Annotated in this window: 52 protein-coding genes and 1 riboswitch (1 of these 53 running past the window's edge); of the genes, 38 read left to right on the forward strand and 14 right to left on the reverse strand. The window is 43.9% G+C overall.

The genetic code is table 11. The annotated features are described in order from the left end of the window. Positions 1-35: 35 nt before the first annotated feature. The 5 genes from emrD to Q0852_RS06180 form a co-directional block, all read right to left on the reverse strand. Positions 36-1,217, reverse strand: coding sequence for a multidrug efflux MFS transporter EmrD (gene emrD, locus Q0852_RS06160; RefSeq protein ID WP_367278110.1), 1,182 nt, complete (start codon positions 1,215-1,217; stop codon positions 36-38). Positions 1,218-1,539: 322 nt separating this feature from the next. After that, on the reverse strand, positions 1,540-2,463 hold the full coding sequence (locus tag Q0852_RS06165) for a LysR family transcriptional regulator (protein ID WP_299015358.1): 924 nt from the start codon (positions 2,461-2,463) through the stop codon (positions 1,540-1,542). 402 nt (positions 2,464-2,865) lie between these two features. Further along, entirely contained in the window at positions 2,866-3,465 is a 600-nt protein-coding gene (gene ribA / locus Q0852_RS06170) for a GTP cyclohydrolase II (protein ID WP_299015360.1), read from the reverse strand. Positions 3,466-3,874: 409 nt separating this feature from the next. Then, on the reverse strand, positions 3,875-4,228 hold the full coding sequence (locus Q0852_RS06175) for a hypothetical protein (protein WP_299015363.1): 354 nt from the start codon (positions 4,226-4,228) through the stop codon (positions 3,875-3,877). 146 nt (positions 4,229-4,374) lie between these two features. Beyond that, complete coding sequence (locus tag Q0852_RS06180; protein ID WP_299015366.1) at positions 4,375-6,294, reverse strand: methyl-accepting chemotaxis protein; 1,920 nt, start codon at positions 6,292-6,294, stop codon at positions 4,375-4,377. A 731-nt stretch (positions 6,295-7,025) separates the two neighbouring features. Here Q0852_RS06180 and Q0852_RS06185 point away from each other — a divergent pair. Continuing rightward, positions 7,026-7,931, forward strand: coding sequence for a manganese-dependent inorganic pyrophosphatase (locus Q0852_RS06185; RefSeq protein ID WP_299015369.1), 906 nt, complete (start codon positions 7,026-7,028; stop codon positions 7,929-7,931). A gap of 70 nt (positions 7,932-8,001) precedes the next feature. On the opposite strand, the gene Q0852_RS06190 is transcribed toward Q0852_RS06185, so the two are convergent. Then, on the reverse strand, positions 8,002-9,216 hold the full coding sequence (locus tag Q0852_RS06190; protein ID WP_299015372.1) for a patatin family protein: 1,215 nt from the start codon (positions 9,214-9,216) through the stop codon (positions 8,002-8,004). Between the two features lie 112 nt (positions 9,217-9,328). Next, entirely contained in the window at positions 9,329-9,418 is a 90-nt protein-coding gene (locus Q0852_RS23950) for a YnhF family membrane protein (RefSeq protein WP_367278109.1), read from the reverse strand. 146 nt (positions 9,419-9,564) lie between these two features. Between Q0852_RS23950 and Q0852_RS06195 the strand changes: the two genes are divergently transcribed. The 6 genes from Q0852_RS06195 (at position 9,565) to panP (ending at position 15,867) form a co-directional block, all read left to right on the forward strand. Continuing rightward, positions 9,565-10,167, forward strand: a complete 603-nt coding sequence (locus Q0852_RS06195; RefSeq protein WP_299015375.1) for a hypothetical protein — start codon at positions 9,565-9,567, stop codon at positions 10,165-10,167. Between the two features lie 389 nt (positions 10,168-10,556). Continuing rightward, positions 10,557-12,038: a sodium-dependent transporter gene (locus Q0852_RS06200; RefSeq protein ID WP_299015378.1), complete on the forward strand. Its 1,482-nt coding sequence runs from the start codon at positions 10,557-10,559 to the stop codon at positions 12,036-12,038. A 2-nt stretch (positions 12,039-12,040) separates the two neighbouring features. Further along, positions 12,041-12,142 (forward strand): MetS family NSS transporter small subunit, encoded by a 102-nt coding sequence (locus Q0852_RS06205; RefSeq protein ID WP_299015381.1) that lies wholly within the window; start codon positions 12,041-12,043, stop codon positions 12,140-12,142. Between the two features lie 190 nt (positions 12,143-12,332). Continuing rightward, a complete protein-coding gene (locus Q0852_RS06210) occupies positions 12,333-12,842 on the forward strand; it encodes a hypothetical protein (protein WP_299015384.1) in 510 nt (169 codons plus the stop codon). Positions 12,843-13,079: 237 nt separating this feature from the next. Beyond that, positions 13,080-14,060 (forward strand): DUF2860 domain-containing protein, encoded by a 981-nt coding sequence (locus Q0852_RS06215; RefSeq protein ID WP_299015387.1) that lies wholly within the window; start codon positions 13,080-13,082, stop codon positions 14,058-14,060. Positions 14,061-14,220: 160 nt separating this feature from the next. Next, entirely contained in the window at positions 14,221-15,867 is a 1,647-nt protein-coding gene (gene panP / locus Q0852_RS06220; RefSeq protein ID WP_299015390.1) for a pyridoxal-dependent aspartate 1-decarboxylase PanP, read from the forward strand. 522 nt (positions 15,868-16,389) lie between these two features. Here panP and torR read toward each other — a convergent pair. Next, entirely contained in the window at positions 16,390-17,103 is a 714-nt protein-coding gene (torR, locus tag Q0852_RS06225) for a two-component system response regulator TorR (protein ID WP_299015392.1), read from the reverse strand. Positions 17,104-17,303: 200 nt separating this feature from the next. Here torR and torC (Q0852_RS06230) point away from each other — a divergent pair, with 200 nt between their 5' ends. The 4 genes from torC (Q0852_RS06230) to Q0852_RS06245 all read left to right on the forward strand — a co-directional run bounded on the left by torC (Q0852_RS06230) (position 17,304) and on the right by Q0852_RS06245 (position 22,755). Next, positions 17,304-18,470 (forward strand): pentaheme c-type cytochrome TorC, encoded by a 1,167-nt coding sequence (gene torC, locus Q0852_RS06230; RefSeq protein ID WP_299015395.1) that lies wholly within the window; start codon positions 17,304-17,306, stop codon positions 18,468-18,470. 73 nt (positions 18,471-18,543) lie between these two features. After that, the gene (torA, locus tag Q0852_RS06235; RefSeq protein WP_299015398.1) at positions 18,544-21,075 is read left to right on the forward strand and encodes a trimethylamine-N-oxide reductase TorA; all 2,532 of its coding nucleotides are present in this window, start codon (positions 18,544-18,546) and stop codon (positions 21,073-21,075) included. 237 nt (positions 21,076-21,312) lie between these two features. After that, positions 21,313-21,966: a molecular chaperone TorD gene (gene torD / locus Q0852_RS06240; protein ID WP_299015401.1), complete on the forward strand. Its 654-nt coding sequence runs from the start codon at positions 21,313-21,315 to the stop codon at positions 21,964-21,966. Between the two features lie 222 nt (positions 21,967-22,188). After that, the gene (locus Q0852_RS06245) at positions 22,189-22,755 is read left to right on the forward strand and encodes a hypothetical protein (protein ID WP_299015404.1); all 567 of its coding nucleotides are present in this window, start codon (positions 22,189-22,191) and stop codon (positions 22,753-22,755) included. A gap of 51 nt (positions 22,756-22,806) precedes the next feature. Here the strand turns inward: Q0852_RS06245 and Q0852_RS06250 are convergent, their stop codons facing one another. From Q0852_RS06250 to hutZ, 3 genes are all read right to left on the reverse strand, one after another. Then, entirely contained in the window at positions 22,807-23,022 is a 216-nt protein-coding gene (locus tag Q0852_RS06250; RefSeq protein ID WP_299015407.1) for a hypothetical protein, read from the reverse strand. Between the two features lie 127 nt (positions 23,023-23,149). After that, a complete protein-coding gene (locus Q0852_RS06255) occupies positions 23,150-23,545 on the reverse strand; it encodes a hypothetical protein (protein ID WP_299015410.1) in 396 nt (131 codons plus the stop codon). Between the two features lie 203 nt (positions 23,546-23,748). After that, positions 23,749-24,315: a heme utilization protein HutZ gene (hutZ, locus tag Q0852_RS06260; protein WP_299015413.1), complete on the reverse strand. Its 567-nt coding sequence runs from the start codon at positions 24,313-24,315 to the stop codon at positions 23,749-23,751. Between the two features lie 506 nt (positions 24,316-24,821). On the opposite strand from hutZ, the gene purR reads away from it, so the two are divergent. From purR to Q0852_RS06310, 10 genes are all read left to right on the forward strand, one after another. Further along, positions 24,822-25,829: an HTH-type transcriptional repressor PurR gene (gene purR / locus Q0852_RS06265; RefSeq protein WP_299015416.1), complete on the forward strand. Its 1,008-nt coding sequence runs from the start codon at positions 24,822-24,824 to the stop codon at positions 25,827-25,829. A 214-nt stretch (positions 25,830-26,043) separates the two neighbouring features. Beyond that, positions 26,044-26,149, forward strand: a riboswitch (cyclic di-GMP riboswitch). Positions 26,150-26,275: 126 nt separating this feature from the next. Next, positions 26,276-26,866: a TfoX/Sxy family DNA transformation protein gene (locus Q0852_RS06270; protein ID WP_299015419.1), complete on the forward strand. Its 591-nt coding sequence runs from the start codon at positions 26,276-26,278 to the stop codon at positions 26,864-26,866. Positions 26,867-27,096: 230 nt separating this feature from the next. After that, the gene (locus Q0852_RS06275; RefSeq protein ID WP_299015421.1) at positions 27,097-27,489 is read left to right on the forward strand and encodes a hypothetical protein; all 393 of its coding nucleotides are present in this window, start codon (positions 27,097-27,099) and stop codon (positions 27,487-27,489) included. A 161-nt stretch (positions 27,490-27,650) separates the two neighbouring features. After that, entirely contained in the window at positions 27,651-28,235 is a 585-nt protein-coding gene (locus Q0852_RS06280) for a carboxymuconolactone decarboxylase family protein (protein WP_299015424.1), read from the forward strand. A gap of 15 nt (positions 28,236-28,250) precedes the next feature. Further along, positions 28,251-30,494 (forward strand): FAD-dependent oxidoreductase, encoded by a 2,244-nt coding sequence (locus Q0852_RS06285; protein ID WP_299015426.1) that lies wholly within the window; start codon positions 28,251-28,253, stop codon positions 30,492-30,494. 5 nt (positions 30,495-30,499) lie between these two features. Then, positions 30,500-31,681, forward strand: coding sequence for an ABC transporter substrate-binding protein (locus tag Q0852_RS06290; protein WP_299015428.1), 1,182 nt, complete (start codon positions 30,500-30,502; stop codon positions 31,679-31,681). A gap of 54 nt (positions 31,682-31,735) precedes the next feature. Beyond that, a complete protein-coding gene (locus tag Q0852_RS06295; protein WP_299015431.1) occupies positions 31,736-33,472 on the forward strand; it encodes a thiamine ABC transporter permease in 1,737 nt (578 codons plus the stop codon). Then, positions 33,432-34,091 carry an ATP-binding cassette domain-containing protein gene (locus tag Q0852_RS06300; RefSeq protein ID WP_299015434.1) on the forward strand — a complete coding sequence of 220 codons (660 nt, stop codon included), beginning with the start codon at positions 33,432-33,434 and terminating at the stop codon, positions 34,089-34,091. Before Q0852_RS06295 ends, Q0852_RS06300 begins: the two co-directional genes overlap by 41 nt. Then, positions 34,091-34,702: a CDP-alcohol phosphatidyltransferase family protein gene (locus tag Q0852_RS06305; protein ID WP_299015437.1), complete on the forward strand. Its 612-nt coding sequence runs from the start codon at positions 34,091-34,093 to the stop codon at positions 34,700-34,702. The genes Q0852_RS06300 and Q0852_RS06305 overlap by 1 nt, the downstream gene beginning before the upstream one ends. Before the next feature lie 77 nt (positions 34,703-34,779). Further along, a complete protein-coding gene (locus tag Q0852_RS06310) occupies positions 34,780-34,980 on the forward strand; it encodes a DUF2986 domain-containing protein (RefSeq protein WP_299015441.1) in 201 nt (66 codons plus the stop codon). 70 nt (positions 34,981-35,050) lie between these two features. Here Q0852_RS06310 and punR read toward each other — a convergent pair whose 3' ends face one another. Then, the gene (gene punR, locus Q0852_RS06315; protein WP_299015444.1) at positions 35,051-35,953 is read right to left on the reverse strand and encodes a DNA-binding transcriptional activator PunR; all 903 of its coding nucleotides are present in this window, start codon (positions 35,951-35,953) and stop codon (positions 35,051-35,053) included. Positions 35,954-36,058: 105 nt separating this feature from the next. On the opposite strand from punR, the gene punC reads away from it, so the two are divergent. The 8 genes from punC to torA (Q0852_RS06355) all read left to right on the forward strand — a co-directional run bounded on the left by punC (position 36,059) and on the right by torA (Q0852_RS06355) (position 44,905). Next, positions 36,059-37,267, forward strand: a complete 1,209-nt coding sequence (gene punC, locus Q0852_RS06320; RefSeq protein WP_299015447.1) for a purine nucleoside transporter PunC — start codon at positions 36,059-36,061, stop codon at positions 37,265-37,267. A 269-nt stretch (positions 37,268-37,536) separates the two neighbouring features. Next, positions 37,537-38,265 carry an arginine ABC transporter ATP-binding protein ArtP gene (gene artP / locus Q0852_RS06325; protein WP_299015615.1) on the forward strand — a complete coding sequence of 243 codons (729 nt, stop codon included), beginning with the start codon at positions 37,537-37,539 and terminating at the stop codon, positions 38,263-38,265. 90 nt (positions 38,266-38,355) lie between these two features. Continuing rightward, positions 38,356-39,087: a lysine/arginine/ornithine ABC transporter substrate-binding protein gene (locus tag Q0852_RS06330; protein WP_299015448.1), complete on the forward strand. Its 732-nt coding sequence runs from the start codon at positions 38,356-38,358 to the stop codon at positions 39,085-39,087. 1 nt (position 39,088) lies between these two features. Then, entirely contained in the window at positions 39,089-39,772 is a 684-nt protein-coding gene (gene artQ / locus Q0852_RS06335; protein ID WP_299015451.1) for an arginine ABC transporter permease ArtQ, read from the forward strand. Beyond that, complete coding sequence (gene artM / locus Q0852_RS06340; RefSeq protein ID WP_299015454.1) at positions 39,769-40,440, forward strand: arginine ABC transporter permease ArtM; 672 nt, start codon at positions 39,769-39,771, stop codon at positions 40,438-40,440. Before artQ ends, artM begins: the two co-directional genes overlap by 4 nt. A gap of 573 nt (positions 40,441-41,013) precedes the next feature. Then, positions 41,014-41,190, forward strand: a complete 177-nt coding sequence (gene torE, locus Q0852_RS06345) for a trimethylamine N-oxide reductase system protein TorE (protein WP_299015457.1) — start codon at positions 41,014-41,016, stop codon at positions 41,188-41,190. 44 nt (positions 41,191-41,234) lie between these two features. Beyond that, entirely contained in the window at positions 41,235-42,419 is a 1,185-nt protein-coding gene (gene torC, locus Q0852_RS06350; RefSeq protein ID WP_299015459.1) for a pentaheme c-type cytochrome TorC, read from the forward strand. A gap of 23 nt (positions 42,420-42,442) precedes the next feature. Further along, the gene (torA, locus tag Q0852_RS06355; RefSeq protein ID WP_299015462.1) at positions 42,443-44,905 is read left to right on the forward strand and encodes a trimethylamine-N-oxide reductase TorA; all 2,463 of its coding nucleotides are present in this window, start codon (positions 42,443-42,445) and stop codon (positions 44,903-44,905) included. A gap of 89 nt (positions 44,906-44,994) precedes the next feature. Here the strand turns inward: torA (Q0852_RS06355) and Q0852_RS06360 are convergent, their stop codons facing one another. Together Q0852_RS06360 and Q0852_RS06365 are read right to left on the reverse strand one after the other, a co-directional pair. Further along, the gene (locus tag Q0852_RS06360) at positions 44,995-45,174 is read right to left on the reverse strand and encodes a hypothetical protein (protein WP_299015465.1); all 180 of its coding nucleotides are present in this window, start codon (positions 45,172-45,174) and stop codon (positions 44,995-44,997) included. Between the two features lie 51 nt (positions 45,175-45,225). After that, a complete protein-coding gene (locus Q0852_RS06365; RefSeq protein ID WP_299015468.1) occupies positions 45,226-45,540 on the reverse strand; it encodes a hypothetical protein in 315 nt (104 codons plus the stop codon). 267 nt (positions 45,541-45,807) lie between these two features. On the opposite strand from Q0852_RS06365, the gene Q0852_RS06370 reads away from it, so the two are divergent. The 9 genes from Q0852_RS06370 to Q0852_RS06410 all read left to right on the forward strand — a co-directional run. Further along, on the forward strand, positions 45,808-46,494 hold the full coding sequence (locus tag Q0852_RS06370; protein WP_299015471.1) for a type 1 glutamine amidotransferase domain-containing protein: 687 nt from the start codon (positions 45,808-45,810) through the stop codon (positions 46,492-46,494). Positions 46,495-46,515: 21 nt separating this feature from the next. Further along, positions 46,516-46,956 carry a VOC family protein gene (locus tag Q0852_RS06375; protein ID WP_299015476.1) on the forward strand — a complete coding sequence of 147 codons (441 nt, stop codon included), beginning with the start codon at positions 46,516-46,518 and terminating at the stop codon, positions 46,954-46,956. A gap of 424 nt (positions 46,957-47,380) precedes the next feature. Further along, positions 47,381-49,183, forward strand: coding sequence for an RICIN domain-containing protein (locus Q0852_RS06380; protein WP_299015479.1), 1,803 nt, complete (start codon positions 47,381-47,383; stop codon positions 49,181-49,183). An 80-nt stretch (positions 49,184-49,263) separates the two neighbouring features. Continuing rightward, entirely contained in the window at positions 49,264-50,517 is a 1,254-nt protein-coding gene (locus tag Q0852_RS06385; RefSeq protein ID WP_299015481.1) for an SGNH/GDSL hydrolase family protein, read from the forward strand. A gap of 182 nt (positions 50,518-50,699) precedes the next feature. Then, positions 50,700-53,855 (forward strand): EAL domain-containing protein, encoded by a 3,156-nt coding sequence (locus Q0852_RS06390; protein WP_299015483.1) that lies wholly within the window; start codon positions 50,700-50,702, stop codon positions 53,853-53,855. 104 nt (positions 53,856-53,959) lie between these two features. Continuing rightward, positions 53,960-54,301, forward strand: coding sequence for a hypothetical protein (locus Q0852_RS06395; protein WP_299015486.1), 342 nt, complete (start codon positions 53,960-53,962; stop codon positions 54,299-54,301). Positions 54,302-54,974: 673 nt separating this feature from the next. Beyond that, positions 54,975-56,198 carry a sodium/glutamate symporter gene (gene gltS / locus Q0852_RS06400; RefSeq protein WP_299015489.1) on the forward strand — a complete coding sequence of 408 codons (1,224 nt, stop codon included), beginning with the start codon at positions 54,975-54,977 and terminating at the stop codon, positions 56,196-56,198. Between the two features lie 268 nt (positions 56,199-56,466). Beyond that, positions 56,467-56,703, forward strand: coding sequence for a YdcH family protein (locus Q0852_RS06405; protein WP_299015491.1), 237 nt, complete (start codon positions 56,467-56,469; stop codon positions 56,701-56,703). 303 nt (positions 56,704-57,006) lie between these two features. After that, positions 57,007-57,671, forward strand: the 5' portion of a protein-coding gene (locus Q0852_RS06410; protein ID WP_299015494.1) for an OFA family MFS transporter. 562 nt of this gene lie beyond the right edge of the window; only the first 665 of its 1,227 coding nucleotides appear in the window; the start codon lies at positions 57,007-57,009; its stop codon lies off the right edge, out of view.

The following is a 57,671-nucleotide window of genomic DNA, read 5'->3' on the forward strand; positions in this document are numbered from 1 at the left end:
CGAAGCATTTTCTCCGCCTTTTATTTACACCCACACTAAACCAGTATGGGGGTGTCCTGTCGGTAACTTCTTCTGACCCATAGCAAACTCAGTACCACCAATATTGCCATAACAACCATAACCACACCCAAGCTATATTGGTCTTCAGCTCGCATCAACGATGCCGCCAGCGTCGCCAAGCCAGCCCCCAAATTCTGAAGCCCACCAAGCACTGCACCAGCCGTACCGGCATGATGAGGAAACGGCTGAATTGCTGCAGTAGTTGCTGCTGGGAACAAAATTCCAGCTCCGATGAAATAAATAAATGCCCCACCAATCAACGAACTAACCGTTACAAGCCCTGCTAACCCCGGAATGAAAATAGTCAGCGCACCGATAGCTATTGATAGCACGCCCAGCATCATAACGCGTCCATTACCTAGCTGTTTTATAAGCAATGAAGACAACCATGAACCGGCCAGATAACCAGGTAATGGCAGCACAAACAACCAACTTACCGTTGTTGGATCCAACTTCAATACGCTACCCAATAATACACCAGCAGCAGCTTCAAACACGGCAATACCGGCAAATGTTGCAATCAAGCAAAGGACGTAACCTTGAAAACGGCGATTACCCAACACATACCCATAACTGACGAAAACTCGCTCATTGCGACGTCTTTCCGCAGGCAAAGTTTCGGTAAACATAAACATCATAGCCAAAGTAACCAGCGCGCCGAAAACCAGCAGGAAACGATAGCTCGCCTGCCAGTCAAAAGTTGCCGACAGATAGCCTCCCAATACCGGAGCAATCAACGGTGAAAAAATCACTCCCATACTTACAAGGCTGTTGGCCCGGTGTAAATCAGCACCGTCATAACAATCACGAGTTACAGTACGACACATAGCACCGCTACATCCTGTCCCCAGGCCCTGTACGAAACTGGCCAGCAGGAACCACTCAAAAGTCGGCGCAAGCAAAGCTGCAACAGTGCCAGCCAGAAATATCACCATACCGATAATGATCACCGGGCGGCGACCAATACGATCCGATAACGGGCCGTAAACAAATTGAGATAATCCATACGGGATAAGGTAAGCGGCCATCACTGCCTGCAGATAAGATGACTTAACGGAAAAATACTCCGACATCACAGGAATAGAAGGCACATACATCGTCTGCGTCATTTGGCCAACCGCAGCCAGAATGATTATTAAAAATAACAGCTTTGCCATATTGGCAGTAGAAGATTGCTGAGCCACAACCTGCTCCCTCATCACAGAATAAAATAATGAAAACTTACCGTATATTAAGAACTAACACCCAGAAACAGAGCATTCCTCTAGGTAAGAGGAAATACATGATAGTATGCAAGGGTATTTGGAAAATAGAAGACTCAACCACTATGTGGTGTGCGGAGATAGTAAGCTTGAAGATATGCTTACGCAAGGAATGAATGTGATTTTACGCACGAAACTTTGTTATGAATTGCATTAGCAAAACTTATGCATTTCGAGGGGTTATCAATTACCAGCAATCCATACTAGGCCAGTACAGTTAAAGGGAAATATTTACAGGCGACGATAGCCGGGATTCAATGGCTTCAATACAAAGCCTGACTAACAGCGGCATTGAATTATTGAAAGCGTGAATCGCATACACAGAATTAGGGGCTAAATAACTACCAGGGATCACTTCCCGCAATAATCCTGCATGTTCACGCTGATGAAAAATGAATTCAGGCACAATACCCAAACCGGCCCCCGCCTCAATCAAAGCAACTGTAGTCGGCAACGATTCAGCAAAACGAGTAGGATGCATCATTAATGTCACAGGCTCCGTCCGTGACGAATGATAAAGATGATGGATCACATATTTTCCCTGCCAGACATTAGCCACATAATCACAAGCACTCAGCCCATCAGTTAACTCATCAGAAAAAACAAACTCGTCATCAAACTTATCAAGGTAACCTGATGAGCTGCACAGCACATCGCGAAATTGCCCGATTCGCCGCTGTCGGTAACTACCGGATACAGAATCACCGACACGGATCGCCAGATCTATCCCGTGCTCAATAAGGTCAATCCGGCCATCTTCGGCAACCAAGTGAGGAATAATAGCCGGGTAGACCGAGACCAGCTCCCCTATCGCTGGCGCCACAATACTTCCCATTAAAGCATGAGGAGCAGTAATTGTTACCGAACCTGTAGGCGTTAACTGACTCTCCCTAGCCCCTTCCCACGCCTCTTGGGCAAGCTGGTTCATTTGCTGGCATTTTTCATAAAAAGCCGTACCAGCCGGTGTTAGTGTTTGCCGACGCGTAGTCCTGTTCAGAAGTACAATACCAAGTTCTTGTTCCAGCACTTTCAGGTGCTGACTAATCACTGATTTCGATAGACTAAGCTCTTCAGCCGCGGCACTGATTGAGCCTCGCTCGACAACTTTTGCAAACACAGCCATGTGGCGGAGGTAATTCATAGTATTGTTCAGTTTTATTAAACAGTATTTACATAATACTCTATTTTTCGTTGCTAATATGTTTTTGACCCAAACACGTCCAGTGACAAAAAAGATGGCTTCAATGGCAATTGATACCAAACTGAAGCATTCAAAAATGGCATACAGCAATGGGAATATGCGCTTAATCAACAAGATGCAACAGGCTGTGCAGAACAATATTCAGACAATGCGGTGATCCACGCACGGCCTTTTGGCACCATTCAAGGACAGAATGCGGCTCGTGCCTTAGGGCAAAAGAGGATTGATTCAGGCTATCGGAATGTTGAGTATCAAAATACTCATTCTTTACTCAGAATGGACAATGAACAAAGCTATTGGTGTTGTTCATAAAAAAACCCGCAATTGCGGGTTTTTTTATGATTAGTCAAAATTGAAACGGTGTTTACCGCGACTAGCCTTTGCTCTTAGGTAACTTTCATTACCATCTTTGATATAAGCCTTAGTACCCACAACTTCAGAGATCGTAATACCTAATGCTTCCAGCTCGTGGATCTTCTTAGGGTTATTCGTGATCAGGCGGATCTCATTCAAGCCAAGTGCTTTAAGCATCAATGCTGCTTCAGTAAAATCACGTAAATCATCACCGAAGCCCAAGTGGTTATTTGCTTCATAGGTGTTCATACCCTGGCTTTGCAACTCATAAGCATCAATTTTGTTGTACAGGCCAATTCCACGACCTTCCTGACGCAGATAGAGCAAAACGCCGCCCAGCTCGCCCATCTTGTTTATCGTTTCATCCAGCTGCTCACCACAGTCACAACGAGAAGAATGGAAAACATCGCCAGTTAGACACTCAGAATGCATGCGAACCAGTGGTGGCGCAGACCTTTTGTCTGCGTCTTGAAAAACCAGAGCAACATGCTCTTTGCCAGATTCAAGACCATTGAATGAAAGCAAATCTGCCGGTATGTCACTATTCAAGCCAACTTTAAAAGGCACTCGCGCCCTTACATTTACCATGATGTTCCTAAGTATTTCTGAATTGCTGTTACGGGAAAAATAAACAAACAGTCTATCCGATATGAAATTGAGGAAAGTTCAGATCTTAGCTGTAACCCCATAAAAGCAAATTATCGCCACATAACACCCAACCATCATAAGACTTTGATTTTAAAGAATTGATTGAGAATTGAGCATTCCTCTTTTATTACTTAGATGATATCTAAAATTATTACACTAAAACAGCACTACATCACCCATCGTCACTATCAAAAGAGACGGGATGTTGCTGTACGAGCTATTGCAAGCAGTATAATTGTTATAATATAACAATTATACCTTTTTCACATTATGCACCAAGTCACACAATATAAAACGTTTGTCCCGACAATAAAAACAGTAAATTACATAAACTCACTATTTGTAGTAACTATTCAAGGCGATAATGCCGTTCTAATTTTGAATGAAGAAAACAACATACTGAAAGCAATGTAAATAAAATTACTCCCCCCATGATCATTGACATCCGCAACCAGTCATCACCCATCATGATTCTAGCCTCCAACATCTGGTAAGTAATCATCATCCAAATGATTGCAGCTATAACCAGACAGCCTTGTACAATTTTTACAATCAAAGCTCTTCGCACCAACAAGATCAGAGGAAATGCTACCAATGCACCAAACAATAACATATTGCCCATACGCAAATAGTGAGCCGCAAGTAACCAAAAGCTAAGTACGACAGGTACTAATAACCCAACGATTCCATTACTTTTTGCCATCTTTGCCCATTTACAAAACCATAAATTGCAATATGTATACACCTTATATACAGTAAAAGCCAGCTTAGGGAACACTCCCCTAACTGGCTTATAGAAATGGCTTCACCATTGTGCTCCTGCTAGGAGCTTAATTCACAACGAAGATGTTAAATACGGAAGAAGGCAATAACCTTGTTCAGCGCTTCAGTCTGTTGAAGCTGATTGTTAATCTGAGACTGGATTTTACTAAGACCCGTTGCATTCTCATCAGCAATTGTCTTGATTCTAAGGATATTAGCGTTGATATCTTCAGCAACAGTTGACTGCTCTGTCGCGCCAACAGACACTTGCGTATTCATATCAGTAATAACAGAAATAGCATCAACAATATTGTTATAGGCCACACCAGAACGACGGGAAAGCTCTACAACTTTGTCACTTTGATCTGTTGATGTCTTCATAACATCAACAACGTCAGACGCACCATTTTGAATTGCTTCAGTGATCACCGTAATATCTTCAATCGAATCCTGAGTTTTTTGTGCCAAGCTTCTCACTTCATCTGCAACAACAGCAAAACCTCGGCCTTGCTCACCAGCACGAGCCGCCTCGATCGCAGCGTTCAAAGCCAGCAAGTTAGTTTGATCGGCAATACCGCGAATCACACCAAGAATATTACCAATGTTGTTCGTGTCTTCATTCAGCTTATTCACAACATTTGAAGCAGTTGTCATTGCATCAGACAACGTGTTCATCGCTTCTGTTGTATTTTGAACAACGTCATTACCCGTCTGAGCTGCACTCGCGGCATGTTCACTTTGATCCGATGCCTGGTTTGCATTTGCGGAGATTTGCGTTGCCGCAACTGTCATTTCATTAATCGCAGTCGCAATATTTTCAGTTTCGCTCTGCTGCAATTGAACTGAATGACTTGATTCAGTCACCGATCCTTCTATTGCGCCACTAGACTCTGTCAGCACACCAGACAAGTTTTTTAGCTGACCAATAATATTGCGCAATGAGTCAGAGGATTGATTAAGTGCCTGGTTTAAGGTCGTAAATTCATCACTACCCTTTAATTCAATATGATGAGTTAGGTTACCTTGAGCGATTTGTTGCGCAAATCGTACAGACTGTGCCAAAGGATGCATTATTGATTGCACTAACCATACGCTCAAACCGCCACTTAACATAACGGCAAAAATAATTGCGCCGTAAGTCATCATTTCTAACTGACTTTGTACTGACTTAGCATAGGCCAGTTCATTCTTAATTAGTGAGTAGGCTTGCTCTGATGCAGTATTCGCATTCGTCAGAATATGCTGACCGGCCGCATCCATTGATGTGACATCATTAATAGTTGCAGAAAACAGACCTTGATATGTATCGAACTGCTTATCCAGTAATTGAAGATACTGCTGTGTTTGTTCTGACAGCATAACTGCTTGCAAGTCAACGATAACGGATTGAAGTTCGGAAATACGCATCATAATATCGTCGGCTTTATTTTTAGTTGGATGCTCGTTATACATCCAAATATTTACCCTTAAATTATTAAATTTATCTTTCAGGGATTTAGCTGCACGATAACGGTTAAACTCCTCAAAATCATTTTGATTGGCAGAGTAATATGTTTCAACTGATGATAATACTTTGTCGATCGTATCCGAAAACTCTTTCGCCGCATTTAAAAAATCCTTCCGAACTTTAATGTTATTTTGCTTTGCTTTGACGAAATCAGAAAAGCTACGGTTAAACCTTTGAATCGATTCAATAATACCGTCTACCTGTTGACGATTTTCTTTCACTTCCATCAACTGCTTTGTTTGCTCTAAAGCAGCAAGTGCAGATTGAACTGAACGGCTTACAGTATCACGGAACTCTGGCTTTTCTTGCACCATAAAATCAGCCTGAGCCAAACGCGCCAGAAACAATTTGGTATCAGCTTCCTTCAAACCAAGAACTATCGTTGTTTGTAGCTCTTGCTTATCCATATTATTGTTTGAAAATAAACCAAAACATAAGATCACAACGGCTAAAGAAATTAACGCGCCATACAATTTTTGCTTCACTGTTAAATTGTTCATATTAAGAATCAACGTACTAATATTTATACAGAATCAATAGCCAACAAGAGAATATAGAGCAACTATCATTCACTTATAATGAAAAACGATACAAAAATGTATATAAAAAGTGATTTCTGCCTAGTAATCAGACAGAGCATCATCTTTTATAAGGAATATCAAACAGAACACTTATTCAAGACTGACCATATCGAAATTATATATCCACCCATAATCAACCTGTAGATTATAAAGGCAAATAATATATATAAACTTATTTAGCGACGTGGATGATAGTTCGCTAAAACTATTTTAAGGCAAACTTCAATTAACATGATAAAATAAGATTTACCCTTATATATCCTAAGACTTTTTCTTATTTCCAACTAATTGATTTCATATGTTTCGTCAATAAAGCCATTTAAACTTCACTATACAGTTACTCGAATCTCGAATAATGTGCAGCTGGTATCCCCCCCCTTATCGGACATGCGTTAAGCAACAAAAGCCACATCCTTCATAAACAGCAACATAACGATTCCTTGGTATCAACCTCATCTTGCCTTTGGATAGGTGCTGATTTAATCAACCTCGCCTTTTTTGTCTAACTTCATTTGTTATTTCTTTAAAAAGCTCTAAAATTGCACGGTTTACTATTTCTGGCCTGATCTTGAGCACAGCTCTCAGGGCGGAATTTATCTATTCAGTCATACAGCATCTGGCGCTGTAGTTGGCGCAGTAAAGGAAACAACATGATTCAAGTAGTAGGGCACAAAAACCCTGATAGTGATAGCATTTGCGCAGCACTTGTTTGCGCTGAACTTCTAAAAGCACGTGGCCTGGAAGCTAAGGCTGTACGTCAAGGTGATCTAAACCGTGAAACTCAGCACATCCTGGCTCAGGCTGGTGTTGAGCAGCCTGAAATGTGCACTGGTGTTACTGGTCAGAACATCTGGCTGGTGGATTTCTCTGATCTGGCTCAGGGTCCGGATGACATCGCTGACGCTGAAATCGCAGGTATTGTTGACCACCACCGCCTGGGTGATGTGACCACTACTAACCCACTTGAAGCGTGGATCTGGCCTGTAGGTTGTACCTGTACCATCCTGTTCAACCTGTTCAAGATGGAAAATGCAGAAATCACTCGCCCTCTTGCGATTCTAATGATGTCTGCAATCCTGAGTGACACTGTTGGTTTCGCTTCTCCAACTTGTACTCAAAAAGATAAAGATGCAGTAGCTGAACTGGCTCAAATCGCTGACGTTCAGGATCTTGATGCATTCATCAAAGATCTGCTAATCGCAAAAACTGACATCGCAGGTCTAACTGCTTCTGAACTTGTTGAAAAAGATCTTAAAGCTTACCCATTCAACAACCGTGACGTTGTTGTTGGCCAAATCGAGCTTGCAACTCTTGAGCAAGTTGACAGCATGATTGACGAGCTAAATGCTGATCTTCAGCGTCGTTGCGACGAAGAAGGCCTTGCAATGGCTGCACTAATGCTGACAGACATCACTACAAGCACAACTCGCCTACTATACAAAGGTGAGTGGAACGCAACTCTAGATCAGTTCGCAGACAATGGCGTACTGATGATGGAAAACACGCTAAGCCGTAAGAAACAAGGCTGGCCGTGGCTACAAAAGGTACTTGCGTAATAACCGTACGCAATTACTAAGTTCAAATAAACGCCAGCATACTGGCGTTTTTTTCTTTTATCGGTGATATCTATATCATCCGACGCGATTTCTTCAACGCAGTCATCTCATTGAGTATTTCTGAAAAATGCTCTACAAAATGTCGACCAACAACCTTACCTTCCCTATAGTCAATTTCAAGATCATCCTTATCACTCAACAATGCCCGGCTCTTTAATCCCCGTTCAGGAGCAATCTGAATCACTTTAAAGTCATCGGGTGGATTGAGCAAAAAACTATTCATTTCATCATAAGTTCTATAATACCGGTTGAGCATTTCAAGGATTTCAGCACTCTTTCCTTTACCGGTAATCGACAGGAACCGCTCAATATTATCAGCCGACAATAATCGCCAATTACTATTTTTTGACTGTTCAATACTCTTAGCCAGTTCATCAACTTTCGGTTCTGGTTCCTTCTCATTCCGAATAAATTTCCACTGCTCAAAGCGTTGGATCAGCTCTGAATGGATAGCCTTAACCTTATCCAGAGACTGGTTAAGGCTCAAACGTTCAATATATTCAGGCAAGACTGTTTCAATTTTCTCTCGCCAATCATAAAGTACCCCAGAATCATCATCATGACCCGGTACAGGTTCTGTCCGAACCACCACCACCAGGTCAGCACCACGAAGCCAGGCTTCTCGAACCGGAACGGCAGCACTCACACCACCATCCACCCATTCAAGATCACGCAAATTAACCGGATGATTGTAAATTACCGGAATTGCGCATGATGCACGCAATACATCTTGCCAATCACTTTGATACATTGGCAGATAAATATCCTGGAGAGTATCTTTGCGTGTTGCGCATGCCAGTGCAGTACGATGTCTCAACACAAGCCTTGCCGTCGCAAAATCAAGTTGCAATGAGCCACCAGGTGCAACGCTTTCCAACGCCCAATCCAGATTCATCGGTTTTTGTTTACTCAGATATTTATATAGATTAAAAAATTCATTATCAGTGGTGTAATTGACAATGAAGTTATATCCGAACTGATGCTGCCGGCTGATAAAAGAAGAAAGGTTTAATGCCCCGGCAGATGTACCGACGTATAGTTCAAATGGGTCAAAGCCGGCCTCAAGAAAGGCATCAAAGACACCTGCGGTAAAAATCCCTCGTTGCCCGCCCCCCTGAACAACCAAGGCGATTTTCAGCTTGCTTGCCCCCAATAAACGTGTTGAGAAGGCATTAACATGCTGTAAATCTGATTCATTTAAACTAAACGGCAAGTGATTTAGCATACTTTACTCACAACAAAGAATCCGAAAATTCACTGTCGACAGCATACCATCCTTAGCTTGACCGTACCGGAACCAAAACGGAATAAACACCAAAACCTGTTATATTAACAAGTTAAGCCGTAACTGAAATAATTCCAAAGGTCATTAATACCGTCAACGTCACAACCGCAGTAAACACAGCTAATTTCAGATCACGCTCCATAATAATACCCCTATCAATACCAATGTTTTAACATATTATTAACCACATATTAGGTGGAGTTCAAGTTTCTGACTATTAAAAAAGCACCGTATTCAGATTGCTGTCACAATTAAAGTTACGTTGAATCAGAGGAATAGAGGCCAGCAATGAAGCTACCAATAGTCATAACACTCATTGGAACCACCCTAACAACCTTCGTTTCATCCCCGTCACATGCAAGTAACACTCTCCATTTTACTCCGTATTTCGGCTACAGTTTTTCTGGTCAAATCACTGATGATAATGGCAATAAAATTCGTATTGAGGATGATCCTCACCTTGCGTTTAGTTTAGATACCGATTTTGAGACAGGCCGTATTGGCCTGTTCATCAGCCACCAACCAAATGAAGCCCGAGATATTCAAGGTGACGGCTCCTTCACCTACTTTCAATTCCAAAGCTCAATTCGCTATGACACCAGCCCTAGTTTTGATGCTTATTTCGGGGGCAGTCTGGGGACCACAATTGTAGAATCCGATTGGAGCAATGATGACCTGCTTTTTTCCGGTGGATTCTTCGGCGGAGCCGAATATAAGATAAATAACAACACTAAGCTTGTTTTTGAGGGCCGTTGGCTGGCAAACCTTATCGACAGCAATACAACAGCTATTTGTCAGCTCCCTACCGGTGATGAAACATGTAAAATCAAGATTGATTCAGACTGGATCAGTCAGTTTCAAACGAATATCGGTGTTAGCTTTTCGTTTTGAACTATTACTCTAAAGGCCACATTATCTGGCCTTTCCCTAAATCACTAAGCTAAACGGCCATCTTTTGGTGGATTTTTAGCCGCATTTACGCAGCAGTAAAAATAAAATTTCCAGCTAATTAACAATCACTCTTCGCTATATCCTTCTGGCTTATTGCTTTTTCTACTCTGTTTTGTCACTACGAAACCAACCCCACACAAACATTAACACCAACAAATCAAACCATTAACAAAGTTACAGTCTATTGCTTTACATTTTGACTCTAGCTAATCTCAAGTCATTAACGTGGTTTTTCAGCCTAAATCCCACGTTTCAGGACGAAATAAATTAGCATAATTGACTTAGAACTCTTTGTTTCATAGAGAATTGCAGTACATAAGGAGATGTTTATGAAACGCGAACAATGGGGCTCCCGCGCTGGGTTTATCCTGGCCGCTGTAGGCTCCGCGATTGGATTGGGAAACATATGGCGTTTCCCGTATATGGCTTATGAAAACGGTGGTGGCGCATTTTTTATTCCTTACCTTTTTGCCATGTTAACTGCCGGTATTCCATTTATGGTTATGGAATTCAGCTTAGGCCATAAGCTCCGCGGTGCTGCACCCCGAACCTTTTCTAAAATAGGTATCAAATTGGAGTGGCTCGGTTGGTTTCAGGTATTCATTGCTGCCATCATCGCAGTTTACTATGTCGCCGTCATTGGCTGGGCAATTTCATACTTCAGCTATTCATTTACCCAATCCTGGGGAAGTGATACCAATGGCTTCTTCTTTAGTGAATACCTTCAGCTAGGAGAAAACTCCCCAACCAAGCTTGGCAGTCTTCAGCTTCACATCGCGATTCCTATGCTTCTTGCATGGGGAATCACTTTTGCTGCGATATTTGGCGGTGTTAAGGGCGGTATAGAGCGCGCTAATAAAATTCTGATGCCATTGCTGTTCATTATGGTTATGGGTTTAATCACCCGCATCGTATTCCTGCCTGGCGCGCTGGATGGCTTAAACTATCTGTTCCAGCCTGATTTCAGCAAGATCCTCGATGCGAAAGTCTGGTCGGCGGCCTATGGGCAAATATTCTTCACCCTGAGTGTTGGCTTTGCCATTATGATTGCGTACTCCAGCTATTTACCTGAAAAATCAGACATCAATAACAATGCGTTCATGACAGTTCTGATTAACTGCGGATTCTCGATTACTGCTGGTGTGCTTATCTTCGGTGTGCTTGGGTACATGGCCCAAGAACAAGCCAAACCGATTACAGACGTGGTGTCCGCGGGAGTTGGCCTGGCATTTGTGACCATCCCAGCCGCAATAAACTTGTTACCAGCGCCATATATCCTGGGCCCATTGTTCTTCCTTGCTTTGGTGGTTGCCGGCTTAAGCTCGCACATTTCAATTATTGAAGCCGTAACATCGGCGTTAATCGATAAACTCAACTGGTCACGTAAAAAAACAGCATCAATTGTATGTGGTGTCGGTTTTCTCGTCTCCTTGGCGTTCGCAACCAACGGCGGCTTACTGCTGCTAGATCTTATTGACTACTTTATTAACAATGTCGCATTGCTAACCAGTTGCCTAATCGAACTACTGATTATTGGCTGGCTGTTCAAAGCTGCAGATGTTCGTAACTATGCAAATAACATCTCGGAATTTAGTATTGGAAAATGGTTCGAACTTTGTATTCGCTTCCTTAGTCCGGCCATGCTAGCTCTTATCTTGGGTACCAACCTGCTCAATACCTTTAAAGAAGGTTATGGCGGCTATGCCATGTCAGATCTACTTTTACTTGGCTGGGGACTGGTTGCGGCAATGTTCGTTGTTGCAGTCATCATCAACCTAATATCAAAACCGCAAAAACACCAGGAGGCATAACTATGACATTCGGCGCAATTATCATGATGGTGTTTGGCTTTGGTATTACATGGGGGGGTGCGGCATACTGCATCTACCTTGCTATGAAGCAGCAAAACCGATAGCCAATAGACTTCTACCCTACTAACCGACAAAGAGGCTCTTCTGAGCCTCTTTTTAATCAACTTAATCAAGTATTACCTCACAAACTTTGTTAATCACCAGTCATTCCCGCAAAGAATCATTTTCCCTACCGCAATCATGACGTTACAATCGATTAGTAAACCTTACAAGAATAACAATCAAGGAAAGTCAATGAAGTTACCTGTTATCTTACTCTCTCTTGCGTTACTGCCTGTGTCGGTATCCGCAGCAACCACCTGTCAAAGCGATAAATACCACCAATATGTGGATGCTTCGCTTGCATGGTATGAAAGCCTGGTTGAGTTGGCAGTCAAGAAAGATAAAAACCTTGAGGAAGTTGGCAAATGGTTTCTTAATGGTCGAAAACATCATTTCGAATTAAACCGAGAAGCCGTTGATTGGTATCTTGAGAACGACAAGGACAAACTTGACTTGTCACAATCTGTAGAGTCATGGCTGAAGTTAACTCAGCAAGATATAAAAGCCCTCTCTCAGCAAGATGATAAACTGGGCCATACCGCAAAAAAAGCATTTGATGATCGTCAAAGTAAGCCTCACGCAAAAAACTACACACTACGCAGCGCATTTGCCGATCTCCTTACTCATCCCGGTGACATTGATAAACCATTAAATGCTTATAACGAAAAAATGACCGCTATCGCCGCCATTAAATGTAAATAAGCTCACGCCGGGAACGTTGTCGCTTTCCCGGCAGTTCTATTCTATCTGTTCCTACCTTATCTAAACCCTGTCTAGCTTTGCTCTCCTCTGCCTATATATCCAAGTAAAAATACAATATGAATATAGGTTGATAATTTAACTGTTTACTGACAAGGTATATCGCGTTTTGACATATAAATGCGCTTTATCAACAAAGTCATAACCTTAGCCTAAGTATGGCTTTAGCAAGGAGCAAGAATGAAGCCTCTAAAACTCTGCCTTTTTACAGGCATTGTTTCAACATCAGTAGTAGCAGCCTCAGGCCCCAAGTGGACACCAGGCTTTGGCGCCGATATTTCATTTCTCGGCGGCTATACCAAAGAAACCTCGCAATTCAACACCGATAATAAAGTAACAGACTCTTTGGACAACAACGGCCAATCGCAAAGCGAAGCTATATTTGCTCCTCTTGGCACAATCAGCTATACCACAGTACAAGCTGACAAACAGGTTTACTTTGGTACTAGCCGTTCAGATGTTGCTCTGGGACGATTCCATGTGGAACTCGGCTACCGCCAGCAACTCCCTGAAAACGGTATGGTAAGCATTAGTTATGTACCGGGCATTGTCGATACTTCAACCTGGGAAGACCCGTTTGTCACTGGCGAACCTCGCAAAAAAACAGACAGTAAAATTAAGGGTGTTCGACTCCAGTACGACCGCGTTTTAGGCTCTAACTTTTCTATTGAAGTTGCCGGTGGCAAGCAGGAAATTGAAAACGAGAAAAGTGGCCAGCATAGCTTTACCAGCCAAGAACAGTCTTTGCTCGAACGTGAAGGTAATATCTTGTTTAGCCAGCTGAGTTACTTCCAGTCACTCAACCAGCGCCTTCTTCTTCGCGGAGCGGTAAGCTACTCCCGTATCGATACAGATGGCAATGCGTTGGCCAATGATATTTATGGTGCCGAGATTGGTGTCATTCAGTTTCTGCCGAGCTCAAGCCTTGCACTTACATTCAGCTATGACTATGCCGATTTCGATAAAGCCAACCCGGTCTTTGACAAGAAACAGCAAGATGACCGATGGGGCGTTTTCCTTGCCTATGAGTATCAGGAACCATTCGGTTGGGAAAACTGGGGGCTGGTATCATTAGCGGGTTATAACCAGAGCAACTCCAATATCAACTTCTATGATGAAGATTCACTATTGATCAGTGCCGGTATCAATTATCGGTTCTAAAAGTGACCAAACAGAGAAGGATTAGTCGTTTTCTATCCCCTGTTTCAATATAAACTGTTAAGTAGAACAGTGATCTGCAATCAATTTTTTCGGGACAAGCTGCGCGAATTGCATTAAATTAGCAACAATTTGCCAACTTTCATCAAAGTATCAACAAAATATGGCAGTCGATAACAGAAAAGCCGATGCTTCCGTCGAGTCGCTGCATCGCATATTTACGGTGCCGGAAGCACCCAATTCAACCTTAGGTCGGATTGAAAAAGAGATCTCAGAAAACCTCAATGCGTTTTTGCAGACACATATTGCTGCACGAGAAAAGCCACTGACTGAGATAGAAAAGGATTTTTCATCTGCTGATATTCCTGAAAATCCGTCATTTGTCTCTGAACATACGGCATTTTTACTAGACAAACTGGTCGCCCAATCGGTGCACACTTCAGCACCCAGCTTTATTGGTCATATGACTTCAGCTTTGCCTTACTTTTTGATGCCGTTGTCAAAAATCATGATTGGCCTGAACCAAAACCTGGTAAAAATCGAAACGTCCAAAGCATTTACTCCGCTTGAACGCCAGGTGCTCGGAATGCTGCACAACCTGATTTTCCATGAAGAGGAATCGTTCTACCAGCAGTGGATGCATAGCGCCAACCACTCTCTCGGAGCGTTTTGTTCTGGTGGTACAATCGCGAATATCACCGCACTGTGGGTAGCCCGAAACAATGCACTCAAGCCCGATGGTAAATTTCGCGGTGTGGCTCAGGAAGGTCTTTTCAGGGCAATGAAGCACTACGGCTATGATGATCTCGCTGTGCTCGTTTCAGAGCGAGGGCATTACTCTCTTAAAAAAGCCGCAGACGTACTGGGCTTTGGCCGCGACAACCTCATTCCAATCAAAACAGATACCAATAACCGAATCTGTATTGATGATCTGAACGAAACCTTACTTTCACTTAAGGCACGCAATATTAAGCCATTCGCGATCGTAGGTGTGGCCGGCACAACCGAAACAGGCAACATTGATCCCCTGGAAGATCTGGCACACATTGCCGAAAAGCACGATTGCCACTTCCACGTCGATGCCGCTTGGGGTGGTGCGACACTGATGTCGAACAAATACCGTACCTTACTTAAAGGTGTTGAGCGGGCTGACTCCGTTACTATCGACGCACATAAACAGCTGTACGTCCCGATGGGTGCCGGAATGGTCATCTTCAAAAACCCAACATCAGCAACAGCCATTGAGCACCATGCTGAATATATCCTTCGTAAAGGTTCCAAAGACCTCGGTAGCCATACCTTAGAAGGCTCGCGAAGCGGGATGGCAATGTTGTTGTTTGCCAGCATGAATATCATCAGCCGCCCAGGCTATGAGCTACTAATTAACAATAGTATAGAAAAGGCCAAGTACTTCGCTGGCTTAATCAGAGTGCACCCTAACTTTGAGCTGATCAGCGAGCCCGAACTTTGCCTCCTAACCTATCGCTATGTACCTGAAGCTACCCAACGCGCATTGAAACTTGCCACTACTGAGCAAAAAGCTGAACTGCATGCCGCACTTAATGATTTGACAAAATTCATCCAAAAAAGACAGCGTGAATCCGGTAAGTCATTCGTTTCCCGTACCCGACTAAATCCGGATAAGTGGGATCGAAACATCACAACAGTCTTTAGAGTTGTACTCGCTAACCCGCTGACGACTGACGAAATCTTGCACAATGTTTTGCAAGAGCAGCAAAGCCTGGCCAGCGAAAGCGAGCAAAGCTATCCAAGGATCATGGCCTTAACCGAAGAAATCTTAAGTAAGTAATAGTGTTAACTTATTAGTAACTAAGTAAGCTTCAAGCAAAAAAAGAGCCTGGCAATATGCCAAGCTCTTTTTTTACTAAAGTAAGCAGAATTACAGACTAAAAATAAATTACCGCCCACCCAAAGCGCTCACGAAATAGCCAATAAGCCGTTCAATATTTACCCACCCAAATTATTCAAAATAAAAAATCGGGCATAATTGGCACGCTATATTGTAAAAATAAACGTAAATTTAGTCTTATTCTCCAGCTGTAATAGAAATATTTTTCTTAAAATATTCTACCGACCATATTAAGCCTGGCAATATTGAGCAAAATATCATCAACCCGCCAAATGGAAGTGATGCTTTTTTAGTCTGGGTGTTGTTAATAGCGATTAACAACTATTGATTACGGTCAAGAAAAAGTACTTTTTGCCTATTACAAAAAAGCCGATATAGGGAATATATCGGCTTATTTATTTCAAAATGTTTCAAACCCAACAATTAGAGTCTGAGATTAGTTATTCACTGTAGAGCGAAAAATTAATCACCGGCAAACATATAGCCTTCACCGTGAACCGTTACAAAAATTTGCGGATTCTTAGGGTCTACTTCCATTTTCGAACGCATACGTCGAATTAATACATCAATAGTGCGATCGTTTGGCGCTTCAACTCGATGGCTCAGCATATTCAAAATACGCTCACGGCTAAGCACAACATTTGGGTGAGAAGAGAAAGCAACCAGTAACTCATATTCAGCCTTGGTCAATTTCACCGGAACGCCATTATGAGTCAGTGCTCGTTTGTTAATATCAAACTGCCAATCACCAAATCGGATAATGCTGTCTTCCTGCATTTCAACCATAGTTTCATCGCGTGCCTTTTCTACTAAAGTCATGCGCCACAACAGGTTTTTCACACGAACAAGCAGCTCACGCAGCTCAAATGGCTTGGTCACATAATCGTCGGCTCCCATCTCCAAACCAACAATACGGTCGATACTATCAGTACGGCCTGTTACCAGAATAATACCGACATCAGAACGGCTACGAAGCTCACGAGTAAGCATCAAACCATCTTCACCAGGTAAATTAATATCTAGCATTACCAAGTCAATTTTTTCACTAGCCATGATCTCACGCATTTGATCACCGCTATCGGCCTGGCTCACCTTATAACCTTCATTTTCAAAATACCCGACAAGCTTAGTTCGGGTAACAATCTCATCTTCTACAACAAGTACGTGATGACTCATGTTTATCTCTTTGTTTGTTTCGGCTGTCTTTTAAAAACGGTAGCACACTAAGCGGTCATTCACAATTTGTCACAATGCCGACTAACCTGTTAATTACCGCCCATATCCTTATTCACATCGTGGAATTAAGATTAAACCATAAAAAACCATACGTCACCGTGCTTTACGGAGACATTAATTCTTTAATGGAATCTTCCACTATGAAAAAACTTTGGCAGACGTTGACTAAGCCAACCAGCAAGTATTCAATTCTTGCACTGGTTTTAGTCGGTATTGTTATCACACTGGCGGGAACATTTGTCGTTCACAAAGGGTTCGAATTTGCCTCTCGAACTGAATTCTGTACTTCTTGCCACACCATGCAGCAGAACTACGAAGAATACAAACAACGAATCCACTTCAAAAATGCTTCTGGTGTTCGAGCAGAGTGTGTTGACTGCCACCAGCCAAAAGATCTCCCAGGCAAAATAATGCGTAAGCTGGGTGCTTGGAAAGACGTATACAACCATTTCATCACAAAAAAAATTGATACTCCTGAAAAACTGGAAGAGCACCGTCTAGAACTGGCTGAAATGGTTTGGGCTCGAATGAAGAGCCAGAATTCCAAAACCTGTAAGAGCTGTCACTCTTATGAAGCTATGGACCACTCTAAACAGTCTGCTAAAGCTGCAATGGAAATGAACAAAGCCGCTGCTGCTGACATGAACTGTATCGAGTGTCACAAAGGCATTGCCCACGAACTACCAAACATGGCAGGCGGATTCCAAAAAGACTTCCAAGAGCTACAGGCAACAGCTAATGCACAAGGTGCTACAGAGAAAGTACTTTACTCTCTTGGTGAGAAGAACCTGTTCGCAGCTGCTGATGCAAATGGCAAAGCTGAAGGTAAGCTACTTCCTGCTTCTGAAGTAACTGTTCTTGAGCGCAAAGACAACATGCTGAAGATCAAAGTTGACGGTTGGCTGGAAAAAGCGGGCAAAGGCCGTGTAATGACTGAGTACATGGGTAAACGTGTATTCAAGGCAACTATCCGTGGCGAAGTTAAAGCAACTGAACAGCTTATCGAAGAAAAAACTGACCCTGCAACTGACATCGTATGGCAGCACGTTTCTGTTGAAGCTTGGATCACTGCTGAAGACATGATCGACAACATCCAGCCAATCTGGAACTACGCAGAAGATATGTTCGGCGCAACTTGCAATGCTTGTCACGCTGCCCCGGACCCAGCGCATTTTACTGCAAACGGTTGGATCTCAGGCCTGAACGCAATGAGCGCGTACTACCGTCTGACTAAAACCGAAGAGCGTACTCTGTTGAAGTACCTGCAGAACCACGGTAAAGATACTGGCGGCGCTGGTAAGCACTAATTCCTGATCCGCGGTGGGACAAAAATCTCCCACCGCCATTCAAAAAAAGAATTTTAAATTTAAGGATTTATAAATGGCGACTCAAATTCTAAATAAAGGCGTATCTCGCCGTCGCTTCCTTTCAGGTATGGTTGCTGCGAGCGCGGCTTCTGTAGTTGGTACGAGCCTTCTTGCTCCGCGCAAGGCGATGGCAGCTTCACACGAAAAAGCCAACTTCACCGGTGACGTTCTTTCTGGTTCACACTGGGGTGCATTCCGTGCCAAAGTTGTAAACGGTGTATGGGTTGATACTGTTCCTTTCGAAAAGGACAAGCACCCTACTACGATGATCAACGGTGTACGTGAAGTGGTATACAACCCTGCACGTGTTAAGTACCCAATGGTACGTATCGACTGGCTGAAACACGGTTTCAAATCTGATACTGCTCAGCGTGGTGACAACCGTTTCGTTCGTGTGCCATGGTCTCAGGCTCTGGACTTCTTCTACCACGAAATGGAACGAATTCAGAACAGCTATGGCCCAAGTGCACTATATGCAGGTCACACAGGCTGGCAGTCTGTAGGTAAACTACACTCTGCTGGTACTATGATGATGCGCGCAATCGGCCTTCACGGTACTTTCCTTGCTAAAGCTGGTGACTATTCAACAGGTGCAGCACAGGTAATTCTTCCGTATGTTGCCGGTGCAATGGAGGTTTACGAACAGCAGACTTCTTGGCCGCTAGTTCTTGAGCACTCTGACACTATCGTTGTGTGGGGTTCAGACCCAATCAAGAACCTTCAGGTTGGCTGGCTAGTACCAGATCACAGCCCATATGCTTACTACGAGCAGCTGGCTGAGAAAGTGAAGAACAAAGAGATCAAAGTAATCTACGTTGATCCAGTTGTTTCTGATACGCAGAAATTCGTTGGCGGTGAGCAGGTTCCTGTTAACCCACAGACCGACGTACCGTTGATGCTGGCTATCGCTCATACCCTACACAGCGAAAACCTATACAACAAAGATTTCATCTCTGACTACACGACTGGTTTCGACAAGTTCGTTCCTTACCTAACAGGTGAGAAAGACGGTGTTGAGAAGTCTCCTGAGTGGGCAGAAAAGATCTGTGGCATCAAAGCTGACGATATCCGTGCCCTTGCTCGCCAAATGGCTTCTGGCCGTACTCAGATCATCGGCGGCTGGTGTCTGCAGCGTATGCAGCACGGTGAGCAGTACGCTTGGATGCTGGTTGTTCTTGCTGCGATGCTTGGCCAAATCGGTCTACCAGGTGGTGGTTTCGGCTTCGGCTGGCACTACAATGATGCAGGTTCAATCACGTCTAACGGCCCGCTAATGTCTGGCTTCAGTGGTGTAACTGGCATTGACCCAATCCACAACGGTTCATACAAAGGCTACTCGACTTACATCCCAGTAGCGCGTTTCGTTGACTGTATCGAAAACCCAGGTAAGACAATCCAGTGGAACGGCCACGACATTAAGTTCCCAAAAATGAAGATGGCTGTGTTCTGTGGTAACAACCCGTTCACCCACCACCAGGATCGCAACAAGATGATCAAGGCGTGGCGTAAACTGGAAACGGTTGTTTCTATTGACCACCAGTGGACTGCGACTTGTCGTTTCGCTGACATCGTACTTCCTGCGACAACAACGCACGAGCGTAACGATATCGAACAGTACGGTAACCACTCTAACGCGGGTATCATTGCCCTGCCGAAAGTTGTTGAGCCAATGTTCGAAGCGAAAGACGACTTTGACATCTTCCGCGAGCTATGCCGCCGTTACGATCGCGAAGAAGCGTTCACCGGTGGTAAGACTCAGATGGAATGGATCGAGCACATCTATAACGGTGCACGTCTACAGGGTCGTGGTCTTGGCGTTCGTCTGCCTAACTTCAAGAAGTTCTGGGCTGGTGAAGGCTTCGTTGAGTTCCCTGCTGGTAAAGAGTGGGTTCGTCACGAGTCATTCCGTAAAGAACCGGATCTTGAGCCTCTAGGTACTGCAACTGGTATGATCGAGATTTACTGTAAGACAATCGCAGACATGGGTTACGATGACTGTCAGGGTCACCCAATGTGGTTCGAGAAGAAAGAACGTAGCCACGGTGGTCCTCGTTCTGACCGCTTCCCGATCAACCTGCAGAGTACGCACCCTAAACACCGTCTGCACTCTCAGTTGTGTTCTTCAACTGAGCACCGCGCGACTTACGCTGTTGCAGATCGTGAGCCTATCTACATCAGCACTGCTGATGCGAAGGCTCGTGGCATCAAGTCTGGTGACATCGTACGCGTATTCAACGACCGTGGTCAGGTACTGGCTGGTGCCGTTGTTACTGACGACTACAAGTCAGGCGTATGTCGTATCCATGAAGGTGCATGGTACAGCCCACTACATGGTGGTAAGCCAGGTACAATCTGTACTTACGGTGATCCTAACGTTCTGACTCAGGACATCGGTTCATCTAAACTGGCTCAGGCTACTTCTGCAGCTTCTGCTCTTGTACAGATCGAGAAGTACAAAGGTAAAGTGCCTGCGGTAACTGGCTTCAACGGCCCAGTTGAAATTACAGACATTAACCCACTGTTCCCAGCAATGGATCTGGACTAAGTCTGTAGATTAGTGAATTAGTCAGAGGCCTGTCGGTCTCTGGCAATCATTAAAAATGAGTTAAAAAGGTAGTGGAGGTTTCCATTACCTTTTATTCAATTTTTAAACCTTTTATTACCTTGATAAAACCTATTCACATATAATCACTGAGAAATCGAGATTTTATCTGAATATGTTTTGTACAGTCCGGCAAGATAACAACCTTAAAAGCTGTGACTGGTTTACTCTGGAGTGCCCATGCAAGAGTTTATTGCTTTCAACGAACAACGTGCGGAAATTTACTGGTGGATGTCATCACTGCTGGCTCGTGAGCTAACAGCAGAAGACATGGAAAAATACCACGGCGGTGAGATGTACACTTTCCTGTCAGGCCTAGGTATGACAGCTGAGCTCAAGCAACCTGTTGAAGAGTTCCGTGATGCAATCAACCGTTTGAAAACACGTGAAGATGCACAGCTGGAACTTGCAGCCGATTTCTGCGGCCTGTTCCTGAGCACACCGAAATCCGGTGCCCTTCCTTACGCATCTATGTATGTTGGCGAAAGTGGCCTGCTAAACGACAAGCCTGCACAGGATATGCTTGAGTGGATGGAAAAATACGATATTGCCCAGCGTAAAGAATTCAACGAGCCTGCTGACCATATCGCCGTTGAGCTGGACTTCATGGGTAACCTGAGCATTCTTGCTAACCAGCAGGAAGACCAAACTAAAGCAGAAGAAGTTATGCAAGCACAGCAGCAGTTCATTGAAACCATGCTGATGAACTGGCTTCCTGCTTTTGCAAAAGATTGTAACGAACGCGACAAATTCGGCTTCTATAGCGCAGCCGTTAACCTTTTGGCCGCGTTCTGCAAACTAGACACCGCATACCTTGCGGGAGAAGAACAATAACCCCAATCGGTCCAATAAAGACTGAAATCACTATCTCTGGTTGCCGGCATATGGATTGCCGGCCTTTTTCTATCAGCCCCCCATCCCTCTGCGAGCCCGATTTCGCCCTGTTCAGCCTACGCACAGGATTCATGACACGTTACTGACATTCGCTTTAACGCGCTCTTATAGATTGAACTTTATCGACAAATACGATTAAGACAATTACAAGAGGTTTCAGCCATGAACACTATCAGTACGCGAACCCTGCATCAGTCAGCATCAAAGCACTGGTTTATCAAAATGTCTTTGCCGTTGCTACTCCTGACTGCCATGATACTTGCTCCTTATGCTAATGCCAGCGCAATTTCAGCCGACTCCAGCCGTGCCCAGCGTGATACCGCAAACCGAATCCATGCTATCCAACGCGATCTAACCAGCATCCGTCAGCAAGCTCTGCAAGCTAACCCTGAGCTAATCGCTCAATCAAAAAAGCTAGAGGAAAAATTCCAGCAGAAGGCAGAAGAAATCGGGTATGAGCCGGGCGAGTTCATTACCAAAGCACAAGAGATTCAGCAACAGGTTCAGGATCAATCCCTTAGTGAAAAAGAGCGAAGCGAGCTCATCAAAGAATTTACGGTAGCCAAACAAAAAATGACACAGCAACGCCGGGCAATTATTGCCGATAAAGAACTAATGGCGATGCAGGATCAATTACAGCAGGATATGGTAATGGCCATGCAAGCCCATGATCCTAAAACAGAAAAACTGATTGACGAACTCAACAGGCTTATTGAGGCCATCCAGTAATAACCAAGCCTCAATAACGTCACCGCAGCACAACACTGCGGTGACGCTCATTTATTCGTAATCTTCCTCATAATCACTCAGGTTAATACCCATCTCCTTGGCAACATCAGTCCAATAAGGCTCGGCTTCACACACACAGCAATCACACCACGGGGCTATTCCCTCATGCATACTCAGTCGTTCGTTATTTCCCTCAAATACTGCTCTCTGATGTTTCTGCTCTTTGTTTGGAACAGGTTTGTGACTCATTCGCTCTATTGGCATCACAATTACTCCAAGCAACCTATTCAAACTTAATTTTAGGACTACTTAAACTTAACCCCAAAAGACAAGCCATTAAAAAAGCCGAAACGCATGCTACGTTTCGGCTTTCTCTACAATTCTATATCAGAAGTTACAGCTCAATGACCTTGTTCTGGCTCAGTAGCTTCATGCCTTTTATATGCTGAAAGAACCACTTTGCAATAGCTAGCGCAGCAATGATCAAACCCGCTACCGGGATTGCCTGCAGCACTTTATCTAGGAAACTGCTGTGGACCCAGTAACCGGCACCGGCTACCATCCCACTCATCGTGGCGGCCGTTACACCAAGCACAACAAAGAAGGTAAAGAACAAAAAGAAAGTACGAATAATGGTGTAATAGTGGCTATAGCTCAGTTCATCAGTACCTTTATTCATTTGGTACGCAGAATAAAGCACCGCAAAAATGCCAGAAATCATTAACGTAAATGGGGTCAGGAAGCTGGCGACGTAGGCAAAACGCACACCTTTCGTATTCTTATTGGACATAAAATTAAATCCGATATTGTTATCAATATGACAATTATCACACGAAATTCCCTCTCTTCAAGAAAGCCTTCTGCTTACGATGATCCGGATCAAGCGATTCCGTTATTGTCCGTTATAACGACCTAAACGGACAAAGGCCTGATAATCTATCAAGCATTCAAATCCGAGTTACATCTCAGCTTTCATCAAAAATACGTCAGCAATTACAGCTTTTCGAATGGCTCAGTTGGTATTGTTACTTCGCTGCCATCACCAATACGCTTATGGCCTGCCTGCAAATGAACAAAATCAACCAGCTCATCACCGCTAACCTGAAATGCCTGACCGAAACCTTTAACAAACAAACCATGAATCGGCTCAAGACGGAATAAACTGAAATCAGCCAAACTACTTAACCCTTCAACAATCTCACCAAAGCGATCTTGAAGCGCTGAAACTCCTTCTCGCCATCGTTCGGTTTCACGATCAACCACAAAAACATTCGCCTCAAAAGTCAGACGCTTGCGGGCATAAATAGTTTTTGATGCCACTTCATCTTCAATCATCATCAAAGACACTTTCGGATTCTCAAGTAAGTTACGCGCATGTTTGGCAAGCTGGCTGATCAGCACATAATAGCCATCATCCAGCAAAGCAAAAGGCGCGTAACTCACATTGGGTTTGCCTTCAGCGTCAACCGTAGCTAGCTGAAGGGTCAGGCATGATTCCCGAAACTCTTTAATTTCAGGACCAAGCCGGTTTTGAAGGCGTTCCTGCTTTAGTTCATTCATTCTTTACTTTTCTCCGTCTTTACCCATAAGGTTATAACAGCTACGGACTTATTTCCCCTTTGGGAATGGCGCTTTAGCTTTCTGGTAAACCTAAATCTGTCCTAAAAGCTCTCAGCTTTATAGCCATGGGTTATTATTTCCAACCCATTAAATCATACAAATAAACCGACATATGCATCTAATCACCCTAGAAATGCATTAACTTTGTTGATATCTATCAAGAATTAACAGCTTGTAATACAGAAACGTTGCACTGTGCGCTACACTCAGTAGAATGTGAACGCAAGCGATTACACAATGCAACGTCGAGAAAGACGAGATAATCAAAGCCGCCCGTTAGTGAAGCGGCTTTTTGGCGTTTTTATACATGATGTTTGTAGAGTACAAACAGTACCAAACAGCAAAATTCTCTGGTTTAGATCAGGTAATTTTCCTGTCTGGTACTATCAATTTAAATGAATATGAAACGGTCAGGCCCTCTGACCTAAATTATTAGAAGAACAAGTATGGCAACGATTAAAGATGTTGCACGTATGGCTGGTGTTTCAACAACAACAGTTTCTCACGTGATCAACAAAACCCGCTTTGTTGCGGAAGCTACACAAAAGAAGGTATTGGAAGCTGTTGAAGAACTGAACTATGCTCCAAGTGCAGTTGCCCGAAGCCTGAAATGTAATACAACCCGCACCATCGGTATGTTGGTTACCAAGTCAACCAACCCATTTTTCGCCGAAGTGGTACACGGTGTTGAAGAATACTGTTATGGCGAAGGTTACACACTAATCCTATGTAATACAGAAGGTAACCTGTCCAAACAACGTGACTACCTTCGAATGCTGGCAGAAAAGCGTGTCGATGGCCTGCTTGTCATGTGCTCAGACCTAGACGAGAAACTGCTGGGGCTTCTTGAGCGTCAGAAAGATCTGCCAATGGTGATTATGGATTGGGGTCCGGAAAGCCCGCACACTGACAAAATTCAGGACAATGCAGAGCTTGGTGGCTACGTTGCAACCAAATACTTTATTGAACACGGCCATAGCAAAATCGGCTGTCTGTCTGGTCACTCAGACAAGACAACGTGTCAGGAACGCCTTAATGGCTTCTACAAAGCAATGAACGAAGCAAATTTACCCGTAAATGAAGACTGGCTTTTAGAAGGCGACTTCGAGTGTGAATCTGCGGTGATTGCTGCGAAGAAATATATTGCAATGGAAGAGCGTCCGACAGCTATCTTCTGTTTTAACGACATCATGGCTATGGCACTGATTAGTACTTTTGAACAAGCCGGAATTCGTGTTCCTGATGATGTTTCTATCATTGGTTACGATAACATCGATCTGGCTCCGTACTTCTCACCACCATTAACGACTATCCACCAGCCAAAACGTCGTCTGGGTAAAACAGCGATCGAAATCCTGATGGCTCGCGTAAAAGACAAACAACACGAGCGCCGCATTTTCGAAATGGCACCTGAACTTGTAGTACGCAAATCGGTTAAGAATCTGAACGCATAAGCCAAGTTTTAAAAATTACAGCAAATCAAAGACAAAAACCGGTAAGGCAACTTACCGGTTTTTTTATTAAGTAATAAATATAACTTATAGCGACACCCATAAAATCGAAAAATGATTAAAACGTCCAAAATCCGCACATATTTATTGGATCAAGATCACACTTTTCAAAATGGGAGCAAGGTCAAAAATAGTAACTAAGATATGCTTAATAACGTCACGAACAAGGCAAACCATTCGAAAGATTGGGACGCAAAGCTTCCGGCCTAAAAGTGGTTAGTTTTTTAATAACTAAATCAACTTATGGTAGCGGGGTTGCCGATGGATGTAGCAATTGGCTATGTCAGAATTTTAACTTATCGCTGACATAGCTTTTTTGTATTTTTTGCTAATCTGAATCCTCGCTCTGTTGTTAGGTGACTCTAAGATATTTATCACCGAGAAGACGCATGGACAAACCAGTACTTAAAAATTCATTACGATTATTCAGTTGTTTCGAGAACGTAAAGTCTCGTTCAATGTTTGGCGGCTTTGGCATATTTTCAGGCGAAACTATGTTTGCGCTTGTAGTAAATGACAAATTGCATTTACGTGCTAATGCCAAAAATGAAGAGGAATATAAGCTAGCTGGCTTAAAACCTTACGTATATAAAAAGCGGGGTTTCCCTGTTGTAACTAAACAATATGCCATTCCCGAGGAATGGTGGGATCAACCAGAGAAAATCATTTCTCAAGCAACGCGTTCATTGGATGCAGCGAAGCAAGATAAGGAAACCAAAAGCAAAAGCGGCCCGAGCCGTATTAAGGATCTGCCAAACCTTCGCTTGGCCAACGAACGTATGCTGAAGAAAGCTGGTATTACCTCTGTTGAACAGCTTTTTGAAACTGGGGCAATAAATGCTTACAAAGCATTACAGGAAACACACAGGGATACAGTCAATGTTGAACTTCTATGGGCACTTGAAGGTGCAGTCAGCGGTAAGCATTGGTCTGTGATCACTCAGCAGCGTCGTTCTGAATTACTTTCTCAACTACGCTAGTTACAGAGAAGCAAAATATAAAGAAGAGGTGCATATCACCTCTTCTTTTTTATTTTACGCAACCATATTATTTTCAATAATAAGCATATCAAAATGTTGCATAATTCTATTTTTAAGCCATTTAATGAAAAATTGATACCTCTCACAAAGCTGTTCATAAAATCATCAATACCTTTTTTTTAACCTTCGCCATTAGTAAAATTGACTAGTCATTTTAACCGGAGGTTGTCATGTATTATTCAAAGCCTTTTCCCGGACAAGCTGACCAGATGTTTAAAGATAAATTTTGCAAGTGGCCAAAGCTAATGCGCACTCTGGTATTTATCAGCCTGCTGCCATCAACAACACTTATCTTTTTGGTGCATCAACAAGATGCTTCTCTTGCTGCGCTGGAAAGTACACTGGCTATTACCGCAGCGTTCAATTTGCTGCTGCTTTGCTGGGGTCTATTTTTAAAAATCAGGTCAAAAAGATACTGGTATCGCAATTACCATATTGGTAAGACAATGCTTTTGGCGGCACTACCTTTGCTCGCATGCGGCTACATGTTTCTGTTGAACCCTGAAATCCCAGACATGGCCAAACAACAAAAAGCTCAAGCCGTACAAATTTCAATCAACTAGGTTCTTTTTTGAAAATTCTTTTAATTTTCTGAAATTTAATTGCCCCATAGTCGGTCTGTGTCTCATACCAATCTAGTAATATATACGACCATTAGTCGAACTAGATTGATATACTCTCTGTAGCATACAAATACAGACAAACAGACATAAAAGGGGCTCATGTGCGTATTCCAGCCAAAAACCATTATTCCATACTTATCAAGCCACTGCTTTGGCTGCAAAAGCGTCATTATGGCAACGTATTAAACCCTGCATTACTGTGGGGCAGACGCCCGACCTTATTTTGGCTTGTAGCTGGGTTCTTCGGTTTTCTTGATCGCAAATCATCCCCAATCACCCCAGTCATCCGTTCTTTAGTCTGTGTTCGTGTATCACAACTCAATGATTGCGCATTTTGTGTCGATGCCAACGGAATGAAACTGGCAGAACGATGTGATTGTGTAGAAAAAATCAAATCTCTAGCCAACTGGCAATCCAGCGAACATTTTGATGAACATGAACGCACAGTACTGAGCTATGTTGAAGCAATGACGATTACTGGGCAACGTGTTGACGAAGCAATGCTCAGCAAACTACAACAGTGGTATGACGCAGATGCTTTGGTAGAGCTCACCGCTTTAGTTGCGTTCCAAAATCTATCAGCAAAATTTAACACTGCACTAGATGTACCAGAACAAGGATTTTGTTCACTTCCTATCCAGCCTGGTGACACAAAAGAACCAACGGCTGAGTCTTCAGATAAATAGTTGAAAGGTGATGTCATGGATAGAAAAAAACTGCTACTTCTCGGGACAGTTATAAGCCTTATTGGCCTTTGGTTTACCTTCGACCTCGGCCAATACTTCACCCTAGAACAAGCTAAAGCTCAACAGGTAGCCTTGCAAGACACAATTGCAGCCAAGCCTTTTTTATCTAGCTTGATTTATTTTGTCCTGTATGTGGTTGTTACAGCCCTGTCACTGCCTGGTGCGGCCATCATGACACTACTGGGTGCCGCATTATTTGGTTTCTGGTGGAGCCTATTGCTTATCTCTTTCGCCAGTACAATAGGCGCGACACTGGCATTTCTATTCAGCCGTTTTATATTGCGCGATTGGGTACAAAGCAAATTCGGCAACCGCCTGGAGCCAATTAATACGGGGATAACTAAAGATGGTCCATTTTATCTGTTTACGTTACGCCTGATCCCTATCTTCCCATTCTTTATTGTCAACCTGCTAATGGGCCTGACACCGATCAGCACACGGATGTTCTACTTGGTCAGCCAGGCCGGGATGCTGGCCGGCACCATGGTATACATCAATGCCGGTACACAGCTTGGTGAGATTGAATCAATAAACGGTATTATCTCTGCCCCGGTTCTGGTCTCTCTTGCCCTGCTCGGCCTGTTCCCGCTACTAGCTAAATTAACCATGAACGTTATCAATCAACGTCGGGTATATGGTAACTGGCAGCGCCCTGAGCAATACGAACAGAATATGGTTGTTATTGGTGCGGGTGCAGGCGGGTTAATAAGCTCTTACATTGCAGCCGCTGTAAAAGCCAAAGTAACGCTAATCGAACGCCACAAAATGGGCGGCGACTGTCTCAATACTGGTTGCGTACCGTCCAAGGCCATTATACGGGCAGCGCATACTATGGCTGAAATTTCGCGAGCGAAAGATTTCGGTATTACCACTGGCAAGCCCGAGGTCAACTTCGAGCAAGTCATGGGACGAGTCCATAATGTGATCGCAAAAATCGAACCGCACGATTCAGTCGAACGCTACTCCAAACTTGGTGTTAGTTGCATAGAAGGCGATGCCAGAATCCTGTCACCATGGGAAGTTGAGGTTAATGGTGAACGGATTACTACCCGCAATATCGTAATTGCTACCGGTGCCCGTCCATTAGTACCTAATATTCCGGGACTTGATACCGTCAATTACCTCACATCAGATTCTATCTGGTCGCTCAAGCAACAACCCAAGCGGCTTCTGGTTTTAGGTGGCGGTCCAATTGGCTGTGAGCTGGCACAAAGCTTCTGTCGCCTTGGCAGCCAAGTTACGCTTGTCGAGATGGCGGAGCAACTGTTAATCCGCGAAGACAACGACGCATCCGAACTGGTTAAAAATGGCTTGGAAAACGATGGTGTTGATATCAAACTCGGCCACAAAGCAGTGCGGTTTGAATCTGTCACGACAAATGATGATCGCCAGGTTCAGCGCGTTTACCTTCACCAGAACAGCCTTAACGACAACCTTAGGCATAACAACAAAAAGTCACTTATCGTCGAGTTTGATGCCGTCATGTTGGCTCTAGGTCGTGTCGCTAACGTTCAAGGCTTTGGTCTTGAAGAGCTAGGGATCACAACCACAGAACGCGGCACCGTAGACGTGAATGAATACTTGCAAACTAAATACCCGAACATTTACGCTGTCGGCGACGTAGCGGGTCCGTTCCAGTTAACGCACGCAGCCGCACATCAGGCCTGGTATGCGGCAGTTAACGGACTTTTCGGTCACTTCAAGAAATTCAAGGCTGATTACTCAGTGTTACCGGCGGCAACCTACACCGCACCGGAAGTTGCGCGCGTTGGAATCAATGAAAAAGAAGCCAAAATGCAAGGTCTCGACTATGACGTCATCACTTATGGGATCGATGACCTTGACCGCGCGATTACAGACGGCGAAGATCACGGCTTTATTAAAGTTATTACTCCAAAAGGCAAAGATAAGATCCTCGGTGCCACCGTCGTCGGCAGTAATGCCGGGGAGCTGTTAGCGGAATTCACCCTCGCCATGCGTCATGGCCTAGGGTTGAATAAAATCCTAGGCACCGTTCACCCCTACCCGACAATGAGTGAAGCTGCTAAATATACAGCCGGGGTCTGGAAGCAGGCTAACGCTCCCCAAGGGCTGCTTGGCTGGGTAGAGAAATACCACCGTTGGATGCGCAAAGAAAACAAACATGCTGACAACAAAGCACCAGCAAAAACCGTATTAAATGAAAATAGGGATATTTAATTAAAATGAAAAAACTTTTTTTGGGATTAGCCATTTCGCTCGCCGCCAGCCTAACTAGTGCCCAAGCTGCTACCGAAGCCTCTGCTGTCGATAACTGGCAGCAGACTGTAGAAAAAGCACAAGGGCAAACCGTTTATTTCAATGCCTGGGGCGGTAGCCAGGAGATCAATGATTATATTCGCTGGGCTAGTCGGCAGCTTCAGTCACAATACGGCGTAACACTCAAACATGTCAAAGTGGCCGATATAGCCGAAACCACTCAACGGCTGCTGGCAGAAAAAACAGCAGGTAAGGATAACGGCGGCAGTGTTGATATGGTGTGGGTCAACGGCGAAAATTTCCGCTCTATGAAAGAGAGTGGCCTGCTGTACGGCCCATTTACCAAACAATTACCCAACTGGCAGTATATCGATAAATCACTCCCTGTGGATGAAGACTTTACCGAACCAACTAATGGTCTGGAAGCGCCATGGGGGGTTGGCCAACTGGTATTTGTCCATGACAAGAAAACCCTGAATAATCCTCCCGAGAGCTTCAGCGAACTTTTGAGCCTGGCACAAGCATTTCCAGGCAAGGTCAGCTACCCTCAACCACCAGAATTTCATGGCAGCAGCTTCCTGAAAGCGGCACTAATTGAGCTGACCAAAGAAAAAGATACCTTGTATCAGCCAATCGATGTTAAAGCAGATAAAGCCAAGTTTGATCGAGTAACAGCCCCGCTGTGGCAATACCTTGATCAGCTTCACCCGGTATCATGGCAACAGGGAAAACGCTTCCCGTCAGCAAGCAGTGAAACCATCCAGCTACTTGATGATCAGCAGTTATTGCTGGCCATTACGTTCAATCCAAATGCTGCTAATGCCGCAATTGCGCATGGAAAACTTGTTGAAACAGCACAAACTTATGCATTCCATCAAGGAGCACTTTCCAATATCCACTTCCTTGCCGTTCCCTGGAACGCCTCTGCTAAAGAAGGGGCATTGGTTGCAATCAACTTCCTATTAAGTCCACAGGCACAGGCTCGCAAAGCCGATACCGCTATCTGGGGGGATCCATCAGTCCTTAAACCGGAAGCATTAGCGAAAGGAGGAGCACAAGGGTTTTCTCTGTTTAAATCCATACCGGAACCACATCCAAGCTGGCTAACAGCTCTGGAACTTGAGTGGCAAAAACGCTACGGCAGCTAATTTTCTCTCGGGCATTCCTGCATCATTGCACGAATGCCCATTCCTAGGTTTTTTATGATTCGTTTGTTATACCTACTTACACTACTTCTCTGTGCTCTGCCTTTAGTTCCAGGACTTTTAGGGATTGTAATTCCAGCATTTTCCTGGCTTCCATCTTTGGGGCTTACTGAACCGAATATCTCGGCCTTTACCACTGTTTCCCAATGGCCAGGATTGAGCGAATCTGTTTTTTTGTCATTACGCACTGGTTTTGGTAGTACCTTGCTGGCGATGTTGTTTTGCTTTCTGGTATTGCGTAAATACTGGGACAGCCCAAAATGGCAACGTATCGAGCACACGCTATCTCCAATGCTGGCAATGCCACACGTGGCTTTTTCTATTGGTTTTGCATTTACCTTTGCGCCAACCGGCTGGCTTTTCCGCGTATTTGAGACCATTGGGGTCGATACTGCAGGCTGGTATAGCCTGATTCAAGATCAGCATGGCATAGGACTTCTTGTTGTATTAGCAATAAAAGAAACCCCATTTTTGCTCTTAATGAGTATTTCAGTACTCCAACAGCTTAAGGTTTCCCGCTTAATGGCGGTTGCTATCAGCCTTGGTTACAGTCGAAAACAAAGCTGGCTAAAAGTCATTTTTCCCCAATGGCTACCAAAGATGCGCCTGCCAATTTTTGCCATTCTGGCCTACGGTATATCAGTTGTCGATATTGCGCTGATCCTCGGCCCTTCCCGCCCACCAACACTCGCGGTTCTGGTCTGGCAGTGGTTTAACGAACCGGAACTGAGTTTATTACCCCGGGCCGCTGTCGGAGCAATCTTACTTCTGGCCGTGGCGATATTGGCATTAACCGTTATCCGCCTAGCCGAATGGACATTGCTGACATATTGTCGCCAATGGCAAATAAGCGGCCCCAAACAACCAGTAGCCAATAAAGCAAAGCATACAGGGCAAGACTCTCAACGCGGAATTCCGCTCTATGCACCTTTCGTCGTCATCCCGCTGATAGTGATCCCTGTACTCGGGCTATGGTCAATTGCGCAACGCTGGCGTTTCCCGGATCTGCTACCAAGTCGTTATAGCCTACGGTTCTGGCAACAAGAATCCTATTCGCTGATAGAACTTGCAACGAATAGCATCATATTTGCTCTGGTAAGCAGCTTATTGGCCTTGATACTGGCTATTGCTTGCCTGGAATATCGACAAAAATATCAGCGTGGTTTGCCTAGCTGGCTAATCGCGATACCAATGGTCTTACCACAATTATCCATCCTGTTCGGTATCCAGATAAGTACCTATTTGATTCCTGGTCAGTGGTATTGGAACTGGGTAACCTGGAGCCATCTCTTTTTTGTATTCCCTTACATTTACCTGGCTCTTGACGGACCATGGCGCAGCTATGATATTCGCTTAGATCAGTCAGCACGAAGCCTTGGCCTTAATAGCAGGCAGACATGGTGGCGGGTCAAGCGACCAATCATGCTTCCTGCAATCTTGCTGAGTCTTGCTGTAGGAATCAGTGTCAGTCTGGCACAATACCTGCCAACACAAATGCTTGGCGCAGGTAGAATTTCAACCGTCACGACTGAAGCTATCGCTCTCGCCAGCGGACAAGACCGTCGCGTCAGTGCTATTTACGGCCTGCTCCAGGGAGCTCTGCCATTTATCTTTTTCAGCTTGTCGTTAGCAGCGAGTCGTTACTCCGCACGCTTCAACCGGCAAACCCAGCAACAACGGAGAAAAAACACGGATGACCTTATCTGTGGAAAGCCTAACTTTAAGAAATTGTGAGCAACCATTATTCGAGCCGGTCAGCTTCAAAGTAGAAGCTGGTACTATCCTGTCGCTGATGGGGCCTAGCGGATGCGGTAAATCAACACTGTTAAGCGCTGTCGCCGGCCACCTTAGCCCGGCATTCGACCTTGACGGTGAGATCGTTTTAAACGGCATCACCATGAACTTACTTGCCCCAGACCAGCGCCGAATAGGTATCCTGTTTCAAGATGACCTCTTGTTTCCGCACCTCAATATCTGGGAAAACCTGGCTTTCGGTTTGCCAAAGAGTTTCTCAAGAAAAGAGCGAAAAGAAAAAGCCATCGCAACACTTGCCCGAATCGAACTGCGCGAGCTTGCCGACAAAATGCCGCCGGAGATCTCCGGCGGCCAACGTGCCCGTATTAGCCTAATGCGAATGCTTTTGTCCGAACCCCATGCTGTCTTACTTGATGAGCCTTTCAGTAAACTGGATAAAGCACTACGCAGCGAGTTCCGGGAGTTTGTTTTCAAACAAATCCAAGTACTGAATATACCAGCCCTTATGGTGACCCATGATGAAGATGATATCCCTGACGATGGCAAAGTACTTCGCTGGCCATGGGCAACAAGCATGATGAAACAAAGAGGTATGTAATGTTAGATCGTTATGCGATTAAAGTGATCCGCTGGCCGTTAACAACAGCTTCGGCAATACCGGACCGGTTAGGCATCTCCGCCAATCAAGTGACCATTTCAGGGTTCGCAATCGGCTTACTTGCCTTACCCGCACTTCTCTTACAGCAATACGAATGGGCATTGGCTTTTATCCTCCTGAACCGGGTTTTTGATGGTTTAGATGGGGCCGTAGCCAGACGACAAGGGATCTCTGATTGCGGCGGCTTTTTGGATATCACGCTGGATTTTCTTTTTTATTCCCTGGTGCCGTTTGGTTTTGTCTTAGCCAACCCAGAGGCGAATGCTGTCGCTGGTGCTTTTTTGATTTTTTCGTTTATCGGTACTGGTTCAAGTTTTCTAGCTTTCGCCATTATGGCAGGAAAACGTAACATCGAGAGCCCGGTTTATCGGCAAAAATCCCTTTATTATATTGGCGGTTTAACCGAAGGAACCGAAACAATCGGATGTTTTATTCTGTTCTGCCTGTTACCACAGCACTTTTCCGTTATTGCTTGGGGCTTCGGCACCCTATGCTGGATCACGACCTGTACCCGAATTTGGGCTGGATACCACACTCTTAAAGCAGAATAAGAGCGATAAAGATAGCAAGCAATTGTGTTTATCATCAGTTACAATCTTCGCCAGCATCATCCGAAAGAAACAAGATAATGAACCGAAAGAAAAAAGTTAACGAAACTCTGAAAAAGAAGCTGAAAAAGCAAAACGCTAAGTTGCACCGCAGTAACAAACCTCGCTATATCTCCAAGGCCGAAAGAGCTAAGATGGAAGCAGAAGCAGCCGCGGCGCAAAATCAAGATGTCGTTACCGAGACTGAGCAAGTAAACGGCCAAAGCGAGGAAAGCAAGTAACCCGCTTTCCTCTCATGAATACGGGCCCTATCGCGCCCGTATTCAGTCAATTCCCATACTCAAGCAGTCATCATCGCATCCACTCACGATGAAGCTGTTCACTATCACCCAAATATTCCAAAAGCCAATCAATAGCCGGATTCGGACTTTCTTTATTCCAGGCAAGGCAACATGGGCTGACAGCAGGCTTATTGGACAACATCTTCTCAACCAACTCACCAGATTCAATCCAATGATTTGCCATATGTTCAGGCACAACACTGATCCCTAGTCCAGCCTTCAGGCACTGAAATGCACTATGCCAATTCGGAACCATAATTCGACGCTGGTTATCCATCAACCAAGTTACCCGTTTCGGCAACACGCGGGACGTATCTTCAATACAAATTGCCGGATACTGCATTAACTGCTCGGGTTCAAGCGGATAATCTGCCGACGCTAAAGGATGATCTGGTGCAACAACAAACTTCCAGTAAAGTGTACCCATATCACGATAGGCAAATGAACCACTGACCGGAACCGCTGCCGTCGCTCCTATCGCAATATCAGCACGCCCGTCAGCCAATGCATCCCACACACCGTTAAAAACTTCCATCGTCAAATGCAATTCAACGTCTGGGAATTCACGGTAAAAATCCCGTACCAAGGTATTTACCCTACTCTCCCTCACTACGGTATCCAGCGCAACAGAAACACTTTGCGACCAGCCATTGGCAACCCGCTGAGTTTGCAGTTTTATCTGATCCATCTGTTTAATGAGGTTCCTTGCTTCCTCAACAAAATATTCCCCAGCAGGCGTCAATTTCACTTTTCGATGCAACCTGACAAATAAATCGACAGCTAATCGTTCTTCAATTAACCGAACGGTGTAACTAATTGCACTTGGAACCTTATGCAACTCTTCTGCTGCCGCAGAAAAGCTTCCACGCCTGGCTACAACATCAATCACTTGCAAATCATTGTACGAAAACATATCAAATCAAATTTTTTGAAAGCACTGTTGAAATATTACCGTTTCACAGCAAACTGTTGCAACATTAAACTTGCCTGAAACGTAACACAAAAAAAGTTTTCTTTTATGAATAAACAACCTTCTAAAATCACTCTTCTATGGTTTGCATGTCTAAGTATGCTCGGTTTTCTTGCTACTGACATGTACCTGCCTGCTTTTGAAACAATGCGGTCAGATTTTGAAACATCACAATCACTTATAGGCCTGTCTTTAAGTATTTTCCTTCTGGGTATGGCTTTGGGACAGCTTGTCTATGGTCCCCTGTCAGATCGCATCGGCCGTATCAAAGTCCTTATGGGCGGTATGATGCTATTTAGTGCAGCTTCGGTTGTCTGTGCCTTTGCACCAAATATTGAAATCATGCTTATCGCTCGTCTTGCGCAAGCACTCGGTGCTTGTAGTGCAACAGTTATTTGGCAAGCAGTGGTTGTTGACCGTTATGAAGGCAAAGTCTCTGAGCGTGTTTTTGCGACCATCATGCCATTGGTTGCATTGTCACCAGCACTAGCACCACTAGCTGGCGCTATGCTTGAAGGTCATTTCGGCTGGCGAAGCATCTTTGTTGCACTTGTTGCATTTGGTGCTGTTTTATCCGTTATGACGCTAAAAGAGTCTGAAAGTGCAGAACTGGACAAAAAACAAGAAAAAGTTACAGTTCAGTTACGTCGTGATTACAAGCAGATCTTAAGTTCAAAAAAATTCATCGGCAATATGATGATTTTCGCTGGCTGTTCAGCTGCTTTCTTCGCATACCTGACCGGCTCTCCGTTCGTTATGTCTGCGATGGGTTATTCTGGTGCTGATATCGGCCTGAGCTACGCACCACAAACTGTGGCATTTATTATTGGTGGTTACGGTTGCCGCACGCTGCTTGAAAAATATGACAGCCAGCGAATCCTACCATGGATCCTTAAGCTATTCCTGACCAGCATTACGGTAATGTTCTTGATTTCGTTGAATACTGAGCCAACGACTATCTGGCCAATCCTAGTACCATTCTGCCTACTGGCAGTCGCTAATGGTGCAATTTACCCAATCATCATCAGTAAAGCGCTGGAAGACTTCAAGAGCTGTAGCGCAACTGCCGCCGGTCTGCTGAACTTCTTGCAGACTATGGTTTGCTTTGCTGCTAGCGGTATCGTGTCAGCATTTGCTGTTCATGGTTTGATGACAGTTACAACTGCAATGTTCTCAACCGGCTTTATCGCCCTGTTCGGTTATGGCTTGGTTGTGAAAGCGCGTCGTCAATCTATTGAGCACGCACAAACCGCATAAAACCAGCATCAAAACGAACCTCTATTTAAGGCTGCCTCTCAGGCAGCCTTTTTTATATCTGAATATTCAAATACCACACAAAAACCCTAAGCAACATCCTCCCAATGCTTAAAATCTTAACCTCTCATTTAAAACAGTACCTTATACTATGGACAACTTACTTGTAGTCCAAGAACGAAACTTTTCAAGGTTATTTATACATTTATCTTGCATAAGAAATCACTTTGAGTAATATAAGCCTCAAGTGACAATTAATGCAGTATTTCCGCATGGGTATTCAAGCGAGCAACATCAATAAATTCTATGGTCCAGTACAGGTTCTTCATGACGTGAGCTTTAACTGTGACAAAGGGGACACCCTGGTATTACTTGGACCAAGCGGCGCAGGAAAAAGCTCATTGCTTCGAGTGCTAAACCTGCTAGAAACCGCTAACAACGGTCAACTCGATATTGCCAATGAGCAATTTGATTTCAGCAACGCTGTTCATGAAAAGGATAGCCTGAATCTTCGCCGTAAGGTTGGAATGGTTTTTCAGCAATATAACCTTTGGCCACACCTGACGGTGCTTCAAAACCTGACTGAAGCTCCAATTAAGGTTGCAGGAATTGGTAAAGCTGAAGCAAAAAAACAAGCCATCGAAATACTTGGCATGCTTCAACTTGAAGACAAAGCTAATGCATGGCCAATGCAGCTATCAGGCGGCCAGCAGCAGCGTGTTGCTATTGCCCGAGCTCTAATGATGAAGCCTGATGTATTACTTTTTGACGAGCCTACCGCAGCATTGGATCCCGAAATCACTAACCAGATCGTCAAAATTATTAATCAATTAAGTGAAACAGGGATCACCCAGGTTGTTGTGACTCATGAAGTTGATTTTGCAAAAAAAATTGCCAGCCATGTGCTTTACCTTGAACAAGGTCGAATCGTTGAGCACGGCACCCGAGACGCTTTTGTTAATCCGGCAACAGCTCAGTTCGCAGAATACCTGACGCACTAGTTAACTAATCACTCTATTTCTATTTAAACCTATAAATCCTGCATCACGACATTACGGGATGCAGAGAACAATTACGCATGGAGTATCACAATGAAAAAGATTTTACTGTCTTCCCTAATCGGTTTAGTTTCAGCCCAGGCTGCAGCGCAGGACGAAATAAAATTTGCAATGGAAGCCACCTATGCTCCATTTGAATACATGGATCAAAATAACCAAATCCAAGGCTTCGATGTGGATTTGGCAAATGCGCTGTGTGAAGAGATCAATGCAAAATGTACTTTCCATAACCATCCTTTTGACAGCTTGATCCCAGCACTCAAATTCCGCCGTTACGATGCTGTCATTTCAGGCGTTGATATTACCGATCAACGTAAAGAGCAAGTGAACTTTACTGACGCATATTACGACAATGCCGCTGCTTTTGTCGCGATTAGCGGAAAAGTAGCCAGCCAGGATAAGCTGAAAGGCAAGCGTATCGGTGTTCAGAACGGATCGACTCACCAAAGTTATCTAATTGACCAAATGCCGGGTGTTACCACGGTAGCATATGTCAGCGCTCAAGAAGCTTTCCTTGATATGCAGAATGGCCGTATTGATTCTGTATTCGGCGATACAGCAGTCGTCGCTGAATGGTTTAAAAAGAACGACAAACTTACCTATGTCGGTAAGCAAGTCACCAATGCCCAATACTTTGGTTACGGATTTGGTATTGCCGTTAATAAAAACAATCAAGAGCTGGTCAACAAGCTAAACGCGGCACTAAAAACCGTAAAGGCTAACGGTGAGTACCAGGCGATTTTTAATAAGTATTTCGGTAAGTAATATGGCGTTATCTGGTTATGCGCTAGCTTTGGCAGAAGCTGGCTGGCTGACTTTACAGCTGGCTTTAGCCAGCCTGTTAGCCGGATTAGTACTAGCTGTTACATTCGCCGGCGGTGAAATGTCTCGCTACAAATTCATTGCCTGGCCGACAACGATATTAGTCACCGTTCTTCGCGGTCTACCTGAACTGCTGGTTGTGCTGTTCATTTTCTTTGGCTCAACTCAGGTACTGTTTATTCTGACCGGCGATTTTGTAGAAGTCAGTCCGTTCCTGTCCGGCGTTACAGCCCTGTCGCTGATCTTTGCAGCTTATGCCGCGCAGACGCTAAGAGGGGCATTAAAAGCCGTACCCAATGGTCAGCGTGAAGCAGCCAGCGCTCTAGGTATCAGCAAATCCTGGGCTTTCTTCCGTATTGTGCTGCCACAGACGGTACGCCATGCCCTGCCAGGATTAACAAACCAGTGGCTGATTCTGCTCAAAGACACTGCGCTGGTATCACTGATCGGTGTTACCGACCTGCTTAAGCAAGCGCAGCTGACGGTAGCTGCCACTCATGAAAGTTTTACCTGGTATGCCAGTGCAGCCCTGATTTATCTTGTTATCACTCTGCTGACACAAAGAGCCATAAAAATCTTAGATAGTAAATTCACTACTCAAGAATTCGGCCAAGGAGCACCTGTATGAATCACCAACATCTATGGCAGCTTCTCGAGGGTCTTATTACCAGCATTGAGCTCGCCCTGGTATCATTGCTTGTTGGCTGCACCTTAGCACTTGTAATGACAATTACCCTGATTCTACGAACTCCCGTTTTACATTGGCTAAGCCGTGGGCTCATTACACTTTTTACTGGCACTCCGCTGCTAGTCCAGATCTTCCTTATCTATTATGGACCAGGCCAATTCGACGCTATTCGTGACAGCATATTCTGGAATTGGCTGAGCCAGCCGTGGTTTTGTGCAATGTTAGCCTTGGCGCTCAATACTGCTGCTTATAGTACCCAACTATTTCAAGGAGCGTTTAGAGCTATTCCACCGGGCCAGTGGCAGGCATGCCGGGCATTGGGCATGGATACAAAACGCACATTAAGCGTATTACTACCTTATGCGATTCGCCGGGCTATTCCCGCTTATTCCAATGAAGTTATATTGGTATTCAAAGGTACATCCCTAGCCAGCACAATCACTATTATGGATGTGATGGGTTATGCTCAGCGTATTAATGCTCAAACATACGACACACTCGTTGTATTCAGTGTTGCCGGAATATTCTATTTGTTCGTTAACGGACTTTTAACTTTATTCTTTCGCCAGGTGGAAAAAAATGCTCTGGCATTTGAAATAACCAAATGATCAAACCCTCACCAATCAGATCAAATAACGCCAGTCACGTGCGTGATTGGCGTTATTTTTTGCATTCCAACGATTAATATTAATCAAATTTAGTTAACACTTATAAATAATAAAAATTCTCATTTAAGCAATGGTTAACAAAATTATATGCAAACCGTCACCCATTAATATCCAGTCACAACTAATACTACTTTATGGTGATTGGCAATAAAAATGTATGCTGTAATATCTATATTGCATAATCATAAAATTATTAACAGCATTCAAAACACTCCAACCCCAACAAAGCAAAAACACGCCATTAACAATAAAAACAATTAACACACATGCAGCTGGTTATTCTTGCCCTACCCCGCCATTCACAATTGCACACATAAGAACACAAGCTGACACAATTATATCATTACCATTAATCTTTCCGTTGAAGATCAAAAAACGTAAAGATTAAATATATTAATACCCTCGAGCCAATTGAATCGCCGTGAAAATATCTCTTATGATCGTTCTAAAAATAGAATTGTTAATTTTCATCGTTGATGTTTCCAAGTCAATTCAATTTAAGCAGGTAGCAATATGAACAATGGCATAACTACAACAAGCCAAAACAAGCAAAAGCTTGAGTGGCGAACTTTCTTTTTAATAACCGTCGTTCTCTTTCCGATTCTTAGCGTGATGTTTGTCGGTGGGTACGGGTTCTTCATTTGGATGATGCAAGTATTTTTCATGGGTCCTCCAGGACACGGTGGCTGATCCCAACACCACAATAACCAGAATCAACAACAAGAGTACGCAGCATGAAATCTTTTTTTAGTAAAACTTGGCAGACCCTGTCTCGCCCAAGTGTCCATATCAGCCTCGGTGTATTAACACTCGGTGGTTTCCTGGCCGGAGTTATTTTTTGGGGTGGATTTAATACCGCACTAGAAGCAACCAACACAGAAGAATTCTGTATTGGCTGTCATACCATGGAAAACAATGTTTATCAGGAACTGCAAGAAACGGTTCACTGGAAAAACACCTCAGGTGTTCGTGCCACCTGCCCAGACTGTCACGTTCCACACAACTGGACAGATAAAATTGCACGAAAAATGCAAGCAAGCAAAGAAGTGTTCGCCCAACTTTTTGGTGATTTAGACACCCGTGAAAAATTCGAAGAACGCCGAATTGCCCTTGCCCAACATGAATGGGATCGTTTCTCTGCGAACAAATCTCTGGAGTGTAAGAACTGTCACGACTACGACAGCATGGACTTTGACAATATGCGTCCAACGGCTCGCATCCAAATGAAGCAAGCTGCCGAGCGCGACCAAAGCTGCATCGATTGCCACAAAGGTATTGCCCACAATCTGCCTCAGAACATGGATAGCACCGGCGGTATGATCAGCCAGCTGGAACAACTGGCTTCCAACACCAAGTTCGACATTGGCAACGAGTACACCAGTGTCCGTCACCTACCGCTTTACGAAGAGAAAAGCCTGAGCACTGAAGCGGGCCTTCTGAACCCAGCCTCTGCCGTTAAAGTTATTGATCAAACCAAAGATGCAATCCAGGTGGAAGTTGCAGGCTGGCGTAAAGATAAAGGCTTCGGCCGAGTTATCCAGGAAGACTTTGGTATGAACATCGCTGTTGCTTCACTGTTGAAAGAAACATCAACTAACGATCAGCTTATTGAGAAGTTTGAGCGTAAAGAAGATGAGCTAACTGGCCTACCTTGGCAGCGTGTGACTGCAAAGCTTTGGATGAAAAAAGAAGCTCTGCTAGACGACGTACAGCCTATCTGGGAACAAGCTAAACAGTCTTACCAGACTAACTGTTCTGTATGTCACACCCAGCCGGACGAAGCGCACTTTGATGCCAACACCTGGCCTGGCATGTTCAACGGCATGATGGCATTCGTTAACTTCGATACCGACAGCAAAGCTGTAGTACTGAAGTATCTACAAAAGCACTCATCCGATTTTTCTGACGGCCACCACTAAGCGATTGATGGAGTAATTTAAGTATGTCTGTTACCAGAAGAAGTTTTCTTAAAGGCCTGGCAACCACTAGTGCCGTCTCTGTCATCGGCCCTAGCCTGCTGGCTTCAGCAAAGGTTAATGCTGCTGAAACTACCGGTAGCTGGAAAGTATCCGGCTCTCACTGGGGTGCATTCCGCGCTCACATCTATGCCGGTAAAGTACAGGAAATCAAACCACTAGAGATGGACAAATACCCGACTGACATGCTTAACGGTGTCAAAGGGATCATCTACAGCCCGTCACGCGTCCGTTATCCAATGGTTCGCCTGGAGTGGCTGAAAAAGCACAAATACAGTGCCGAAACTCGCGGCAATAACCGTTTTGTTCGAGTCACCTGGGACGAAGCCCTGGACTTGTTCTACCGTGAGCTGGAGCGTATTCAGAAAGACTACGGTCCGTGGGCTCTGCACGCAGGTCAGACAGGCTGGCGTCAGACTGGTCAGTTCCACAGCTGTACCAGCCACATGCAGCGCGCTGTTGGCATGCACGGTAACTTCATTACGAAAGTAGGTGACTACTCAACCGGTGCAGGCCAGACAATTCTTCCTTACGTACTGGGTTCTACCGAAGTGTATGCACAAGGTACGTCATGGTCTGAAATCCTGAAAAACAGTGACAACATTGTTCTGTGGGCAACCGATCCGGTTAAAAACCTTCAGGTTGGCTGGAACTGTGAAACTCACGAATCATACGCTTACCTGGAGCAGCTGAAAGATAAAGTTGCCAAAGGCGAAGTCAATGTCCTGTCTGTTGACCCGGTGAAAAACAAAACCCAGCGCTACCTGGGCAACGATCACCTTTATATCAACCCGCAGACTGACGTTGCATTCATGCTGGCAGTGGCGCACACACTGTATACCGAAGACCTGTACGACAAAAAGTTCATTAAGACTTACTGCCTGGGCTTCGAAGAGTTTGTGCCTTACCTGTTGGGTGAGAGTAAAGACCGTATCGAGAAAACACCAGAATGGGCAGCAGAAATCTGTGGTGTTGATGCTGAGAAAATCCGTGAATTTGCCCGTATGCTGGTGAATGGCCGTACCCAGATTCTATTCGGTTGGTGTATCCAGCGTCAGGAGCACGGTGAACAGCCATACTGGATGGGTGCTGTTATCGCGGCAATGGTAGGTCAAATCGGCCTGCCTGGCGGCGGTGTTTCCTACGGTCACCACTACAGCTCAATTGGTGTTCCTTCAACTGGCTTTGCTGCACCGGGTGGCTTCCCGCGTAACCTCGATCAGGGTAAGAAACCTAAGTGGGACAATAACGACTTCAACGGTTACAGCCGCACTATCCCGGTTGCACGCTGGATTGATTGTCTGCTTGAGCCGGGCAAGGAAATTAAATACAACGGTTCAAAAGTTAAGCTGCCAGATTACAAAATGATGGTGATCAGCGGTAACAACCCTTGGCACCACCACCAGGATCGCAACCGCATGAAGAAAGCGTTCCGCAAACTTCAAACCGTTGTCACCGTTGATTTTGCCTGGACTGCAACCTGCCGTTTCTCTGATATTGTGCTTCCGGCCTGTACCCAGTTCGAACGTAACGATATCGACGTTTACGGCTCGTACAGCGGCCGTGGCCTGCTAGCAATGCACAAGCTGGTCGATCCGCTATATCAGTCTAAAACTGACTTTGAAATCTTTACCGAGCTTTCTCGCCGCTTTGGCCGCCACAAGGAATACACCCGTGGTATGGACGAAATGGAATGGGTTCGCCAGCTATATGCTGACTGCCGCGCAGCAAACAAAGGCAAGTTCGATATGCCTGAGTTTGATGAGTTCTGGGAAAAAGGTGTTCTGGACTTCGGTGAAGGTAAGCCTTGGGTTCGCCATGCCGATTTCCGTGAAGACCCTGAAATCAACGCGCTGGGCACACCTTCTGGCTTCATTGAAATCAGTAGCCGTAAGATTGACCGTTTCGGTTACGAACACTGTCAGGGGCACCCTATGTGGTTCGAGAAGAGCGAACGCTCTCACGGTGGTCCAGGTTCCGATAAATACCCATTCTGGATGCAGTCTTGTCACCCTGACAAGCGCCTGCACTCACAGATGTGTGAATCGGAAGAGTTCCGTGAAACCTACGCTGTCCAGGGCCGTGAACCTGTTTACATTAACCCTGAAGATGCGGCAGAAAAAGGCATCAAAGATGGCGACCTTGTTCGAGTATTCAACGGCCGCGGCCAGCTACTGGCTGGTGCCGTTCTTACAGACAGCTATGCACGCGGTGTAATCCGTATTGAAGAAGGTGCCTGGTATGGCCCGCTTAACGAAAAAGAAGGCGCTATCGATACTTATGGTGATCCAAATACCCTGACTCAGGATATTCCATCATCAGAATTGGCGCAGGCAACCAGTGCTAACACCTGTCTGGTTAACTTCGAGAAGTTCACCGGTAAGGTGCCGCCAGTAACGTCATTCGGCGGTCCGATTGAAATAAGCTAATTCCGATAGGATAATTGCTTAATAACAAAGCCCCGGCTCAGATCACTCTGGCCGGGGCTTTTTCTTAAGGGATATTCGCTATAAGACTCTTAATACACCCGTAGCTCGACACCTGTCGGAGCCTGAATTGGCTCACCATCACGCAAGTGTTGGTTAAAGAAGCCAACCAACAACGTATTGGTTGTATCATGCATAACGGTTGAATCAATCGTACCCCAAATGCCTGCATATTTCAGCGGCGAAATATGGTTCAGGTCACTAAAATTCATGTGGCCGGCACCACTGAATACTGCCTCGCAGCCTCCCCCCGCTATTTGCTTTTACAACTTGACGGTTAGTCCAGGAAAAATCATTAAGTAATCAAGCCGGTACCCCTTGCTGCGCACCAAACGCTTCAGCCACATAATTGGCAACATAAGGCATATGCTCTCCATCTGCCGTATCAACTGCCGGATACCAAACCATAACATAACATGAACTAAATGCTCGCCTTCACTCACTTCAAACTCAGTGATCCCTACTTTATGCGGGCCATCCGGTTTGGGCATTTCCGGTGGTGGAAGCATCATCACTCCAACCACCAGCAGTACCACTAAACTCACTACGCCGATACCAAGCCTAACCAACCATTTCATTGCATATCCTCTATATTTCAAATAGATACCGATTCTCATATTGGATAACAAATGAACACAAGGTACTTTCTCAGTAAATTATCAAATACATTATGTTTCATAAATAAAACACACATTGATTCACACCCAAGATTCAAACTCAAAAATAAGGCAAAGCACAGACTGTAATCAGCCAGATTTATCTATTCGTTCGGAAACTTACTACGCTTATCACTAGGCTCTCACATCCTTATCAAAATCATTTCCCAGCCCGGAGGAACGCTGAACATGGCAAAGGCACTGATTGTACTGACAAGCCACGCGCATATGGGTGATACCAATGAGACAACAGGATTCTGGCTCTCAGAGCTCACCCACCCTTATTATGCTATCGCGAAACGGGGCATTAACGTTGATATTGTCTCAATCCAGGGAGGCGAAGCACCGATCGATCCGCGAAGCTGGGATGAAGAGGATAAGGATAATGCACGGTTTATGGCGACACCGGAGCTGACACAAACGCTAAAAGCCAGTAAGTCATTGGATGAAATTAATGCCTCTGATTACCAGGCCATTGTGTTTGCCGGAGGGCACGGCACCATGTGGGACTTTCCTGACGATCCTGACGTTCAGGACAAGGCTGCCGAAATATACGAAGAAGGTGGTATCGTTGCTGCAATCTGTCACGGCCCGGCAGCACTAATCAATATCCAGCTTTCTGACGAAAGTTTTCTTATCGACGGCAAAAGGGTGACTGGATTTAGTAATGCCGAAGAAGAAGCCGTTCAACTGAGCAACGTCGTTCCTTTTTCACTTCAGGATGAATTAATGATTCGTGGTGCTCACTACGTTGAAAAGCCAGTCTGGACTGCAAATGTCATTATTGATGGCCGAATAGTCACCGGCCAAAATCCGCAATCAGCCGCAGGCGTCGGCGAAGCTGTTAGTGATTTACTCTTGGAGTGGTTTACCTAAATTTATCAAAAGGATGTGCTAATGGAATATTTACATACTATGGTTCGGGTCCGTGACCTGGACGAATCTCTCGACTTCTACTGCAAAAAATTAGGCCTAAAAGAAATCCACCGTATTGATAATCATAAAGGCCGATTTTCTCTGGTGTTTCTGGCCGCCCGTGACGATGTAGCCCACGCTGGCACTCACAGTACTCCCCTGCTTGAACTAACCTACAATTGGGATTCTGAAATCTATACCGGAGGCCGAAACTTTGGCCATCTTGCATTTAGAGTTGATAATATCTATCAGCTTTGTTCCCACCTACAAGAACAAGGCGTAATTATTAACCGCCCTCCCCGCGACGGACACATGGCCTTTGTGCGTTCTCCTGACGGAATATCGATTGAGCTTTTACAAAAAGGTGAAGCTCTTGAACCCTGTGAGCCCTGGCTTTCCATGGATAACATTGGCGAATGGTAAATCACCAAATGTAAAGCAGCGACACCAATCGCTGCTTTACAAATGCTCACTAAGCACCAAGAGGATAATAAACCGAATAATATAATGAATGTTTCATTAATATTTATTCACCGATAAATGCACCTGCGAAATATACCAACAGTTTAATAAAGGTAAACACGTGATTCTATTTTCATCAAACAAACATCCCAGACAATTCATTATAATTTATATTTAAAGCTTCAAAGCCTGATTTTATTGACACCCATTCAAAACTGAAATTTATAAATCATTGATGATATTGACAGTGAATGTTGAAAATGCCAGTATTTCCAACACAACAACGCAGAAATGCGCTTTCACCCTGGTTGCCTTTATTCATCCAGCCTAAAATAAAGCCGCAACACTTCTATACCTAGAAAAAGTGTGAATAAAGGAAAATATAATGAATAAAATACCGTGCGCGTTTATCGGCATGAGCTTATTATTACTATTTAGTTCATTGAACCATGCTGCAAGCCTTAATCAATCAGACAATCTAGCAGATATAATCCAATCATCGACACCCTACTTTCAGCAAGAATGTCATTTATACGGTAACGAAACAACATTACCGGAAAACTGTCGCTACTACATTCTAAACCTCACTGAGTTAAGCCTTGATGACAGAAACACGTTTACTAATCGAATCCTTGGTTTAGGTGTTAGTAGTAACTATGTCCTAATAACTAAACCTAATAAGCTTTCACAAAGAGAAATCTATTTACTTGACAGCCCTGAAGCTGAATATGTTGCCACAAACCTTACACAGGACCTAAGCAAAATCAGTAGAGGCCGCCGCTCTCTTAGCTCAAGTAGCAACCCCAAGGTAATGGAATTTATCCTTCATCGCCGTTTTAATGTTGAACGAGAAAGTAAAGGTAACGCAACATTAAAATATAAAGTTCGCTATTACCGAAAATCACCGTTCTACTCCCGCTCCGGTGATAAAGACAAATTCGTCGAGATCGTTTTGGCCGAAGGTTCAGGCATTGATATGGGCATGGAAAATGCGTGGTCTGATATTTACTATCGCTGGCAACACAATAGCAGTGTGAGTTACGTCTACAGGGAATATCTTGACTCCGTAAGTATCGATGTAAAAGTCAATGATAAATCCAAGTTAGCAAACGGTAATATCTACCTCAACGATTTATATCCTCGAATGCAGGATCAAGTTGCTACCAGGATAGAGAAAGAAACTAGTTCTAGTATTAAAGTCGGCCTTGGATTCTCCCCTAAAATTCCAATTAAAGACATTGAGTATAAATTTACCGACAAATACACCATCACCAACAAAAAAGAATTTGGCCTTGTAACTCAAACCAATCGTGATGGCTACCAAATTAAATACGAAAACAACAAGTACGGTTCACAAATTAACCCTGAAGATGGTTTCTGTAATCTTGGAACGGCTGACGGCTGGTGCTGGGACTATGATGATTTCCGAGGAAATCCATGGAACTTTGACAAACTAAGAGCCAATAACCCATTAGCATTAAGCGGTCTACGCCCTGATTTCGTTGCAAAAATTGCAGCTAAAGAAAATGTTTCTGGCAACTCAACTATCAATGTCACGACTAAGGTCAATAGCCTTGCCCTCTTTGGTCACAACCGTTGGATTCTTGGACGCCGCTATGCTTCAGGTAGCCAATTGCGGACCAGCAAAACCAGCTGGGATCGCAACTGGCAGAAAGATCGTGATTTTGAAAAACTCACTTATACCGACAGCTTCCCGATCAATATCGACTGGAACAGTCCATGGTTCTTAGGTAGTGATGCGGTCACCATTAAATCAACATTCCTGAGCCAGCAAAATGCAAAATGCCTGACCGTTGTTAATGATAACGAGCTGACCTTTAAGGACTGTAAAGAAGGGGCCAAATCACAATCATTTATTTATGACCAGGAAAAGCGCTACCGCAGTGTTGCCAACATTGATCGCTGCCTGGATACCGCTAACGGCAAGTTATCACTCAGTGATCAATGTAATGCTGACTATGCGCCAAATACTCAGGTTTGGTCATGGCAAGAACCTAATCAGTTCTCAAATGACGTTCTGTTTACGACCAACAATGATCGGACGATCAATGCAATTGATGCGTCAACATCAGTACCGAGCATTATACGTATAGAGGGCATTAAGGATAAGCCTGACAGTGTGCTTTATACCAGCAGGTTTACTGACTTTAGTACCGTTAACCCTTAATCAATCATTCTTTGAATGCGTGATTTCCTTTGTCGCTATTTTGGTGACAACACAACAACAATAATTGTATTGGACTAAAAATGAAAAAAACTTTACTTGCCATTTCAATACTTCTGCCTTTCTGTGGCGCCGCGTCTGCCACAGAAACAATTAAGCCAGAAGATATCACAGCAGAAGCCGTCCGTAGCGTTCAGGCATCTGAAACTTACACTTATGCACGTTGCTGGTATCGTACTGGTAACAACCATAATGAACCTGCAACTAGCTGGGAATGGGCCCTAAATGACGACGGTAGCTACTACACCGTTAATGGGTACTGGTATTCATCACATTTATATTCTTTCATGAATATGTTCTTTACTGATACTCCGCAAGAGGAAATTAAAGCACAGTGTGAGAAAACCCTTGGCGTTGAGCACGAAGCGGCTGATATCACCTTCTTTGCATCAGATTATAAATACTCTTACAATCACTCATTCTGGACCAATGACAGCAGTAACCAGCCAGCTAAGATCAATAAAATCATTAGCTTTGGTGACAGCATTTCAGATACTGGCAACCTGTTCAATGGATTCCAGTGGACATTCCCAAACAGCAACTCTTGGTTCTTGGGTCACTTCAGTAACGGTTTTGTCTGGACTGAGTACCTTGCCAATGAAAAAAATCTGCCACTATACACTTGGGCGGTAGGCGGAGCGGCTGGCAACACCCAGTACAAACTACTATCAGGTATTCACGATCAGGTTGATTCATACCTGACATACATGAAGATGGCTAAAAACTACCAGCCAGAAAACAGTCTGTTTACTATTGAATTTGGTTTGAATGACTTTATCAACTACAACCGTTCAGTAGAAGATGTGACAAAGGATTACGCCCGCGCACTTAAGCGCCTAACTGATCACGGTGCTAAAAACATCCTGGCTCTAACCTTGCCAGATGCAACGATTGCCCCTCAGTTCAAGTATTCAGATCCACAAGAAGCTGTTGTTGTAAGCAAGAAAATTGAAGAGTTTAACCAGTTTATTAAAGCTGAAGTTTTGAAATATCAACTTCAGGGAATCAATATCTCACTGTACGACACAACAGCACTATTTAATAACATCAGCACCTCACCAGAAAAATACGGTTTCCACAACGTTACTGATGCCTGCTTGAATATTAACCGCAGCTCATCTAAAGACTACCTAATGAGTCATTCACTAACTAACGAATGTGCGACATACGGTTCTGATAGTTACATGTTCTGGGGCGTAACACACCCGACGACCAAAACCCACAAAGTTCTGGCTGAACAAATCAACAAATCTGCACTGGATCAGTTCACTTTCTGATTTTTCAATAAGTTATAATAAAAAACGGGGTAATAACATTACCCCGTTTTTTTATACCTCTTCATAATACCAAACGTTACTGATGGTGAACTCCCTAGCAAAATCAGCAACCGCCACCATGTTTATATGCATCCAGACTCATTCGTACACTATACTAATTCTTGGTAAGTATCAGATGCATCATGGATGAATATATGAAAGTAGCTTTACTCAGATTTCTGGCTCTATTACTACCGCTTCTCTCAATTACAGCTGGAGCTGCTTTCTATATTTATCATGAAGATGTCCAGCAACTTGAGCAGCGGATCCAGGAAAGAGAACGCAATATTCATCAATCCACCTTACATATCACCCGATTATACTTTGCCCCCATCATCGATGATCTTCGATACTTGACCCAAAAACTCGAAGAAGTCAGCCAAAACAGCCATGATATTGCCGAGAAAAAAAGCATTATTGCCTCTGCCTTTAAACGAATGATCCTCACCCGAGCCTATTATGATCAAGTGCGGCTTATCAACGCCCAAGGAATGGAAGTCGTCCGGATCAACATGAAAGACGGACAAGCATTTCAGATACCACCAAACCAGTTGCAGGATAAAAGCCGCCGGCCGTATGTGCAAAATGCTTTAAAAATAAAACCAGGATCATTTTATACTTCAGAGTTTGACCTGAATATTGAAAACGGCATTATCGAAACCCCAGCCAAACCGATGCTCCGCTTTATCAGTCATTTTAAAATTAACGGCCAAAGCTGGTTAATCGCCCTAAACTACTTGGGCTATAACTACCTCTCAGAACTTAATAATCAATATCGCTGGAGTAATGGGCAAAACTGGCTCGTTAACAACGAGGGACAATGGCTATTGGGGCCAACCTCTGACAGTGCGTGGCAATTTATGCCAACTCGCCGACAAAACAACGCCACCCAAGACTTTTTTGAACAATACCCAAAGTTATGGAAGGCAATCAGCGCCAGTGAAAAAGGACAAATAGTAGAGGGAGATTACCTCTATACATTTACCCGCTTCTTTTCAGGAGATAGATTTAAAGGAGAAGAACTTTTTACCCTCCCATTTGACGGTAGCGATCTTCCCTGGACCATAATTTCAAAGGTAGATATAACACAGGCTGTTATGGAATTGGCATTCACCCAAGAGAGAATGATCAAATTTACTATTTTCGGCATCTTGGTCGTCTCCTTGTTCTCAGGCTGCCTTGTTCTATCCTGGCACCTATCTCACATGCTTCGGCATGAAATGCAACTAAAACAGAATATTCAAGACGTTGCGCTAAAATACTCAACAGTTTTGAAACACGTTCCCGATGGCCTGATCACCATAGATCGGGAGATGAATATCAATACAATCAATAAAGCTGCCGGTCATATCCTCAACATTAATGAAGAATCCGCTCAAGACAAAAACTTACTCAAGCTCATCACAGGCGACAAAAATCGTAACCAAATTAAAAAGCTGGTACAAAAAGTTCACCAAACTAACACAGAAACTAATGACACTCCTATCAAAGCAAGGATTCAGTTAAGCCATTTAAAAACCCGACATATCGAGTTCATCGCCACAGAGACACATTACAGTGACAGTAGCGAAGTGCTCCTTAATTTCCGGGATATCACTTACTGGATTGAGCGTGAAGAAAAGCTCAAAAGCATGTCGCGAGCGTTAGAACAAAGCAATGATTCCATCATCATTACCAATAACCGTGGTATCGTCGAATACGTCAATCAGGCTTTTGAGAAATTTAATGGTATCAGCTCCAAAGATATCTTAGGAGCGCAATCCTCTTCCCTGCTCAAGCAAAGTTTAGATAACGAAAAGGACGTTCGGCTCGTACAGGAAGAATTGAAAGAAGGTCGTACAATAAACCGAGTTATTACTCGCAGACAACCAGATGATTCAGTGATCTATGAAGAAAGAACCATCTCACCTATCCGAAACAGCCGAGGTTATATCAGCCACTATATATCAACAGGAAAAGACATCACAGAACGAGTTTTATTCGAGAGTAAACTCCATAAATTGGCTCACTATGACTTATTAACTGAACTACCAAACCGAACCCTGCTACTACAATACATCGAAAGAGCGATGATACAGGCAAGAAAACAGTTCACAAGCCTTGCTTTGCTAAGTATTGATTTAGACCATTTCAAGCAGATCAATGACTCACTAAATCATGATATTGGCGATAAAGTCTTACTAGCCATAGCTCACCGCATTCAGCATACACTCAGAGAGGATGATCTATTAGCAAGGCTGGGCGGTGATGAATTTGCCATCGTAATAAAGACCGAAGTAGAACCGAACAAAATTGCCAACCTGGCAAATAGGATCATCAAACATATCAGTGAGCCGCTTTGTATCGAGAATAAAGAGCTCTTCATTACCGCCAGCATGGGGATCAGCTTATTTCCCGATGACAGCAGCAATGTTGAAACACTCTTCAAAAATGCCGATATCGCGTTATACCGAGCTAAAGACGAAGACCGAAATAAATTCTGCTTTTTTACCCGGCAAATGGGGCTCGAAAGCATCAAACGCATTAAGCTTGAGTCCGAGCTGAGAAGAAGTATTGGTACCGATCGTTACGAACTTTATTATCAACCGAAAGTTAATGCGGTCACTCACGAGATCTGCGGTGTAGAAGCTTTACTTCGCTGGAAAGATGAAAATGGCAAAATCCGCTCGCCAATTGAATTTATCCCAGTTCTGGAAAATTCCGGGTTAATTATCAAAGTTGGCGAGTCCTTAATCCATCGAGCTTGTGAGCAACTAAAAGAATGGCAGCAAAAAAATCTTAATCTCAATTTTGCACTCAACATATCTGCACGACAGCTTCTCAATTCCAATCTAGTGGAAACAGTAAAAAATGCACTTGATGAATCAGGCTGTGATCCTCGGTGCCTTGAACTGGAAATCACAGAGAGCGTAGTCATGTGTGACGTTACAAACGCACTAGATAAATTAATCGGCCTTGAAGCGTTGGGGGTCAAACTTGCAATCGATGATTTCGGCACAGGATATTCATCGCTAGCCTACCTCAGCCGCTTCCCGATACATATTCTGAAGGTCGATCGTGAATTTGTAAAAGATCTGCCAGAAAACAAAGACAATATCACGATCACACGCTCCATTGTTGAACTAGCCCACAACCTAAATATGCACGTTGTGGCTGAAGGAGTTGAAACCCAAGCTCAACAGCATTTTTTAGGGAGTCTGGGGGTCGAAGAGTTTCAAGGCTTTTACTTTGGAGCGCCAATGCCAATCAATGACTTTGAGCTGCTCTATTTGGACTCTACTGAGTCGGCGACCATTTAGCCCATTGAAAGTAAAGTAACAAATAATAGCATTTGTTGCTTTGCATATTCAGTCATATAATTTGTCACAAAGATCCATCACTCAAACGCCTTTGAGGTAGAAATATGAGCTTTAGTGATTATTTAGATAACTTTATTAAACAGCGCGACCAACAATCTCAATCTGGTGTCAAGACGACCTTTCGTCGTCAATCGGTTATTCAAGAGCCCACAAATCAAAGTGTTGCTCGAGAAGCCATCGCTAAAGCACAAGAAGAAGCTGCAGAGCAAGCTACTATCGAGAGCAAAGCGCCACATGTACGTATCAATGGCCGGTGCGTAACTGAAACAGAAGCACAGGTTGTTAACCAACTAAAAGAAGAAGCTAAACCAGCCAATCCGAGCCGCATTGATTATATTCATCAGCTAAGAAAAGAACTCAAGCTTAGAAAACGCACAAAAGAATAGCTACTTCTCTTTTCTTTCGTAAAAGCTTTATCGCCTTTCAGGCTTTAGCATCATAATACTTGGTGCTAAATCCAACCAGCCTAGCAACATTTCTTTATGAATTTGTGATTATTGATCTGTTTCACTACCTAGCCGCTGTATAAAAAACAAGCCAAACCGCACTAATATTAAAGCCTTCAATTTTTGGTTTATAAAAATTTCAAATTATTTTAAAAGAAACAGAGAGTAAAACACAAACAGACAGTTCAACTATTAACCATCACCACTAAGTTGCTCACTATTTAAACTCCAATCATCACAATCAACAAAACAGTAACATAGAAATATATGCCAAAATTTCTATGAAAAGAAAGTCAGCAAATTGACGTAGCACTCTAACCCTATAATTCTAAAGTAACTTATTATTTTTCATTACTTTAATTTTCATTAAATTCATTGGTAAAAATTAAATGTTGATATTATCCCCATTAAATAACGAAAAACACTAGACACACAAAACAAGAACAACTAACACACCCAGCGCAACACCATGGCAAACAAACACCAAACCAGCCCACATTAAGCCACTTTGATTATCAATACCTCTACACCATTTTTAACCTCAGGGCAATATAGGCACGAGGCTTTTTAGGGGTTAAAATTGCCTCCTGAAAAAAGTATGAAAGACATAAACATGAACTCAACAATTCAAATTAACGAGCTGGAATCCATGCTCATTGCGATTGTCGTGCTTTTTCTTGGCTACTTTATTAATAGCAAAGTGAAGGTTCTTAGAAAGTACAATATTCCAGAACCCATTGTCGGTGGCCTGATCGTAGCGGTGATCATTACGCTTCTTCACCAACAAGGCATTGACATCACATTCAAGCTGAGCATCAAAAACACTTTAATGCAGATGTTTTTTGCGACTGTCGGTCTAGCAGCCAGCTTTAAGTTACTCGCTAAAGGCGGTTCTCGCGTTTTCTTATTCCTTGGCGTGGCAACTCTTTATATCGTTATTCAGAACGCCGTAGGGGTAAGCCTAAGTACTATGCTTGGCCTTGATCCATTACTGGGATTAATCGTTGGCTCTATCACCCTTTCCGGTGGTCACGGTACTGGTGCAGCCTGGTCACAAACATTTGCCAATGATTTTGGTCTGCAAACACTGGAACTTTCCATGGCTGCAGCTACCTTTGGCCTGATCATGGGTGGGATTATCGGAGGCCCTGTCGCCCAGCGCCTGATCAATAAATTCAGCTTAAAGTCAGAGTTCGGTTGCGGTGAGCATCATCACGTCGATCATCCAGATCTAGTAACATACAGCGATCACGAAGAAGATCGAATTACAGCCAAAAATTCGATTGAAGTTCTTTTTATTCTGCTTGTATGTGTTGCTGGCGCATCTCATGTGAAAGAGTTTATCGATGGTTTAGGTGTCAACTGGCTGCGTATACCTGACTTTGTTTACGCCTTATTTATTGGTGTATTCATCACTAACGTTTGTGAAACAACAAAGATATATAAGATCAACAGTGAAACCGTCGATGCGCTAGGTACTATTTCATTGTCACTGTTTCTGGCTATGGCGTTGATGAGCCTTCAGTTATGGGAGTTGATGGAACTGGCACTACCAATGCTGCTAATTCTTGCGGTACAAACTATCACCCTGGCACTGTTTTCCTACTTTGTGACATTCCGCTTAATGGGCAAAAGCTACGATGCAGCTGTGATCTCCGGCGGCCATTGCGGCTTTGGTATGGGGGCGACACCAACTGCGGTGATGAACATGGGCTCTTTAGTCTCAAGAAATGGTCCATCACCTCAAGCATTCATGGTTGTACCTATTGTTGGGGCATTCTTTATAGATATCGCTAACTTAGTGGTTCTCCAAACCTACATAAGCTTCATTCAGTAGTTATTCCCATCTCTCTCAAAGGGCAAGTGACAACGTCACCTGCCCTTTTTTATTATTTCTTCCCATCTCAAACAGCGTTTTTTCGTTCTATTATTAATACAGATAAATAACCTTATACGCTTACAGAACAAAATAATACAAATAAGATTCTTCTACTCGGAGGGGCGAAACTCGTTCTCATCAACTCACCTACGGGTGGCTTGATTTGTTCTAACAACAACGATGAAAATAAGCAGGGCTTAACACATCAAACGTATGGAGTATTAAGATGCTAGGTGAAAATCACGCACTCTTTATTGAGTTTCCCGAGATGCAAGACAAAATTCAGGAGCTCAAAATGGTCGATGAAAGCTTCAAAGCGATGTCAGACAGATACCATCAACTCGACCATACGATACGAGGTTTAGAATCTAATAATGTCCCCACTGAAGACTCCCACTTTACTCAGCTCAAACTGGAACGACTGCAACTCAAGGATAAAATTTACAGCATTTTAACCAACTAAAATCCATTTTAATTAATACGTTAATATCACCAGTTAATTTAGTTTCATCATAACCATTCCCCCCGTTTATCATACAGGGGGAATGGCCAGTACAGATTTCACTTATAGGCATATTCCGCTGCCCTCCTTCACGCCTTGCCAGTCATTTGTAAGAAAGTATGTCTAGCTATTTTCTCTTAAAAAATACTTGATAGAATCCGCGCACCAAATTAGCAATACAACTTTTGTTGATAAAATAAAAAAATTACAACTAACCGTGCAGCCCTATTAATGGCTGCATTTTTCGTGATGATAGAGCGTAAAATGAAAAAATTTGATAAAGCTATGCAGATCCTGCTTGCCGGATTCTGTATCAACTTATGTATGGGGATCTTGTATGCATGGAGTGTATTTAAACAGGCTCTAGTCATTGACCTTGGTTGGTCAAATGCCGATGCCTCAATGCCTTATACTGTCGCTGTAATTACCTTCTCATTATCACTGCTTGTTGCTGGCGTTCTTCAAGACCGTATGGGGCCTCGCCGGATCCTGATCTTAGGAACCACCATGGTTGGCCTGGGAATGATCATCTCAAGTTATGCCACATCGCCATTTATGCTTGTGCTTACCTTCGGTCTACTGACAGGATGTGGCATTGGCTTTGGTTATGCGTGCCTGGCACCATCTGCAATGAAATGGTTCCATCCGTCGAAAAAGGGTATGGTAAATGGGTTAATTGCAGCAGGTTTCGGTCTTGCGGCTGTATACTTAGCCCCACTAGCCTCTTCGCTAATCGCATCGTTTGGTATCAACACCAGTTTATTGATCCTTGGTATTGCTGTTTTGCTAATCGCGGTACCTCTGGCCTGTACCATCTCTAACCCACCAGCAGACTACCAGCCGAAGGCCCCAGCAGGGACAGGTGCCAAGACAGCGTCAAAACCAGTTGATATTAACTGGAGAAGCATGCTTAAAACTCCACAGTTCTA

The sequence above is a fragment of the uncultured Photobacterium sp. genome, from assembly GCF_947502415.1.
Taxonomy (GTDB): Bacteria; Pseudomonadota; Gammaproteobacteria; order Enterobacterales; family Vibrionaceae; genus Photobacterium.

Coding starts and splice junctions, on each gene's coding strand:
- emrD (WP_367278110.1), bottom strand. CDS start 1,217: ATGGCAAAGCTGTTATTTTTAATAATCATTCTGGCTGCGGTTGGCCAA.
- Q0852_RS06165 (WP_299015358.1), bottom strand. CDS start 2,463: ATGAATTACCTCCGCCACATGGCTGTGTTTGCAAAAGTTGTCGAGCGA.
- ribA (WP_299015360.1), bottom strand. CDS start 3,465: ATGGTAAATGTAAGGGCGCGAGTGCCTTTTAAAGTTGGCTTGAATAGT.
- Q0852_RS06175 (WP_299015363.1), bottom strand. CDS start 4,228: ATGGCAAAAAGTAATGGAATCGTTGGGTTATTAGTACCTGTCGTACTT.
- Q0852_RS06180 (WP_299015366.1), bottom strand. CDS start 6,294: ATGAACAATTTAACAGTGAAGCAAAAATTGTATGGCGCGTTAATTTCT.
- Q0852_RS06185 (WP_299015369.1), top strand. CDS start 7,026: ATGATTCAAGTAGTAGGGCACAAAAACCCTGATAGTGATAGCATTTGC.
- Q0852_RS06190 (WP_299015372.1), bottom strand. CDS start 9,216: ATGCTAAATCACTTGCCGTTTAGTTTAAATGAATCAGATTTACAGCAT.
- Q0852_RS23950 (WP_367278109.1), bottom strand. CDS start 9,418: ATGGAGCGTGATCTGAAATTAGCTGTGTTTACTGCGGTTGTGACGTTG.
- Q0852_RS06195 (WP_299015375.1), top strand. CDS start 9,565: ATGAAGCTACCAATAGTCATAACACTCATTGGAACCACCCTAACAACC.
- Q0852_RS06200 (WP_299015378.1), top strand. CDS start 10,557: ATGAAACGCGAACAATGGGGCTCCCGCGCTGGGTTTATCCTGGCCGCT.
- Q0852_RS06205 (WP_299015381.1), top strand. CDS start 12,041: ATGACATTCGGCGCAATTATCATGATGGTGTTTGGCTTTGGTATTACA.
- Q0852_RS06210 (WP_299015384.1), top strand. CDS start 12,333: ATGAAGTTACCTGTTATCTTACTCTCTCTTGCGTTACTGCCTGTGTCG.
- Q0852_RS06215 (WP_299015387.1), top strand. CDS start 13,080: ATGAAGCCTCTAAAACTCTGCCTTTTTACAGGCATTGTTTCAACATCA.
- panP (WP_299015390.1), top strand. CDS start 14,221: ATGGCAGTCGATAACAGAAAAGCCGATGCTTCCGTCGAGTCGCTGCAT.
- torR (WP_299015392.1), bottom strand. CDS start 17,103: ATGAGTCATCACGTACTTGTTGTAGAAGATGAGATTGTTACCCGAACT.
- torC (WP_299015395.1), top strand. CDS start 17,304: ATGAAAAAACTTTGGCAGACGTTGACTAAGCCAACCAGCAAGTATTCA.
- torA (WP_299015398.1), top strand. CDS start 18,544: ATGGCGACTCAAATTCTAAATAAAGGCGTATCTCGCCGTCGCTTCCTT.
- torD (WP_299015401.1), top strand. CDS start 21,313: ATGCAAGAGTTTATTGCTTTCAACGAACAACGTGCGGAAATTTACTGG.
- Q0852_RS06245 (WP_299015404.1), top strand. CDS start 22,189: ATGAACACTATCAGTACGCGAACCCTGCATCAGTCAGCATCAAAGCAC.
- Q0852_RS06255 (WP_299015410.1), bottom strand. CDS start 23,545: ATGTCCAATAAGAATACGAAAGGTGTGCGTTTTGCCTACGTCGCCAGC.
- hutZ (WP_299015413.1), bottom strand. CDS start 24,315: ATGAATGAACTAAAGCAGGAACGCCTTCAAAACCGGCTTGGTCCTGAA.
- purR (WP_299015416.1), top strand. CDS start 24,822: ATGGCAACGATTAAAGATGTTGCACGTATGGCTGGTGTTTCAACAACA.
- Q0852_RS06270 (WP_299015419.1), top strand. CDS start 26,276: ATGGACAAACCAGTACTTAAAAATTCATTACGATTATTCAGTTGTTTC.
- Q0852_RS06275 (WP_299015421.1), top strand. CDS start 27,097: ATGTATTATTCAAAGCCTTTTCCCGGACAAGCTGACCAGATGTTTAAA.
- Q0852_RS06285 (WP_299015426.1), top strand. CDS start 28,251: ATGGATAGAAAAAAACTGCTACTTCTCGGGACAGTTATAAGCCTTATT.
- Q0852_RS06290 (WP_299015428.1), top strand. CDS start 30,500: ATGAAAAAACTTTTTTTGGGATTAGCCATTTCGCTCGCCGCCAGCCTA.
- Q0852_RS06295 (WP_299015431.1), top strand. CDS start 31,736: ATGATTCGTTTGTTATACCTACTTACACTACTTCTCTGTGCTCTGCCT.
- Q0852_RS06300 (WP_299015434.1), top strand. CDS start 33,432: ATGACCTTATCTGTGGAAAGCCTAACTTTAAGAAATTGTGAGCAACCA.
- Q0852_RS06305 (WP_299015437.1), top strand. CDS start 34,091: ATGTTAGATCGTTATGCGATTAAAGTGATCCGCTGGCCGTTAACAACA.
- Q0852_RS06310 (WP_299015441.1), top strand. CDS start 34,780: ATGAACCGAAAGAAAAAAGTTAACGAAACTCTGAAAAAGAAGCTGAAA.
- punR (WP_299015444.1), bottom strand. CDS start 35,953: ATGTTTTCGTACAATGATTTGCAAGTGATTGATGTTGTAGCCAGGCGT.
- punC (WP_299015447.1), top strand. CDS start 36,059: ATGAATAAACAACCTTCTAAAATCACTCTTCTATGGTTTGCATGTCTA.
- artP (WP_299015615.1), top strand. CDS start 37,537: ATGGGTATTCAAGCGAGCAACATCAATAAATTCTATGGTCCAGTACAG.
- Q0852_RS06330 (WP_299015448.1), top strand. CDS start 38,356: ATGAAAAAGATTTTACTGTCTTCCCTAATCGGTTTAGTTTCAGCCCAG.
- artQ (WP_299015451.1), top strand. CDS start 39,089: ATGGCGTTATCTGGTTATGCGCTAGCTTTGGCAGAAGCTGGCTGGCTG.
- artM (WP_299015454.1), top strand. CDS start 39,769: ATGAATCACCAACATCTATGGCAGCTTCTCGAGGGTCTTATTACCAGC.
- torE (WP_299015457.1), top strand. CDS start 41,014: ATGAACAATGGCATAACTACAACAAGCCAAAACAAGCAAAAGCTTGAG.
- torC (WP_299015459.1), top strand. CDS start 41,235: ATGAAATCTTTTTTTAGTAAAACTTGGCAGACCCTGTCTCGCCCAAGT.
- torA (WP_299015462.1), top strand. CDS start 42,443: ATGTCTGTTACCAGAAGAAGTTTTCTTAAAGGCCTGGCAACCACTAGT.
- Q0852_RS06360 (WP_299015465.1), bottom strand. CDS start 45,174: ATGAATTTTAGTGACCTGAACCATATTTCGCCGCTGAAATATGCAGGC.
- Q0852_RS06365 (WP_299015468.1), bottom strand. CDS start 45,540: ATGAAATGGTTGGTTAGGCTTGGTATCGGCGTAGTGAGTTTAGTGGTA.
- Q0852_RS06370 (WP_299015471.1), top strand. CDS start 45,808: ATGGCAAAGGCACTGATTGTACTGACAAGCCACGCGCATATGGGTGAT.
- Q0852_RS06375 (WP_299015476.1), top strand. CDS start 46,516: ATGGAATATTTACATACTATGGTTCGGGTCCGTGACCTGGACGAATCT.
- Q0852_RS06380 (WP_299015479.1), top strand. CDS start 47,381: ATGAATAAAATACCGTGCGCGTTTATCGGCATGAGCTTATTATTACTA.
- Q0852_RS06385 (WP_299015481.1), top strand. CDS start 49,264: ATGAAAAAAACTTTACTTGCCATTTCAATACTTCTGCCTTTCTGTGGC.
- Q0852_RS06390 (WP_299015483.1), top strand. CDS start 50,700: ATGGATGAATATATGAAAGTAGCTTTACTCAGATTTCTGGCTCTATTA.
- Q0852_RS06395 (WP_299015486.1), top strand. CDS start 53,960: ATGAGCTTTAGTGATTATTTAGATAACTTTATTAAACAGCGCGACCAA.
- gltS (WP_299015489.1), top strand. CDS start 54,975: ATGAACTCAACAATTCAAATTAACGAGCTGGAATCCATGCTCATTGCG.
- Q0852_RS06405 (WP_299015491.1), top strand. CDS start 56,467: ATGCTAGGTGAAAATCACGCACTCTTTATTGAGTTTCCCGAGATGCAA.